This window comes from Cyclobacterium xiamenense (assembly GCF_042140265.1).
Lineage (GTDB): Bacteria > Bacteroidota > Bacteroidia > Cytophagales > Cyclobacteriaceae > Cyclobacterium > Cyclobacterium xiamenense_A.
In genome coordinates this window covers 1,820,587-1,875,000 of the sequence record NZ_CP159481.1, presented here as the reverse complement: position 1 = coordinate 1,875,000, position 54,414 = coordinate 1,820,587, and the positions used below count along the sequence as shown (strand labels likewise).

Annotated in this window: 43 protein-coding genes and 1 tRNA gene (2 of these 44 cut by a window edge); 12 read left to right on the top strand and 32 right to left on the bottom strand. The window is 46.4% G+C overall.

Annotated features, from left to right (window positions below; genetic code table 11):
* From ABWH99_RS07980 to ABWH99_RS07955, 6 genes are all read right to left on the bottom strand, one after another.
* On the bottom strand, nt 1-659 hold the 5' portion of the coding sequence (locus ABWH99_RS07980) for a type IX secretion system membrane protein PorP/SprF (protein ID WP_375585761.1). 370 nt of this gene lie to the left of the window's left edge; the window shows 659 of its 1,029 coding nt (coding positions 1-659); it begins with the start codon at nt 657-659; its stop codon lies off the left edge, out of view.
* The gene (locus ABWH99_RS07975; protein WP_375585760.1) at nt 656-2,983 is read right to left on the bottom strand and encodes a PKD domain-containing protein; all 2,328 of its coding nucleotides are present in this window, start codon (nt 2,981-2,983) and stop codon (nt 656-658) included. The genes ABWH99_RS07980 and ABWH99_RS07975 overlap by 4 nt, the downstream gene beginning before the upstream one ends.
* A 233-nt stretch (nt 2,984-3,216) precedes the next feature.
* Nucleotides 3,217-4,488, bottom strand: a complete 1,272-nt coding sequence (locus ABWH99_RS07970; protein ID WP_375585759.1) for an adenylosuccinate synthase — start codon at nt 4,486-4,488, stop codon at nt 3,217-3,219.
* Nucleotides 4,489-4,604: 116 nt separating this feature from the next.
* Nucleotides 4,605-4,949: an STAS domain-containing protein gene (locus ABWH99_RS07965; protein ID WP_375585758.1), complete on the bottom strand. Its 345-nt coding sequence runs from the start codon at nt 4,947-4,949 to the stop codon at nt 4,605-4,607.
* Between the two features lie 3 nt (nt 4,950-4,952).
* On the bottom strand, nt 4,953-5,447 hold the full coding sequence (locus ABWH99_RS07960; RefSeq protein ID WP_375585757.1) for a Fur family transcriptional regulator: 495 nt from the start codon (nt 5,445-5,447) through the stop codon (nt 4,953-4,955).
* A 58-nt stretch (nt 5,448-5,505) separates the two neighbouring features.
* A complete protein-coding gene (locus ABWH99_RS07955; RefSeq protein ID WP_375585756.1) occupies nt 5,506-7,725 on the bottom strand; it encodes a RelA/SpoT family protein in 2,220 nt (739 codons plus the stop codon).
* A gap of 226 nt (nt 7,726-7,951) precedes the next feature.
* On the opposite strand from ABWH99_RS07955, the gene ABWH99_RS07950 reads away from it, so the two are divergent.
* The 4 genes from ABWH99_RS07950 to clpX all read left to right on the top strand — a co-directional run bounded on the left by ABWH99_RS07950 (nt 7,952) and on the right by clpX (nt 11,443).
* A tRNA-Leu gene (locus ABWH99_RS07950) sits at nt 7,952-8,033 on the top strand.
* A 93-nt stretch (nt 8,034-8,126) separates the two neighbouring features.
* Nucleotides 8,127-9,455: a trigger factor gene (tig, locus tag ABWH99_RS07945; protein WP_375585755.1), complete on the top strand. Its 1,329-nt coding sequence runs from the start codon at nt 8,127-8,129 to the stop codon at nt 9,453-9,455.
* An 82-nt stretch (nt 9,456-9,537) separates the two neighbouring features.
* Nucleotides 9,538-10,212: a ClpP family protease gene (locus ABWH99_RS07940; protein ID WP_375585754.1), complete on the top strand. Its 675-nt coding sequence runs from the start codon at nt 9,538-9,540 to the stop codon at nt 10,210-10,212.
* Between the two features lie 4 nt (nt 10,213-10,216).
* Complete coding sequence (clpX, locus tag ABWH99_RS07935; RefSeq protein ID WP_375585753.1) at nt 10,217-11,443, top strand: ATP-dependent Clp protease ATP-binding subunit ClpX; 1,227 nt, start codon at nt 10,217-10,219, stop codon at nt 11,441-11,443.
* Between the two features lie 114 nt (nt 11,444-11,557).
* On the opposite strand, the gene lpxB is transcribed toward clpX, so the two are convergent.
* The 12 genes from lpxB to ABWH99_RS07875 form a co-directional block, all read right to left on the bottom strand.
* Nucleotides 11,558-12,685, bottom strand: coding sequence for a lipid-A-disaccharide synthase (gene lpxB / locus ABWH99_RS07930; RefSeq protein ID WP_375585752.1), 1,128 nt, complete (start codon nt 12,683-12,685; stop codon nt 11,558-11,560).
* Nucleotides 12,686-12,715: 30 nt separating this feature from the next.
* Nucleotides 12,716-13,135, bottom strand: coding sequence for a 6-pyruvoyl tetrahydropterin synthase family protein (locus ABWH99_RS07925; protein ID WP_375585751.1), 420 nt, complete (start codon nt 13,133-13,135; stop codon nt 12,716-12,718).
* Nucleotides 13,136-13,256: 121 nt separating this feature from the next.
* The gene (locus ABWH99_RS07920) at nt 13,257-16,736 is read right to left on the bottom strand and encodes a S8 family serine peptidase (RefSeq protein ID WP_375585750.1); all 3,480 of its coding nucleotides are present in this window, start codon (nt 16,734-16,736) and stop codon (nt 13,257-13,259) included.
* Between the two features lie 36 nt (nt 16,737-16,772).
* Nucleotides 16,773-17,591: a DUF4843 domain-containing protein gene (locus ABWH99_RS07915; protein ID WP_375585749.1), complete on the bottom strand. Its 819-nt coding sequence runs from the start codon at nt 17,589-17,591 to the stop codon at nt 16,773-16,775.
* Between the two features lie 3 nt (nt 17,592-17,594).
* Nucleotides 17,595-19,025, bottom strand: a complete 1,431-nt coding sequence (locus tag ABWH99_RS07910; protein WP_375585748.1) for a RagB/SusD family nutrient uptake outer membrane protein — start codon at nt 19,023-19,025, stop codon at nt 17,595-17,597.
* A gap of 17 nt (nt 19,026-19,042) precedes the next feature.
* On the bottom strand, nt 19,043-22,024 hold the full coding sequence (locus ABWH99_RS07905) for a SusC/RagA family TonB-linked outer membrane protein (protein WP_375585747.1): 2,982 nt from the start codon (nt 22,022-22,024) through the stop codon (nt 19,043-19,045).
* Nucleotides 22,025-22,178: 154 nt separating this feature from the next.
* On the bottom strand, nt 22,179-24,101 hold the full coding sequence (locus ABWH99_RS07900) for an OmpA family protein (protein WP_375585746.1): 1,923 nt from the start codon (nt 24,099-24,101) through the stop codon (nt 22,179-22,181).
* A 5-nt stretch (nt 24,102-24,106) separates the two neighbouring features.
* Entirely contained in the window at nt 24,107-24,739 is a 633-nt protein-coding gene (locus tag ABWH99_RS07895; protein ID WP_375585745.1) for a 7-carboxy-7-deazaguanine synthase QueE, read from the bottom strand.
* A 56-nt stretch (nt 24,740-24,795) separates the two neighbouring features.
* Nucleotides 24,796-25,695 (bottom strand): bifunctional 5,10-methylenetetrahydrofolate dehydrogenase/5,10-methenyltetrahydrofolate cyclohydrolase, encoded by a 900-nt coding sequence (locus tag ABWH99_RS07890; RefSeq protein WP_375585744.1) that lies wholly within the window; start codon nt 25,693-25,695, stop codon nt 24,796-24,798.
* A 106-nt stretch (nt 25,696-25,801) separates the two neighbouring features.
* Nucleotides 25,802-27,595 carry a translation elongation factor 4 gene (gene lepA, locus ABWH99_RS07885; protein ID WP_375585743.1) on the bottom strand — a complete coding sequence of 598 codons (1,794 nt, stop codon included), beginning with the start codon at nt 27,593-27,595 and terminating at the stop codon, nt 25,802-25,804.
* Between the two features lie 553 nt (nt 27,596-28,148).
* Nucleotides 28,149-29,219, bottom strand: a complete 1,071-nt coding sequence (locus ABWH99_RS07880; protein ID WP_375585742.1) for a BF3164 family lipoprotein — start codon at nt 29,217-29,219, stop codon at nt 28,149-28,151.
* A 707-nt stretch (nt 29,220-29,926) separates the two neighbouring features.
* A complete protein-coding gene (locus ABWH99_RS07875) occupies nt 29,927-30,754 on the bottom strand; it encodes a hypothetical protein (RefSeq protein ID WP_375585741.1) in 828 nt (275 codons plus the stop codon).
* A 20-nt stretch (nt 30,755-30,774) separates the two neighbouring features.
* Between ABWH99_RS07875 and ABWH99_RS07870 the strand changes: the two genes are divergently transcribed.
* Together ABWH99_RS07870 and ABWH99_RS07865 are read left to right on the top strand one after the other, a co-directional pair.
* Nucleotides 30,775-31,671, top strand: coding sequence for a lysylphosphatidylglycerol synthase transmembrane domain-containing protein (locus ABWH99_RS07870; RefSeq protein WP_375585740.1), 897 nt, complete (start codon nt 30,775-30,777; stop codon nt 31,669-31,671).
* Nucleotides 31,664-33,274 (top strand): hypothetical protein, encoded by a 1,611-nt coding sequence (locus ABWH99_RS07865; protein ID WP_375585739.1) that lies wholly within the window; start codon nt 31,664-31,666, stop codon nt 33,272-33,274. Before ABWH99_RS07870 ends, ABWH99_RS07865 begins: the two co-directional genes overlap by 8 nt.
* 28 nt (nt 33,275-33,302) lie before the next feature.
* On the opposite strand, the gene ABWH99_RS07860 is transcribed toward ABWH99_RS07865, so the two are convergent.
* The 9 genes from ABWH99_RS07860 to ABWH99_RS07820 all read right to left on the bottom strand — a co-directional run bounded on the left by ABWH99_RS07860 (nt 33,303) and on the right by ABWH99_RS07820 (nt 42,978).
* Nucleotides 33,303-33,962 carry a hypothetical protein gene (locus ABWH99_RS07860; RefSeq protein WP_375585738.1) on the bottom strand — a complete coding sequence of 220 codons (660 nt, stop codon included), beginning with the start codon at nt 33,960-33,962 and terminating at the stop codon, nt 33,303-33,305.
* Nucleotides 33,937-34,983, bottom strand: coding sequence for a BF3164 family lipoprotein (locus ABWH99_RS07855; RefSeq protein WP_375585737.1), 1,047 nt, complete (start codon nt 34,981-34,983; stop codon nt 33,937-33,939). The genes ABWH99_RS07860 and ABWH99_RS07855 overlap by 26 nt, the downstream gene beginning before the upstream one ends.
* Nucleotides 34,984-35,133: 150 nt before the next feature.
* Nucleotides 35,134-35,412, bottom strand: coding sequence for a hypothetical protein (locus ABWH99_RS07850; RefSeq protein WP_375585736.1), 279 nt, complete (start codon nt 35,410-35,412; stop codon nt 35,134-35,136).
* 278 nt (nt 35,413-35,690) lie between these two features.
* Nucleotides 35,691-36,872 carry an ATP-binding protein gene (locus ABWH99_RS07845; RefSeq protein WP_375585735.1) on the bottom strand — a complete coding sequence of 394 codons (1,182 nt, stop codon included), beginning with the start codon at nt 36,870-36,872 and terminating at the stop codon, nt 35,691-35,693.
* An 805-nt stretch (nt 36,873-37,677) separates the two neighbouring features.
* Nucleotides 37,678-38,283, bottom strand: a complete 606-nt coding sequence (locus ABWH99_RS07840) for a hypothetical protein (protein ID WP_375585734.1) — start codon at nt 38,281-38,283, stop codon at nt 37,678-37,680.
* Nucleotides 38,280-39,413, bottom strand: coding sequence for a 6-bladed beta-propeller (locus ABWH99_RS07835; protein WP_375585733.1), 1,134 nt, complete (start codon nt 39,411-39,413; stop codon nt 38,280-38,282). Before ABWH99_RS07835 ends, ABWH99_RS07840 begins: the two co-directional genes overlap by 4 nt.
* Nucleotides 39,414-40,853: 1,440 nt before the next feature.
* Entirely contained in the window at nt 40,854-41,912 is a 1,059-nt protein-coding gene (locus ABWH99_RS07830) for a BF3164 family lipoprotein (protein ID WP_375585732.1), read from the bottom strand.
* A complete protein-coding gene (locus tag ABWH99_RS07825; protein ID WP_375585731.1) occupies nt 41,909-42,457 on the bottom strand; it encodes a hypothetical protein in 549 nt (182 codons plus the stop codon). Before ABWH99_RS07825 ends, ABWH99_RS07830 begins: the two co-directional genes overlap by 4 nt.
* Nucleotides 42,458-42,684: 227 nt before the next feature.
* Nucleotides 42,685-42,978 carry a hypothetical protein gene (locus tag ABWH99_RS07820; protein ID WP_375585730.1) on the bottom strand — a complete coding sequence of 98 codons (294 nt, stop codon included), beginning with the start codon at nt 42,976-42,978 and terminating at the stop codon, nt 42,685-42,687.
* Between the two features lie 786 nt (nt 42,979-43,764).
* Here ABWH99_RS07820 and ABWH99_RS07815 point away from each other — a divergent pair.
* Together ABWH99_RS07815 and ABWH99_RS07810 are read left to right on the top strand one after the other, a co-directional pair.
* Complete coding sequence (locus ABWH99_RS07815) at nt 43,765-44,370, top strand: hypothetical protein (protein ID WP_375585729.1); 606 nt, start codon at nt 43,765-43,767, stop codon at nt 44,368-44,370.
* Between the two features lie 3 nt (nt 44,371-44,373).
* The gene (locus ABWH99_RS07810; RefSeq protein WP_375585728.1) at nt 44,374-44,904 is read left to right on the top strand and encodes a DUF4924 family protein; all 531 of its coding nucleotides are present in this window, start codon (nt 44,374-44,376) and stop codon (nt 44,902-44,904) included.
* 9 nt (nt 44,905-44,913) lie between these two features.
* Here the strand turns inward: ABWH99_RS07810 and ABWH99_RS07805 are convergent, their stop codons facing one another.
* The gene (locus ABWH99_RS07805; protein WP_375585727.1) at nt 44,914-46,848 is read right to left on the bottom strand and encodes an AAA domain-containing protein; all 1,935 of its coding nucleotides are present in this window, start codon (nt 46,846-46,848) and stop codon (nt 44,914-44,916) included.
* Nucleotides 46,849-46,925: 77 nt separating this feature from the next.
* Here ABWH99_RS07805 and ABWH99_RS07800 point away from each other — a divergent pair, with 77 nt between their 5' ends.
* Both ABWH99_RS07800 and ABWH99_RS07795 read left to right on the top strand, forming a co-directional pair.
* A complete protein-coding gene (locus ABWH99_RS07800; RefSeq protein WP_375585726.1) occupies nt 46,926-47,531 on the top strand; it encodes an ACP phosphodiesterase in 606 nt (201 codons plus the stop codon).
* On the top strand, nt 47,518-47,967 hold the full coding sequence (locus ABWH99_RS07795; RefSeq protein ID WP_375585725.1) for a hypothetical protein: 450 nt from the start codon (nt 47,518-47,520) through the stop codon (nt 47,965-47,967). Before ABWH99_RS07800 ends, ABWH99_RS07795 begins: the two co-directional genes overlap by 14 nt.
* A gap of 35 nt (nt 47,968-48,002) precedes the next feature.
* Here ABWH99_RS07795 and ABWH99_RS07790 read toward each other — a convergent pair whose 3' ends face one another.
* The 3 genes from ABWH99_RS07790 to murI form a co-directional block, all read right to left on the bottom strand.
* The gene (locus ABWH99_RS07790) at nt 48,003-49,052 is read right to left on the bottom strand and encodes a M42 family metallopeptidase (protein WP_375585724.1); all 1,050 of its coding nucleotides are present in this window, start codon (nt 49,050-49,052) and stop codon (nt 48,003-48,005) included.
* Nucleotides 49,053-49,069: 17 nt separating this feature from the next.
* Nucleotides 49,070-50,953 (bottom strand): amidophosphoribosyltransferase, encoded by a 1,884-nt coding sequence (locus ABWH99_RS07785; RefSeq protein WP_375585723.1) that lies wholly within the window; start codon nt 50,951-50,953, stop codon nt 49,070-49,072.
* Nucleotides 50,954-51,095: 142 nt separating this feature from the next.
* Entirely contained in the window at nt 51,096-51,911 is an 816-nt protein-coding gene (gene murI / locus ABWH99_RS07780; protein ID WP_375585722.1) for a glutamate racemase, read from the bottom strand.
* 381 nt (nt 51,912-52,292) lie between these two features.
* On the opposite strand from murI, the gene ABWH99_RS07775 reads away from it, so the two are divergent.
* A complete protein-coding gene (locus ABWH99_RS07775) occupies nt 52,293-52,643 on the top strand; it encodes a hypothetical protein (RefSeq protein ID WP_375585721.1) in 351 nt (116 codons plus the stop codon).
* A 97-nt stretch (nt 52,644-52,740) separates the two neighbouring features.
* Nucleotides 52,741-54,105, top strand: coding sequence for a sigma-54-dependent transcriptional regulator (locus ABWH99_RS07770; RefSeq protein WP_375585720.1), 1,365 nt, complete (start codon nt 52,741-52,743; stop codon nt 54,103-54,105).
* Here ABWH99_RS07770 and ABWH99_RS07765 read toward each other — a convergent pair.
* Nucleotides 54,102-54,414, bottom strand: partial view of an ATP-binding protein gene (locus ABWH99_RS07765; RefSeq protein WP_375585719.1) — the 3' portion only. The gene runs 2,267 nt beyond the window's last position; 313 of the gene's 2,580 nt are visible here — the last part of the coding sequence; the start codon falls outside the window, past its right edge; it ends in the stop codon at nt 54,102-54,104. The two genes, ABWH99_RS07770 and ABWH99_RS07765, sit on opposite strands and share 4 nt — an antisense overlap.

Here is a 54,414-nt window from a genome sequence, read left to right as displayed (position 1 = left end):
TTACTAAACACATCAAACGTCACACCGCCATGCACGGAATACCGGATGGGAAGCCTGTTTTCCTCCATTTGCAAAAACGATGTGTAAGGCCGTGTCAGATGGTGGGCCGCAACACCCAACCAAAACTTGTCGTCATAATAATAGAGGCCGGCATTGATATCCTCGTGACTACGCTGGCTGACCTCTGTCACCCAGTTTACCCCCTCACCTACCACTATCCCCCGGTCTATGTCCAACTGCGTCCCGAGCACGATACTCTCTACATTAACATTTCTATTCACAAAGCTCGCCTGAAAACCCGCGTGCAAAAACCGCTCCTCACCCAAACGAACCCGGTACGAATAGGTCAGGCCCAGGTCAATGTTTTGCAGCTGGGCAAAGGTATCCCGGGTGCCGTTCGCAATAACGCCAATCCCACTGTTCCGGTGATCAATAAAGTGGTCAAAGTATGCGGAAAACGTATTGAAACTGTGATCCAATCCAGGCCATTGGTTGCGGTAATTCATTCCCACCCGGGTCCATTCTGTGCTTCCGGTAAATGCAGGGTTCAGGTAAATGGGTGCAGCGTAAAACTGGGAAAATTGCATGTCCTGTGCGCACAATTGCCGAACACAAAGCATCAAAAACAAGATAATCGATCGTCTAAATACTGTCCTCATCTAATTAACAGGAATTTACCGGACCGGGACACTTTTTCCCCTCTGGTGGTTTCAAAATCTGCTCTGTAGGCATAGGTTCCGGGAGGCAAAGGGCTGCCGTTTACCGTTCCGTCCCACCCATCTCCGTTTACGTCCGTGGTTTGATACAAAAACTCTCCCCAACTACTAAATATCTTCAGGTCCATGGATGCGATACCTTTCATTTTAGGAACGAAAAATCGATCCTCCGAGCGTGTTGGCGTGAAGCCCGTGGGGAACATGACCCGATAAGTTCTTCGGATGGTTATCGGCATTTGAAAAGTACTCTCACAATCGGGACCGGTTCGAACCGTCAGGGTCACCAAAAACTCACCCTTCTCCCCGAATACATGGGAGGGGGAACGCTGGTTACTTACGGTGCCATCACCGAAATCCCACTCCCAACTTCTCGGAAGACCCTCCGATCGATCTAAAAACCGAATCCGGTCGTCTGCAAGAATCCCATCCGGTGCTTCTTCTTTGAGCCCTGTAGCATTTAGCACATAGTCGAAAATAGCCCGTAACGGCTCATCGGGCACCACGACCCTGAAAGTAACGGGGTCCGACCAACAATCGAGTCCTTTGGGTTTTACGCGCAGAAGAAAGACCCCTTCGGTAGCAATCGCTGTGATGGAATCGTTTTCAAAAATATCTCCCTGTTCGGATTCCATTTGGTAATCATAGGCGATCCCGTCATAGTCCGAAATGTATTGCCGCAGGTCTGGAAAAATGTCCGGGTCGCAGATAATCACCGTTGGTTCAATTTCCAGTTCCGGAAATTCCGGGAAAAGAATCTCCGTGGTATCCGTCAGCAATCGGCATCCCTGAAAGGAAGTCACCCTTCCGGAGTAGCGGCCCGGAGCCGAGACCATGAGTTCCGGATCGGTTTCTCCCGGAAGCGGGACTCCATCCAAAAACCACTCATAAGCAATCAATGGCTCTGCAGAATAAACGCTCAGGGTGATTTCTTCATCGGGGCAGCCGTCCAGCCGATCCAGGGGCAGGTCGTTTACCATCAGCGTGATGGGTTCTGGCGCCGTGTATACCTCCATCTTCAGTAAACTTCCCTCCGATGTTTTGCCGTAGTTGTCTGTAATCGTATAGTAGGCCTGAACCTCGCTACCTGTAAACCCCTGGCTGGGTGTAAACGAAAAGTTACCTCCCTGGCCGAGGTACCTGAACGTTCCCTCTTGCAGTGCAAGTACTCCACCCGTATCCCCACAGGATCCGGTCAGGCATGGATCAGAAACCTGGTTGGGAATATCCTCTTGCGATGCAAAAAAACGGACGCAGGCAATGCGCGAACCCTCGTTGGGTAGGCGAATCTTGTCTTCCGGTAATTCGAGGAAATTTTCCTGGCCAAGGCAAGCGGTTAAACCCTCCACTGGATCTGTGGTGGGAAAAGCGAGCTGATCTTCATCGGCCACTTCTACCAGCAAGTTTCTGATTTCGTGAATATTTGTCTGTCCTCCGGTAGAAGCGGCAAATCCTATTTTAAGCGTCTCGGGTGCAGGAAAGGCATACCGGACATTTTCCAGCAAACTGATTTGCCGGGGGTTTCCCTGGACCGTTGTAAAAATCATTTCCACGTCCAGCATGAATCCCATGCTCGATTCATCCGGCCTTAGTTTTACCAGTACCTTCCGGTATCCAGGAGCGTCCGGATCTGTAACGCGTCGGGTGCCAATACCACCCGAACTAATGGGGAAGCGCTGATCTGCAGGTAGCCCATTCTGCCCGCCCTCGTTGGTCTTCACGCCCGCAATAAACGCATAGCCATCCGCGCCCTGTCCCGGGCCACGGACCACAATGCTGTTGGGGTGTAGGAGGCTCTCCTGCCCGGGAAACCCGCCCGATTTTCCACTTGAGGTATTTCCAAAATTTCCAAAACTATCAAATCCAATTCCCATGTAGGCACGGGACAAACCGGTTGTCCCTTGTCTAGGAGCATAGCCCAGGGAACCTCCAAACCCCCCGGGAGAAAATGCCTCATTTGCCCCGTCGAATAGGAACACTGACAGACCATCGGCTCCGTCTCCACCATAACTAAAGTATTCGAACGACGCTTTGACGCCAAATCTGGATGAAAAGGGAACATCGATGTACACAAACCCATTTTGATCCAAAACCGCCTCCGTCAGCCGCAATACTCCGTCAAAAAGTTTTGCGCTACCTCCCAAGACTGTTTGTTGTCGCTCGATTTGTCCTTGAAAGGACTCGCAATAGGGAAAGCCTTGCTGTCCGAAAACGGGCAAGCATGGGAGTGATGCGCAAAGCAGAAGAACAAATGCATTTATTTTGGACATGCTGAAATCCAGAAATGAAAGAATCAAAGAAAGGATCTTCGGCCCTACACGCCTTCCTCCTTCTCTTTTGATAAGCTTTCCGGACGGCAAAAGGTTTTACTTTCTCTTCCGTTAGCAAATCCAAAACCAGGGTAAGTCAAGATCCGGTATTAAGATAGGCAAATAAAAAACAAATCAAAAAAGGCTTCTTTTATTCGGTGAAAAGAAGCCTTTTTTGATTGAATCCGGATGAATCATTTAAGAATCGTTTTTTTTCGATCTGGTCCCACTGAAACCATGGTGATGGGCACTCCCAATTCGTCTTCCAGATAGTCGACATAATTTTTTAGCGGTTCGGGAAAATCAGCATAGGTAGTCACGTCCTGTAAGGAACAATTCCACCCCTTCAATCGATGGTATACAGGTTTTGCCTCCTGGTCTGAACCTGTCAATACAAGTCGATCGGTAAATGTTCCGTCGGGAAGCTCGTATCCCGTGCAGACACTGATTTCCTCAAACCCGTTCAGCACATCCACTTTCATCATAAAAAGCTGGGTGACTCCATTGATCATGATGGAATACTTAAGTGCGGGCAGGTCGAGCCAGCCACAGCGTCGGGCTCTTCCGGTTGTGGAGCCGAATTCGTTTCCCTCCCTTCTCATTTTTTCGCCGGCTGCATCAAACAACTCCGTAGGAAAGGGCCCGCTTCCCACACGGGTACAATAGGCTTTAAAAATCCCAAACACCTCCCCTATAGAGGTAGGGGGAACACCCAGCCCCGTGCAAGCACCTGCGGTCATGGTACTACTGCTGGTGACGAAGGGATAACTACCAAAATCAATATCCAAAAGGGCTCCTTGTGCTCCCTCTGCCAGTACCCTTTTTCCTGACTTTAATGCGGCGTTCACCTCAAATTCGGTATCTACCAATTGCAATGACTTAATAAACTCGACAGCCTCAAAAAAATCGGCTTCGAGCGCGGGGAGATTTTTGAGACTGAATTGATAGTAATCCAGAATAGAGGTATGCCGGTGTACCAATTCGTTGTATTTTTCCCGAAAATCCGGACCGAGCATGTCACCAACCCGTAGCGCCATCCTACCAATTTTATCTTGGTAGGTGGGGCCAATTCCCTTGAGTGTGGACCCGATTTTCTTGTCTCCCTTGGACTTTTCGTACGCCGCGTCCAACAACTTATGAGTAGGTAAAATGATGGTCGCTTTCTTTGAAATGGCGAGGTTCTTCTTGAAGTCGATATTGAATTTTTTCAGGGCCTCGATTTCTTTTCTGAGGACCACCGGGTCCAATACCACACCGTTTCCGATAATATTATGAATGTTTTGCCTGAAAATCCCACTGGGTATTTGATGCAATACATGTTTGATCCCATCAAACTCTAACGTATGACCCGCATTGGGCCCTCCCTGAAACCGAGCCACAATTTCATAATCCGGCGCCAGGTAATCCACTACTTTTCCCTTGCCTTCGTCACCCCATTGGAGACCTAAAAGAACGTCCATTTTCATTATCGTTATAAAATATATACCTAAGTCTTGTATTAAAATTTGCCGTGAAGATTGCCAGTATTGTAAAATTTTACAACTTCCGGTTGCTTTTTATTCGGAATAAAAAAATCTCAGGACTAACTGGATTGATTCAATGCTTCTTCCAGGGAGTCGTAAACGGTAAAAATATTATTCAGTTTGGTGATGATCAGCAGCTTTTTAACATGTTCCGAGGGAGACGTAAGGAGCACCTCCCCGTCGGCATTTCTTACTTTTGTGAGGATGGTTATCAAAACACCAATTCCGCTGGAACTTATGTACCGTACCTGGCTGAGATCCACGATACAATTCCGGACCCCTTCCTCTAATCCATCCGAAACGATCCCGACCAAACGCGGGCCCGACTCGTCTCCAATCAAATCTCCCTTGATTTTTACTACCAATGTTTTCCCCTGCACCTGGGACTCAAATTCTGCTTTCATGGATTAGCGTTTAGTAGTGGTTTTTTCGGGTTGTGCGCCTTTTTTGAATTCGCAATTTTCATCCGTACAGTTTCCGTATAATAATAACGAGTGATGGATGATGTTAAAATGAAGAATTTCTCCTACCGTATTTTGAATGTTTTGAATTCGGGGATCGCAAAATTCCTTCACCTGGTGGCACTCCGTACAAATGAGGTGATCGTGTTGTTTGTACCCATAGGATTTTTCGTACTGTGCCAGATTTTTCCCAAATTGGTGTTTGGTGACCAGATCGCATTCCACCAAAAGATCCAGGGTGTTATAAACGGTGGCACGACTGACCCGGTAATTTTTATTTTTCATACTGATATACAAGCCCTCCACGTCAAAGTGGCCCCCGCGGCTATATATTTCCTCAAGAATGGCGTACCGTTCCGGTGTTTTTCTCAGTTTTTTGTTCTCCAGGTAGGCAGTAAAGATTTTCTTCACCTTTTCGTAAAGACTTTCGGTTGAAGCCATACATTGCTTTTTTTTACAAATATACAGTTCTTATTTGAAAAAGGCCGCTTTCCTCGCGCTAATCAAACCGGGAGACCTTGAGCACGCCAGGTACCCGGGATAGGTTGTCGATAAGTTTTTCCAAATGATTCGTGCTATGCACGTACAACTTGATGCTCCCTTCAAAAATTCCGCTGTCGGAATCTACGGTGATGGAGCGCATGTTTACCTTCAATTCGTTCGAAATAACTTTGGTAAGGTCGCTGATTAATCCAACGCGGTCGGTCCCAACAATCTTCAACCCCGCTAAAAACGCGATCTGGTGCTGACTCGTCCAACGCGCTTTAATGACGCGATTGCCGTGATTGGACAACAGTTCCAGGGCATTGGGACAGGCCGTTCGGTGTATTTTTATTCCTTCGTTTACTGTTACGAAGCCAAATACGTCGTCGCCCGGGATGGGATTGCAACATTTGGCCAGAATGTAGTCCACCACATCCATGTCCTCCCCGATCAATAACTGATCGTGGTCGGGACCTTTCAAATTTTTGATTTCCTTGGTAAAGGATTTTTCATCGGTCACATGAAGCAAGGGGCTCTTCCTGGATTTCTTTTTTTGCTTAAAATCACGGAAACTCTTAATGGCAGTGGGATCAATGATCCCCCTCCCCACTTTATAGTAAAACTCAGAAGTGGTTTTCGTCTCGAAAAAAGCTCTTAGTTGTTCGACGATCTCAGAAGAAAAGTCAATTTTCATCTGCTTGAGTTTTCGTTGAACGATCTCTTTTCCGTCCACCATGTAGCCTTTTTTCTCCTCTTTCAGGGCATCTTTAATTTTTGCCCGCGCCCGGGAGGTGACTACCGACTTCAGCCAATCTTCGGTGGGCTTTTGCTTGCCCGAAGTAAGAATCTCTACCTGGTCTCCATTCTTCAGTTTGTGCCCGATAGAGACCAGTTTTTGATTGACTTTGGCTCCAATACATTTGGCGCCAACTTCGGAATGGATTTCGAAGGCAAAGTCCAGCGCCGTCGCACCAAAGGGAAGTACTTTCAGGTCCCCTTTCGGTGTAAACACGAATACCTCGTCCTGAAATAAATTCCCCCGGAAATCATCCATAAATTCGATGGCAGAACCGTCATTGTTTTCCAGCAAGGTTCGAACCTGGGTGATCCATTCGTCAAGGCTGCCTGCGGCTTTTTCCGGAGCGTTCTCCTTTTCCTTGTATTTCCAATGTGCCGCATAGCCCCGTTCGGCGATATCATCCATCCTTTGGGTGCGTATTTGTACTTCCACCCACTGCCCGGTCTGACTCATCACCGTGGTGTGCAAGGACTCGTAGCCATTGGCTCTTGGCGTGCTGATCCAGTCCCTTAACCGGTCCGGATTGGGCCGGTAAAAATCTGTAACCGTGGAATAGACCTGCCAGCAATCTGCTTTTTCGTTTTCGTAAGGAGTATCGATGATGATCCGAATGGCAAATAAGTCGAACACCTCCTCAAAGGGAATGTTCTGAGACTTCATCTTATTGTAAATGGAATAAACCGACTTGGGCCGTCCCTTGATGACAAACGTGAAGCCCTGGTCCTGCAGCTCCTTCTCGATGGGTGCGATAAAGGTTTTGATAAATTTGTTTCGGGATAAGCGGGAATCCTTCACTTTCTTGATGATGAATTCGTAGGCCTCCTTGTCCATAAATTTCAGGTGCAAGTCCTCCAATTCGGACTTGATGGAGTACAAACCCAACCGGTGGGCCAGCGGGGCATACAAAAACTTCGTTTCAGAGGCGATCTTAAGCTGCTTGTGACGAGGCATTGATTCCAGTGTCCGCATGTTGTTTAGCCGATCGGCCAATTTTATCAAAATCACGCGAACATCGTCGGATAATGTGATCAGCATCTTTCGGAAATTCTCCGCCTGCTGAGAGGTACCGTAATCAAAAACCCCGGCGATCTTGGTCAGGCCATCAATGATTTGCGCCACTTTTACTCCAAATTCCCGCTCGATGTCTTCCAACTCGAGATCGGTATCCTCAACCACATCGTGAAGTAAGGCCGAAATAATACTCGTGGTTCCCAATCCGATCTCCTCTACACAAATCAAGGCCACCTCCAGTGGGTGGTATATGTAGGGTTCACCGGATTTTCTACGCATCTCCTTGTGCGCCTCATTGGCAACGTTAAATGCCTTTTTAATAAGTTTGGCATCACCGGACTTTAATAGCGGCTTCGCAACCTTCAATAACTTACGATACCGCTTTAAAATCTCTTTCCGTTCCTCTTCTACGTCAACTTTAATCATGTGATACAAGTTATAAAATTAATCCGGTCCAGGGAACCAAACCTTAAAGTAATATTTTAATTTTTTTAGATCAACTTATTGAAACTTTAAAATTGATGATTACCTTTGCATCCACATTTAAAACAGCGGATTTTCCGGTAACGGCAGTGAACCGAAACCGCCAGGGCGAAAACGCTTCGGTTTATTACATACGGTAGTAAACGTAAAAAGAAACTTCACTTCACATGCGGATGTGGCGAAATTGGTAGACGCACTAGACTTAGGATCTAGCGCCGCGAGGCATGGGGGTTCGAGTCCCTCCATCCGCACACCCTTGAAAATCCCTCGATCTTGATACGCTGCCTTATTGGTACATCAGGATGGAGGGTTTTTGTTATTGGTAAACATTAAACAAACATCCCTTGGAAATTACATTAGACAAACATGCAGCCAATGAAGCCTCTGTCAAAATAAAATTGGAAGAGGCCGATTATCAGCCAAAGGTTGATGCCAAGATAAAAGACTATGCGAAAAAGGCGACCATCAAAGGTTTCCGCCCAGGTAAAGCGCCCTTTGGCATGGTGAAAAATCTGTATGGCACCTCTGTTTTGGTGGAGGAGATCAATGCAATATTGTCCAAATCCCTGAACGATTACCTAAAAGCGCAGGAATTTGAAGTCCTGGGAGATCCTCTTCCCAAGGAAGAAGAGACCGATTCCATCGACTGGAAAAAGCAAAAAGAATTTGAATTTGCATACAAAATTGGGTTTTTAGAAAAAATCCCAGTAGACCTGGACCAAAAACTGGAAGTAAAAACCTATTCCATCACGCTTTCCGATAAGGAAGTTAACGAGGCCCTGGACAACATCAAAAAACAGTACGGGAAAATGACCAATCCCGAAGAAAGTGCAGCAAACGATTTTTTATACGGCGATCTGAAAGCCGAAGACGAAAGTTTTGAAGAAACACTTTCCCTTCCGTTAAAGGAAATGGACGGACGGTCTGTCAAGAAATTTCTTGGCGTGAAAAAAGGGGATACCATCAGCTTTGATCCATCCAAGGCCATCAAAGGTGACTTGGCGGACATCCTGAATATCGGAAAAGAGGAAGCCGAAAAGCTGACAGGAAATTTCACCTTCACCGTACAGAATATCAATCGTACCGAAGAGGCTACCCTTGATCAAGAACTCTTTGACAAGGTATTTGGACCCGGTCAGGTAGATTCGGAAGAAGCCTTTCTGGATAAAATCAAGACCATCCTCACGGAAAACTACCAAAAAGAAGCAAAAGTCTTTAACGAAGAGCAACTCAAAGAAAGCTTGATTAAGGCCCATCCCCTTGATCTTCCCGAGGCGTTTTTGAAGGAATGGTTGGTACGTGCCAATGAAGGAAAATTCAGCCCGGAAGAGGTAGAAAAAGAATTTCCCGCCTACGCCAAACAACTTACCTGGTCTCTGCTATCCAATCAGATCGCCAAGGAAAATGAAATTAAGGCAGAACACGAGGACGTGATCGAAAAAACAAAAGAAATGATCCGCGAGCAACTGGCTTCTTCCGGGATGGGTTCTCAACTAGAGGATAACATGGACATGTTTTTAGAAAACTACCTCCAGGGAAATGAAGGGAAAAATTACATGCAAATGCTCACCGCCGTCCAGAACGAAAAGGTGCTGAATTTTGTCCGGGAAAAGGCAAAAATAAAGGAGGAGAAAATTGGGGTAGAAAAGTTTAAGGAACTCCTCGAAAACTAATTGCTGAAATTATTTGTTCATAAAAAGTCCTTTTGTAAGGGCTTTTTTTATTTTTGTATCCGTCCAATAAATAAATCGTACGATGAATAAAGAAGAGTTTAGAAAATTCGCAGTCAAAGGACAAGGAATCAGTGGAAACACCTTTGACCAATATACCCATTCCGTAGAAAACATGACCCGGGCAGTAATCGAAGAACGCCCTACCAATTTTAGAGAAATAGACGTTTTTTCCCGGTTGATCATGGACAGGATCATTTTCCTCGGCACCGGTGTAGACGACCATATTGCCAATATCATCACGGCACAGCTATTGTTCCTGGAATCGGTCGATTCCAAGAAAGACATTTTGCTCTACATCAATAGTCCGGGAGGATCGGTCTACGCGGGCCTGGGAATCTACGATACCATGCAATACATCAACCCCGAAGTAGGTACCATTTGTACAGGATTGGCCGCCTCAATGGGTGCCGTTCTGCTGGCGGGAGGTGCTGCTGGTAAGCGGGCCGCATTGCCACATTCCAGGATCATGATCCACCAGCCATCGGGTGGTATGCAAGGACAGTCCAAGGACATGGAAATTACTGTCAAGCAAATTTTGGAACTGAGAACAGAGTTGTACGAAATCCTGGCAAATCACAGCGGTAAATCCATTGAAGAAATTGAGAAAGATTCAGACCGGGATTACTGGATGCGGGCTTCCGCTGCCAAAGAGTATGGCCTGATTGACGAAGTATTGACGCGAAAAGAAAAAGAATAACTGAATGGCTCAAGTAACGTGTTCCTTTTGTGGTAGAAATAAAAAAGACGTGGATCTTATGGTCTCCGGTATTTCTGCCCATATCTGTAATTATTGTATCGAACAAGCATTCCAGATTTTGGGAGAAGAGGACAAAACCAAAAAACAGTCCAAAAAACCCAAGTTCAATCTAAAAAAGCCGAAAGAACTGACCGCCTACCTGGACGAATACGTCATCGGTCAGCAAGAAGCGAAGAAAGTGCTGACCGTTGCCGTATACAACCATTACAAGCGATTGGGACAAAAAGAGGACAAAGAGGACGGGGTTAAAATCGAAAAATCCAATATAATCATGGTAGGCGATACCGGAACCGGAAAAACCTACCTGGCCAAAACGCTGGCCAAAACATTGGAAGTACCTTTCTGTATTGCCGATGCTACGGTACTGACTGAAGCAGGCTACGTAGGCGAGGATGTGGAGAGCATCCTCACCCGTTTGCTGCAGGCAGCCGATTACAATGTGGAAGCCGCCGAGCGAGGCATCGTCTATATCGACGAGCTTGATAAAATAGCCAGAAAATCGGACAATCCTTCCATCACCCGCGATGTCAGTGGAGAAGGGGTGCAGCAGGCCATGCTAAAATTACTGGAGGGCACCGTGGTAAACGTGCCGCCACAGGGAGGAAGAAAGCATCCGGACCAAAAAATGATTTCGGTCAATACGGAAAACATCCTGTTTATCTGCGGAGGCGCCTTCGATGGGATCGGAAGACATATTGCTGGCAGACTAAACACCCAACCACTGGGTTTTAATAAAAAATCGGGTGCAGAGGCAATTGATCGAAACAACCTGTTGCAGTACGTGACCGCGCAAGACCTCAAAGCCTTCGGACTCATACCGGAACTGATCGGCAGACTTCCTGTCATTACGCACCTGGACCCACTCGATAAAGCAACACTTAAGCGAATCTTAACGGAGCCAAAAAATGCATTGACGAAGCAATACATCAAGTTGCTTGCCATGGAGGACGTGACCCTTACCTTTGAGGAGTCGGGAATCGATTTTATCGTGGAAAAAGCTGTGGAATTCAATTTAGGTGCGCGGGGACTTCGGTCCATTTGCGAGGCGATCATTACGGATGCCATGTACGAATTGCCTTCCGAAGAAGGCGAACAAACCCTGGTGATCGACCTTGAATATGCCAGTTCCCAGTTCGAAAAATCTAAATTCAAAAAGCTTCAGGTTGCCTGACACACTGAAGTTTCATCCATTAATCAAGCCTCCCGAGCACTCGGGGGGCTTTTTTTTGTCGGAATATAAATCGACCAGAAAGTCTTTGGATAGTACAAGCAGCCGAGGCAACCATTAGGGGTTGCTTGCAACCGCCCGCCCAGACAGGGAGCCAAAAATCAATTCGGCCGTTTCCAGCGATGCTTGTTTGGTACCGATCTTTTCTATCAGGGCGCCATACCCTTCCAATAGGGCCTGCCGCCTGGGACCGTCGGGTAGCAAGGCCTGTAATTCCTTTTTCACCGAAGCGGCCGAGTAATCCGATTGGATCAACTCCTTGACCAACCCTGTTCCTGCGATCAGATTCACCAGGGAAATAAATGGCACCCGGATCAACCGTTTGGCAATGGCGTAGGAGATGCTGCTGGTCTTATATACCACCACTTGCGGGACCTGAAACAAAGCCGTTTCCAAAGTAGCGGTCCCAGAGGTCACCACCGCTGCCCGGGCCCGGTACAGGATATCGTAGGTCTGGTCAAAAATCACCTTTATTCCAGCGGCGATTGCTTCCTGGTACACCTCAGCAGGAAGGTTGCTAACCCCTGCCACTACCCAATCCACCTCTTTGAGTTCGGATTTCAACGCGATCATGGTTCGCAGCATCTGGCTGATTTCCTGCTTCCTGCTTCCCGGAAGCAAGGCCACCAACCTATCCGCCCGGATTCGATTCCTTTCCAAAAAATCCGGATCCGGCCGGAACTTCTTCGTTTCATCCAAAAGTGGATTTCCCACATAGGCAACCTGCCAATCGAATTTTTGGAAAAATTCGGGCTCAAAGGGCAAAATGCAATACAGCTGATCGACGTACTTTTTAAGGGTATAGGCCCGGTTTTGGTTCCAGGCCCATACTTTCGGAGCAATGTAATAGTGAACAGGTATTCCCTGCTTGCTGGCAAACGCTGCCATCTTCATATTAAACCCACCAAAATCAACCAATACCAGGGCATCCGGTCGGTGCTCCAGCAAATCGGCTTTGATCTTATTCAGGTACGTTAGTACCCGGCGAAAATGAAGCACTACTTCCACAAAGCCCATCAAGGCCATTTCCCGGTAATGAGCCACCAAAAAACAGTCGGCTGCCTCCATATAATCCCCGCCCATGCCCCGGAATTGGGCATGCGCGTCTACTTTTTTCAATCCCTGAATCAAGTTCGACGCATGCAGGTCTCCGGAACGTTCGCCGGCGATGATGTAATAGTTCAACGGACTGGGGTTTGTTGGTTCCAATAGGGGTTATTCCCCGTAGTATTCCACAAAATTCCGTGGTGTCTCATACAGGGTAAGCTTGTACAGGCCTCCTTCTTTTATCAGCTCATCCACCAATGGCTGGAGTATTTTCCAAAATTCCATGACCAGGTTTTCACAGCTGGCCATCTTGCCTGCCATAAACGGTACGTCCACGTTCAGGTTCTTATGGTCGACCTTGTCGATTACTTCCCGCCGTATCAGGGTGCTTAACTGCTTCAAGTCTACCACAAAGCCGGTATCCATATCGGGCTTACCCTTGATGGTGACAATCAGTTCAAAATTATGCCCGTGCCAGTTTTCATTGGCGCAGGGTCCGAAGACAGCCTTATTTTTCTCTTCGGACCATTTGGGATTCCATAATTTATGGGCTGCGTTAAAATGTTCCTTCCGACAAACGTGTACCATTGGTTTTATTCGATTCCGGCCACAAAGGTACATAAAAAAGGCACAAAAACATTCCAATAATCCTGGCAAAACCTGGCAGCTACAGCTGAGGTAAGTCCTGGGATACCGCTGCCAGTTGCTCCTACTCCTTCAACACTTTAAAGGTATGCACCTCCTTACCCGCCCGGACCTGTACCAGGTACAGACCCGCCGGATAGGCAAAATCCATCAGGTACTCCATTCCATGGGCCGTTTTGGCGAAGGAATCGCGAAACCGCTCCCTGCCGGTTGCATCAAAAAGTGACACCGCCACCTCTCCTCTAAAATCATTGTGCATGAACAGAGACAACCGCTCCCCTACCGGATTGGGGCCCAATGCATAGCCGGCCCTTCCGGAAAAGGTATCGTCCCCCGTACTGGAAACTACCACCAGATCCGAAATCCGGTTGCACTGATCGTCTATCACGGTCACCTGATAGGCCCCGCCATCCTCCACCAGTAGGGACCGCTCGATAGCACCTGGGATCTTGACGCCATTGTTGTACCATTGGTACGAAGCCGCAGGCACCCGTAAGGTAAGCTGCGCCCCATTGGCAACGATTTCCGGTTTACGCAGGGAATTGGGATTGATGGTAATGCTTCGTTCGAAGGTGGTCTCTCCACCCGGACCGGCAATTTCCAATCGCACCAAATAGGTTCTGGCGTTTGAAAAAATAAAGGTAGGCTGCGCCTCACTGGAGGTACCAAATCCGGCAAAGTTCCAGCGGTAGCGGTTGATACTACCTTCCGAGAGGTTGATAAATTCGGTCACCCCTCCGGCACAGTTAAACTCCACGTCAAAATTGGCAAAAAGCACGTTTTCGCAGCGAATATTGCTCCAGTTGGCCGCATTGATAACAGAGGACTGTGGATTCAGGTTGATTACAGCCTCGCCCTGCAGGTCCACGTTTTCTACACTTAGCCCGTCAAAGCAGTATTTTCTGTAGGGATTGTGAATCAAAGTCGCTTTGCCGGAGGAGCGAATCATGGATTGGGCATTTGGACCGCCCGAGTGACTGATCGTCTCCACGACCGTCAACGATTGCCCACTGGACAAAACCAACTGGGCACCGCTATTCAATGCCAGCACCTCTACCTGGATGTTGTCCTGTAATACACGGGTCTCCCCGTTCAATTCGAGGGTTTCTATCAATCCGGTGGCTTGTAGCTCCAGTACTCCCCCGCTATTTTTCAGGCGTGCCAAGCGGGTGGCGGCGAGGTCTTCAAACACGCCGTTTTCTCCGGTAAATACCAAATTCAACTCCGCTTCGATACTGGCGCCCGGGAGACTGCGGAAATCAACCTCAAATGCTAACGTCTCCAGATTGCCCCGAAGCGCTGCATTGGCTCCCAGGGCAAAGGAACGCACCGACAGGCTGTCCATTGCAAAATCGACGGTTGCCGCTTCTATATCCAAACGGGTTGGAGGGGGCATGGACAGAATGCGCCACTGCCCTTGCTCGAAGAACAAGTCGATATCGGTGAATGTCAACTGCCCAAAATCCAGGATATTCTCGTTTTGGTCCGCACCTTCAAACCGGATTTGCCCATTCTGCAACTCAGTCAGGTTATTACTCGAACGGAATCCGTTGCGTACACGTAGCTCATTTTGATCCAGGTCAAGCACCCAACCGTTATCTCCAAAAATATTCAAGCTGAAAACGTCTGTTTCGCGGCCCAGGGCAATTCGTTCACCTTCGATCGGGCGGTCGATGACCACCCGTGTCCCGGCATCGGGTACCCGGTTAGCAGCTACTCCATCGCTACTGAGGGACCAATTCCGGGGATTATCCCAATCACCATCGCTGCCTATCCAATACAGGGTACTGGACTGCCCTCCGGAAACCCCGGCAGAGAAAACCAAACTGAAGGGCTGTATTCCGTTGGTTAGGGTTCCTTTATGACTTACCCGAAGGGTGTAGCGCTGTGGTGCAGGGTTGGTAACCTCAATCTGCTCCACATTGTCTCGGAAGTTATCGGTATCATTGGAGGCGATGGCGCTGGACCCATCCCGGGGATCGAGCGTCCAGGGAAAATAGGTAGTCCCGTCTTCGCCAATAATTCGTAAATCCAGGTCATTGACCAACATCAAATTAGCTGGGTTTAGGCTGGGTGAGGGGGGCGACCCCGCAGGATCGGTCCAGGCAATGGTTGCTTTGATGGGTTCTATTCCATTGGAAATAAACTCAAATTCGTATACCTCGCCCTGCCGCAGGTCCCGCTCGCGGATAATGGTAGAACTACCGTCTTCATCGATTATCATTCGGGCTGCGGCTGCAGCATCGAGCAGTCCCCAGCCGAACATATAATCCGGACCGGGATTCATGCCGGCTTCTTTTGTGGTTTGTATCGCCAGCGCCTTCACCGTGGAAGAAAGCATGTACCTCCCCGCATTTCGGTCTCCGTAAAGCTCTTGCAACAAAAGCAAGGAACCCGAGACATTCGGCGTTGCCATGGAGGTGCCACTCAGACTGGCATAACTGTCCGCATTAGTGGATTCCAATATGGCCGAACTAAACACATTTACCCCCTTACCCACCAGATCCGGTTTGATTCGGCCGTCGTCCACGGGACCCCAACTCGAAAACGAACTCATGATTACATCTCTGGGATTGGTGTATTCGCCCAGTAAATTAACGGCACCGACAGTAAGGCTGTTTTTCGCGACTCCCTCGGGACCAATGGAATCGTCGGGACCGTCTGAATCCCTGGACCCGTCCCCTACATCCGATCGGTCGTTTCCTGCCGCCCAAACAATGGTGTAATAGGGCTTTGCAAAGGATAGCTCATCGATTTGTCTGGATTTGTTGGAATAAAAACCAAAGCGATAGTCCTCGTTTGGACTGACGCCCTCGTTACCTGACCAGGCCCAATTGCTATTACTATCCCGAAACCAGCCCGTCAGAAATCCATAGGAATGGTTGGACACCAGGTGCCCTTGCGGATTGAGTTGCGGGTCGTAGCTATTTTGGGTCATTTTAGAAATATCTGCATCCCAGTTAAAGGCCCATCCCGTGGCTTGATTGGCCATGCCTCGGGCATTTCGGTTATTGCCTGCAGCGAGGATGGTACCGGTAACGTGCGTGGCATGGTTACTGATCTCCTCGGTAGACCCGTCGATTTGGGTGACCCGATTGCCAAACTCATTATGGGAGGCCTTCGGACGGGTCTGATCGTAAATGCCAATCACCATGTCCGCTCCTGCAAGGCTTAGACCAAGACTTCCGCCCTCCTGCAAGGCATTGGTACCTGTCGCCTCAGCAGCCGCCAGATTGTGCGTGGTATAATAGACCGGATGATTGCTTTCGTCAAGGTATTGAAAAACCGCCAGCCGCCGGTCCGAAAGCTGTATGCGTACCGGAATACCCAACTCTTCGGCAAGGGCTATTTTTTCTGCAGGGCCCAAACTGTACTGCTTTACGTTTTGCTGCAACTTTTGAAAAACTTCGGTCCGGACTTTCTGCAATCCTCCTCGGGTATCCCCCGTATTCTGGGCGACAACCAACCCTCCCGCAAACAGGAAAGCGATCAAAATGAGCGTTTTTTTCATCTGATTTTTTACAAACGTTTCTGATGATTTCATCAGGCTACTGTTCTCTTCTTCATTACCAGTGACCGGCTATTCCACCACCCGGGTCAGGGTCGTGACACCGCTTTCCTCGGTTTCCTCCGTTCTCCAACTTATGCGAATGGTACCGTCGTCGTTTACCCTACCGGTCCCGTTGAAGGTGTCTCCTCCGAAAACCAAATCGGGCTGATCGGTGATGGTAATCTCTCCACATAGCTCGGTAAAGACGGCCGGATTGTCTTCCGCCCCGAAGGTTTGGGAATACACCCCACCGGTGATATCGGAAATCCGATAGGTAAATGGCTCCAACTCGGTAATGGTCACCTCGTAGTTGACCGTTCCTCCCGTCCCTACGGTAACGGTGCTGTACACCCCTGCCAAATCCGATGGGCAGGAAAGTCGGATCTCAATGGTCAATTGGTTGTAATTGGTGCTGATTTTCGTCGGCCCGGCATCCAAAATGCGCAGGACCAAATTGGGCGTTTCTTCATTCGCCAGATTTCCCGTCAATATCTCAAGCGGCACATCCACAAAGCTGCTATTCGCAGGTATGGTCACTTCCGGGTTGCTCAGACGGTAATGCACGCCCTCCACCGCCGTGGATGTGGGGTCAACGCCCAACAAAAGATTTACCGGTTGATCGACCTGTGCACCGACCAAATTCACCCGTACGACCTCCTGATCCACTTGGGTGTCGTTTCGTTTGGTCATGATTTTCCGGATGGTATTGTTGGGGCGGGAGGCATCTTCAAACTCCACTTCCATGCCCTCCCAGACAATCGTAAACCCGGATTCTTCCATGCAGGAAGAAACCCAGAACACCATTCCTACCAGTAAGACACATCCGACGATTCGTTGTAAGGTATCCATAACTTAATATCCCGGGTTTTGCTCAAGGTTTTCATTCAATTGAATCTGGGACAAAGGCAGGTTTGCCAGAATCCGGTAATCGGTGTAGGGGACTTCCAGAAAATCCGCATGTTTGCTAATGTCTCGGCCGTTTCTTTTCAAGTCGAAAAAACGATGCCCCTCCAGGGCAAATTCCAGCCTTCGCTCCAAGAGGATGCGGTTGAGCAGGGCTTCTCCCGAAAGCAGGTTGTCGATCGCGCCCAGTCCGCGCTTGGATCGGAGCGCATTGATATCTTCCCTGGCTCCCTGCGGGTTGTTTTGGTACCGGGCTTCTGCCCGAATTAGGTACAACTCAGGCGCACGAATGATCGGAAGGTTCTCTAAAAAATCTCCCTTGTAGCCGGTCCATTTTCTACTGGCGTATACCGGCCCCTCTATTCCTTCCCGGGTGGTTTCCCTCCAGCATTCACGGCGGACGTCTCCGGTTTCATAAGCGGCCATCAATTCATTCGACGCACCGATGATAAACTGTGCGGCTGGTTCGTTGTCGGAGACCAGGGAATTCAGGCTATTGTTTACCCCATCCACGCTGCTCCAATCCACCTGACGAAGCTCTAGTTCAAACAGGGATTCCGGATGGGGGGCCCGGGAAAAACCCTGCACGTACTGTCCCGCTTCCAGCAGTCCATCCCCGTTGGTGCGCAGTCCAAGGAGATTCATGGCCGAGGTTGCCGCTGCCTCCGCATCCTCCATGCGCCCCCAATATAGGTAGAGACGGGCGAGCAGGGTGAGGGCTGCGCCGGTATTGGCGTAGTAAACCCCCTCTGAACCAATCGGAACGGCTCCCACCAGAGGAATGGCAGCCAGCAGATCCCGCTCGATCTGCTCGTATACTTCTTCTACCGTGGACCGGGTCCGGAAATCGGCATCGGAAGCTACCAGGGTGGGTTGGAGTCTGAGGATCGGTCCCAGATTGAAGCCATTTACTTCCCTTCCCGGCTCGTAACCATAGACCCGGCACAAATCGAAATAGAACAAGGCCCGCATAAAATGGGCGTCACCCTTGATAAAAGATTTTTCTTGTTCTTCTCCGGACACCGTCTCGTCGTCGATGGTTTCGATGATTAGGTTGGCGTCGTTGATACCGCCGTACACCACCCCGTTCCAAATGGCAATGTGGTCCCGATCCCCGTTTGCTTCTTCACCCTGGTACCGGCCGGTATTGGCCACCAGTCGCAAGTTATCTGCTAAAATCTCCGGGGCGATCATCATGGTTTGGCCGTAGTAACTGAAGCTCGTAGCCCGGTTATACATGGAGTTGGCGACCGATTGGTAGCCGGACACGTCGTTGAAAGCGACCTCCGGCGTCAGGCTTTGCCTGGGGGTGGTATTCAAATCGGTGCACGCCATCAGGGGAAGTGCTACCAACCCCATCGAAACACATGTTTTTATCATCTTCTTTATCATTCCTGTCAAAAGGTAAGGTTGATTCCTGCGGTAATTTGCCGGGCTGTGGGGTAGGTTCCGTAGGTATCTCCGATGGAATTCACCTCCGGGTCCAGGCCGTTGTATTTGGTCAGGGTCCAAAGATTAAGCCCCTGGACAAATACGTTCATTTCGTCTATCCGGGCCTTCGAAAGCAGGTTTTTTGGGAGGTTGTAATTCAGGGTGACCTGCTTTAGCCGTATGTAACTACCGTCAGAAATCTGTTTGGTAGAAAACTGCTGGTAGCCCGAATGGCCTGGAACCCGCCCCCCTTCGTAGGGCTTCGGCACGTTGGTGATTTGCCCGGGCACGCGCCAGAAAAACGACTGGTCCACCGTTTGATTGTCCTGCCCGATGGATCCGGCCTGCGCCAGGTTATACAAATCCTGGTTGAATGCCAGGTTTCCGTATTGGTACTGAAAAAACACTTCCAGGCTTAGTGGACCATAGGCGAAGGTATTGGATAACCCACCGAAATTCCAGGGCAAGGCACTGCCAATGTATTTCAGGTCGTCGTCGGTGACCAAATAGGTGTATTCCCCGTTCTCATCAAAATACATGGGTGCTCCATTGGCGGGATTCACCCCCGCATACTCGTAAGCATAGTAAAAACTGATGGGCTTTCCGACGATCAAGTCATTCCCCAATCGGTCTAGCCCCTCGTATAATTCCAGTAGTTCGTTGGAAAAAATCGAGGTATTGAAAGCCGTGCTCCAGCGGAACTTCCCCCAGACCACGTTGGTCGTTTGCAAATCAAAGTCGATCCCCTGATTGCGTACTTTTCCTGTATTCCGCGTGATGGAGCCAAAGCCGGAATCGATGGGAAGCTGGGTCTCAAACAACAAACTTTGCGAATCTTTCCGCCACACGTCCACCGTTGCGATGATGCGTCCGTTAAACAAGGTGGCGTCTACCCCAATATTGGTAGACACCGATTCCTCCCAGGTCAGACGATCGTTTCCTAACTGCACAAAGCGCAAGGCTCCTCCCCCCAGGTACTGCCCGGCCGAACCCACCAACGTGCGGGATTCAAAATTGCCGATGTTGGAATTTCCTGTGATCCCGTAGGAGGCCCGGAGCCGAAGGTTATCCACCCAGCGGGCATTTTCCATAAACCGCTCTGAAGACAGGCGCCATCCGGCCGACACGGCACCAAAATTACCCCAACGGGTATTGGTTCCAAAGCGGGAAGATCCATCGCGGCGGACCGTCAGGTCAAAGGTGTATCGGTCGTCGTAGTCGTATTTGGCCTGTCCGAAGAATCCGGACCGTGCGTACTCAGTGTAAAAACCTCCCACCTGAAACGGCTGTGCCGCATTCTGCAGGTACCGCAACACGGGATTGGGAAAGCCCCGACCCGTTGCGGAGGTATTTTCCTGGGTTTCCATCTTGTATTCGTAGCCCAGTATGCCTGAAACGGTATGCAGATCGGAAAAGGTTTTGTTTACGTTGAAATTGGCATTGGCATTGGAATTGACGATCCGCCGGTCCACGAAGGTAGAAGATCCACCGTAACTGGCAAAAGCCGGAATGGTCGACGGACGGTTATTCTCGTCCCGGTTATCGGAAAAATCAAGGCCTCCGAAAGCAGTAAAGCCCAGCCAGGGAAGAATCTTGTACGTCATCTGCAGGTTGGATACCGACTGGTAGCTGGTTCCCGTCCGAAGCTCCTGACGGACACCCTGCACGATGTTGTACCCAAAAAGGTGTTCGGAAGGGTATTCTGCAAAGGTGCCATCTTCGTTGAAAATCGGCACATTGGGGCGGGAAACGTAGCCCGCCACAAAGGGACTGTTCACAAAGTTCCCCCGATCAATGGTTCCATTGGTAATTTGCCTGGAAAGGGAAAGATTGACATTGATGTTGAATTTTTCGTTTACATTATGGGACAGGTTCATCCGCCCGGTGGTTCGGGAATAATCGGACATGATGATTTGCCCCTCGTGGTAGGTATGGGATCCGGAAATAAAAAATTGCGTGCGGTCGTCTCCACCTGACAGGGACAGATCGTACACCCGCAGCCGGCCCTCCCGGAAAAGTGCGTTCACCCAATCGGTGTTCTGAATATCGGTGTCACTGGGACTTCCGAAAATCGATTCGGCGTCCCGGGGATTGAGACCGGCATTGATGTAAGCCTGCCGCTTGATAGAGGCCAGTTGGTTGGCATTCATTACATCGTAGAAACCAAGCGGCTGCACCAGGCCCTCCTGTGCGGAGACCCGCACTTTTGTTTTTCCCTGTTTTCCGCGTTTGGTAGTGATCAGTACCACGCCATTTGCAGCCTGTGCCCCATAAATGGAAGCGGCCGCCGCATCTTTGAACACTTCTATGGATTCAATATCGTTGGGGTTGATGGAGGCCAGGGCATTTTGTGGACCCTGACCGGAAAGACCTCCGGAAGCTACTTGTACCCCATCCACAATATAAAGCGGTTGTGTGCCGGCATTGATCGAGCCCACCCCGCGGATCTGCACGTTCAATGTACCACCCGGCTGTCCGGAACCTGCCGTAACCTGTACTCCGGCTACCCTTCCCTGCATGGCCCGGTCAAAGGACTGCATGGGAAGATCCTGAAAAATCTCTCCCTTGACCGAAGCAATGGCCCCGGTCACTTCCCGGCGTGTCTGGTCTCCATAGGCGGTCACCACTACTTCATCCAGGGAGGTCACATCGGGGCTTAACACCACATCGACCGTACTGCGGTTCCCGATCGTCACCGTCTGGGCTTGCAGCCCGATAAAGCGGAAAACCAGGGCATTATCTCCTTCGAACACGTCAATTTGATACTTTCCATCGATATCGGTGACCGTGCCCGTGTCGGTACCCCGCACCATTACGGTGACCCCGGGAATCGGCAAACCCGCTTCTGCGTCCGTCACGGTGCCGGTCACTGTTCGGCTGCTCTGTGCCTGAACCCGGAAAACTAGAGAAAGGAGGATTAGTACAAGTGGTAACGCTTTCTTCATCATACATATTGAGGTGAACAGTCAACCAATTTACTACAAATTCCATGGATATTCCAAAGCAAGCAGTAAAGATAAGCTACCGATCGGGCGGAATTACTGACTTATAAACGCGTAAAAAGGCAATCGGTTTGTGAAAACCCGTTATTTCTGGGCTCCCTTACCGAATGATCACCTCAATCCTCCGGTTAAATGCCCTGTTTTCTTCGGTCTCATTGGACACAAGAGGGTCCGAAGCACCCATCCCACGGGTGTCAATGCGGGATTCGGCAACACCGGATTCCACGAGAAACTCCTTCACCTCCAGTGCACGTTGGGTACTCAAGGTGAGATTGTATGCATCGCTGCCCACGTTGTCGGTATGACCCGCAATGGTGATGGAGATCGCAGGGTGCGTTTCCAAGAAAGCAACGAGACGCTTTAGAGAACTGATCGACGCCGATTTCAGCCGGGTATCGTCAAAATCAAAAAATACGTTTTCAAAAACAAATCGATTTCCGGAAGAAATGGGTTCCAGATATATTTCCAGGTTCTTTTGGTTTTTCAGGTTGTCCCGATCCGCATTGAAAATGCGGGGCATGTATCCTTGCTTTTCTACGTACAGACCGGAGAAAGACTTATCGGGATAAATCATCGTAAAGGTCCCGGCTTCGCCTTCGGAGCGAAACGTGTACAGTGTGCTGTCGTTTTCCAAATTGACCAGGGAGAGCACGGCTTCTACCGGTTCTCCGGTTTGCTCGTTGAGCACCCTTCCTTCGGTCACGACCAGGTTTTCCCCCAGATCGATTTCTTCAGGGAAGTCAAACCGGTACAAAAACGAACTGTCCGCCTTGCCCTGATGGTAGCTGTTTTCGGTATAGTAGGCATAATCCTTCTGCGCGGTGATGAACAGCGCCAACTGATCCTTTTGGTCGTTGATGGGATAACCCAGATTTTCCGGCGCACCAAAGCCCCTGCTGGTGTAGCGGCTGATAAACAAGTCCTTCTTTCCAAAACCGCTGTGCCCGTCCGAGGCAAAAAAAAGTACGGTGTTGTTAAAAAATACAAAGGGTGACACTTCGTCTCCCGACGTATTGACGGGCTGCCCGAGGTTTTCCGCAGGGGACCATTGCCCCGTTTCGTCCCTTTTCGAAAACCAAATGTCGTTGCCTCCCTTGCCCTCGGGTCTATTGGAAGAAAAAAACAGCATACGGCCATCGGCCGACAGGGAGGGCTGAGAGTCCCAAAAGCGCGAATTGACATTCCTCCCCATATTTCGCGGTTTTTGCCAGGAGCCATTGACCCGCTCGGTGAGGTACAGGTCGCAACTTCCAAACGAATCCGGTGTGTCACAAGAAGTGAAAATCAGCAACCGGCCATCGGCAGAAATGGTACAGGTGCCCTCGTTGTACCGGGTATTGATGGACAGAGATATGGGTTCCGGCACCGTCCAATCCCCCTCATCCCGGTTGGAGAAAAAAATATCCTCGTGGTCCCGGGCAGACATCCCATCCCGCTTGGTGAAGAAAATCCGTTTACCATCCGCCGTCAAAACCGGAAAATACTGCAATTGAAACCGATTAAGCGGGGCGGGTAATTTTTCCTTGTTCAGGGACAACGGATTCCGGATTCCTTCCTCAATCATGCGAAACTGTTGCATGTTTTCCCGGTAGGAATCCGAAGCAGTAAATTCTTCGGTAAGATACGGCGTGCTCTGCTCCACCGCTTCCAGGGCTTCTTCAAAATGCCCCATTTCCACCAATACCTGGCCCTTCAGCCAGGCCAGTCTCCCTCGGAAAAGGTCGCTATCCTTGATCGCCAGTCGGTTTTCGGCCAGACGCACCACTTCCAGCGCCTCCTCCGACCTGCCGGTAGTCAACAGGGTCTGGGCGTGCCGGATGTAGGCCTCGTAAAAATCCTTACTTCGCTGGTACGCATCCCGGAATTTATCCGCGGCCTCGCCAAATTGCTTTCTGCTCAGAAAAGATTCCCCCTCTTCGTAATACCCGATGGCCCGTTTGTCAATGATGGAATAGGCCTGCCCCTGAACCTGCAGGCAGGCGACAAAAGTAAGCAGGAAAACAAGCAGGACCTGGCGCATCATCAAATCTAAGGAATTTCCATGTATTTATGGGTTTGAAGGGAAATGTGCCAGCGGGGATTTTCTTTAACAAAATCCACGATCCGGGGCATCAGTTGTCCGGCTTTCGACCACTCCGGCTGTAGCAGCAATCTACACGAAGGGTTCACCTTTCGGGCCTCGCTTCGTGCAAATTCAAAATCGCTCTTGTGGTAGACAATCACTTTCAGTTCGTTTGCGATGGCGTAGATTTCGGGAACCGGACCTTTAAATTTCTTAGGGGAAAGGCAAATCCAGTCGAGCTCACCGGAATGCGAATGGGCTCCCGAAGTTTCGAGGTTAATGGTAAAGCCTTTTTCCTTCAAACCCCGTGTCAGGGGGCCCAGGTCGTACATCAATGGTTCTCCCCCGGTAATCACCGCCAACCTCGCCGGATGGGCATCGGCCTGCGCGACGATTTGATCGATTTCCACCAGGGGCCATTTTCCGGCTTCCCAGGAATCCTTCACGTCGCACCATACACAGCCCACGTCACAACCGCCGAGCCGTATAAAATACGCCGGCTGACCGGAATAGGTCCCCTCTCCCTGTATGGTATAAAAGGCCTCCATCAATGGCAATGCCTGTCCTTCCCGGACCCTACTAGCTGCTTCTACGTTCATAATTTTTGATTAAGCGGGTAATTGAACCGCTGATTGAACAAAAGAGAAAATCCCCGTTACCCGTACACCTTGCCCTGCGCGGCAAGGAGGGTATTGGACAACAAGGAAGCAATGGTCATGGGGCCCACCCCACCAGGAACTGGCGTGATGGCGGAGGCCTTGGGCGCCACCTCTTCGAAATTCACGTCCCCTACCAAACGAAACCCGCTCTTTCTGGAGGCATCCGGAATCCGGTGAATCCCTACATCGATTACCACAGCACCTTCCTTTACCATGTCCCCGGTCACAAAACCCGCTTTTCCGATGGCTACGATCAAAATGTCTGCCGACTGCGCGATCGCGCGTAGGTTTTGGGTCCGGCTGTGCGTCAGGGTAACGGTACAATTGCCCGGATAGCCATTCCTGCCCATCAGTATGCTCATGGGAGAGCCGACAATATGACTTCTACCGATCACCACGCAATGCTTGCCGGAGGTTTCGATCTCGTACCGCTTGATCAGCTCCACGATCCCATTGGGAGTGGCCGAAATATACGCCGGCCAGCCCAGGGTCATTCTGCCCACATTGGCTGGAGTGAAGCCGTCTACGTCTTTTTCCGGACGGATTTTGGCCGTCACCTTTTCAACGGAAATGTGCTTTGGCAAGGGCAACTGCACGATGAGTCCATCGATATCCGGATCTTGGTTGATCTTTTCTACCGCTGCCAGCAGCGCTTCTTCCGATACGCTTTCCTCCATGCGCACCAAGGTCGATTCAAAACCCACCTGCTCGCAGGCCTTTACCTTCGCTCCCACGTAGGTCTGACTGGCCCCATCATTGCCTACCAAAATGGCGGCCAGGTGCGGGGGCCGCATCCCCTTTTTTTTCATTTCCCCTACCTCAACGGATAGTTCGTCTTTTATTGTGGCGGAAACTGCTTTTCCGTCGATTTTTAGAAATCCTTCTCTATTATCCATTTGTGCTCATTTTGTGCAACCGCTTCCGGGTAGTTCAACGCTTCTCGCCGGGCAACCGTCACAAGATTTGCCTTTATCCCCCGGCAACCCGAAGCCGATCTTCGATCTAATCCAGTTTGAGTACCGCCATAAAGGCTTCCTGTGGCACTTCCACATTGCCAACCTGCCGCATCCGCTTCTTCCCTTTTTTCTGCTTTTCCAACAATTTTCGTTTTCGCGATATATCGCCTCCGTAACACTTGGCCAATACATTTTTCCGCAGCGCCTTTACCGTTTCCCGGGCAATCACCTTGCTACCAATAGCTGCCTGAATGGCGATTTCAAACATCTGCCGCGGCACCAACTCTTTCAACTTTTCGCAAAGCCGTTTCCCCCATTCGTAGGCCTTGTCCCGGTGAACAATGGCAGACAGGGCATCGACCGGCTCTCCGTTCAGCATCACATCCAGGCGGACCATGTGCGACTGCCGAAAGCCGATCAGTTCGTAGTCAAGAGAAGCATAGCCCCTGGAAATGGTTTTCAGTTTGTCAAAAAAATCGAAGACAATTTCCACCAGGGGCATATCAAAGGACAACTCTACCCGGTCGGAAGTCAGGTAAACCTGGTTTTTGATCTGCCCGCGCTTGTCCATGCATAGCTGTATGACCGGCCCTACGTAATCGGCAGCGGTAATGATGGCTACCTTTACATACGGTTCCTCGATGTGCTTGAACAAATTGGGCTCGGGCATATCGGAGGGGGCATTCACCGTACGGTATTCGTTATTGTTCATCAGGGCCCGGAACTGCACCGAAGGCACCGTGGTGATGACCGTCATGTCAAATTCACGCTCCAGGCGCTCCTGGATGATTTCCATGTGCAGCATTCCCAGAAAGCCGCACCGGAAGCCAAACCCCAGGGCTGCCGACGTTTCCGGCTCCCAGACCAGCGAGGCGTCGTTTAGCTGCAGTTTCTCCATGGAGGCCCGCAGCTCTTCAAAGTCGGTGGTGTCTACCGGATAAATCCCGGCAAAGACCATGGGCTTCACGTTTTCGAAACCCTGTACGGTGGTACTGCAGGGCCGCTTCACGTGGGTAATGGTATCCCCTACCTTGACCTCTTTCGCTACTTTGATGCCCGATACCAGGTAGCCCACATTACCTGCCTTTAGCTGTGGCTGTGGTTTTTGCTGGATGCCCAGAATGCCAATTTCATCTGCTTCGTATTCTTTGCCGGTGTTGACGAATTTGATCCGGTCGCCCTTGTTGATGGTGCCGTTAAAAATACGAAAAAGTACCTCCACACCGCGAAACGGGTTGTACACCGAATCGAAAATCATCGCCTGCAGCGGGCCTTCTTCGTCTCCGGTTGGCGCCGGTATTTTTTCTACCACGGCATTCAGGATAGCTTCGATACCGATCCCTTCCTTGCCTGAGGCCAGGATGATGTCTTCCCGCTTGCAGCCGATGAGTTCCATCACTTCATCGGCCACCACCTCCGGTTCCGCACCGGGCAGGTCGATTTTATTGAGCACGGGGATGATCTCCAGGTCGTGGCCGATAGCCAGGTAGAGGTTGGAAATGGTCTGGGCTTCAATGCCCTGCGAGGCATCGACGATCAGCAATGCCCCCTCGCAAGCGGCAATGGAGCGGGATACCTCGTAGGAGAAATCCACGTGTCCTGGGGTATCAATCAGGTTCAGGGTATATTCCTCTCCCTGATAGGGATATTTCATCTGGATGGCATGGGACTTGATGGTAATGCCCCGCTCCCGTTCCAGGTCCATACTGTCCAGCAGCTGGTCTTGCATCTCCCGCTCCGTTACCGTATTGGTGAATTGCAGGAGCCTGTCGGCAAGGGTACTTTTGCCATGGTCGATATGGGCAATGATACAGAAATTTCTTATTTTTTGCATGTTCATACTGGGTGCAAAAATAGTAAATCCCCGGCGTTTTTATAGATTTTGCAGATTTTAATTAGGTCTAGGCCTTTCTACGGGTTTACCGCAGGTTTACGCTGATTTTCACCGATTTTTCAGGTGACAGGATTGACCCATTTTTTCTTTTAATCATCTGTGCGAATCGGCGTAATCTGTGGTGCATCTTTTTTTTAACCACGGATGCGCACAGATTTTCACGGATTTTTTAGGTGTTTCTTAGCTCTCGAGCTGGGTGTAGATTGCATCTACATCCCTTTTATCCTTTTATTTACGCCAGCGAGGCATTTGTAATGCCGGGTCCCATGGACAGACGGGTTAAAAAATCATTTCTGTAAAGGTATACGTTTAGCCATTTTAAATGGCTATTTATCAGTTCTTAATGTTTACATTACGTACTTACTCAACTTCTTCCCGGTATTTTGTTTTTGGGTTACTGTTCCATAGGATGAGGCTGTTGTCAGATAGTAGATAAATTATCGGAAGAGGCTTTCTTCTTACAGTTCTGGCATGACATCTAAAATTTAATCTTTGATAGTTAAGGAAATGAATACATAACCAGATTATTTTCGTTCTCATTTGGACAATAAGCATAAATACGCTTATTTTTTTCATCTACGGCAATCGAAAATACATAACGGCCATCTCCAAGTACATATTCCTTTACAGGGTTTCCCTCCCAGTCGAAAACCAGTATTTTATGGGGAGATTGCAACTGGGAGTCTCCAATGTGTTTGCCTAAATTGTTCATTGAAAGTCCATATATTAACCTTTCGCTCGCATCTATATCCGATATATAAACTTTTGGTTCAAATAAATTTGGTTCAACTTTCATCCTATCCAAATTTTCTTTTAGCTGGTCAGGTTTCTCAAATTGAGTGGTTCTGAGGTAATTACCCTCCATGTCGAAAAAATCAATCTGTCCCAAAAGTAAAGGTGCCGCAGCGACTAAACCTTCCTGTTTATTTACCATAACAGCAGACCTGTAAACCCAGTACAAATCATCTTCGTCTTCTATTGAAAATTCTGTTTTAGGGATGTACGGAATTACCTTGCTCTTACCGGTTTTATAGTTATGATGTAGAAAACGTCCTTTTTGATTTTGAGTGGTGCACAATAAGTAATTTTCGGTTTTAAAATAAAAATTGAGAATTTGACTGTTAGTTTCACGTACTGGTTTTCCTTCATAATCACCTTCAATTAAAGCTTGCATTAGAGGTACGGAGTAATGCCTATTTAGCCGCATATCATAAACCTGATTCAGACGAGGGGGGCCTCCGGAACACCAAATCTCTTTGGATAAGTAGGGTAGATTAAATTCAGAAGGCCCATCCCCCCGATCACCAAATTCGCCTAGTAATTGGTAAGATTGCGTACTATAGACCTTAAAAAACTTTTCTTCATGCGTTAGTATTATTAAAAAAGTATCCATAACCATCAAATAAACATTTCCAGAAGCATATATGGGAATTTCCTCTACTGGTTCTCCTTTCATGTTAACTGAAATGTCGAAATTGACCAACTCGTGTGTATCTTCCTTAACATGGCACCCATAAAACAAAGAAAAAATTCCTAACAGGATTAAAGTTATTGCAGTATTCTTTTCCATGAAAATTTTATTATAAAAATTCAAAATCAAAAAACATTATACGTTTTTTGATTTTGAATTCACTAGATTGAAGTTAATAAAACGCTTTTCTACTAAAAATAACAGGTCCCAGTTCCAGAGGGACCAAATTTATTGTAAAAATCCCATTCGCAGTAAGTCTCACCCTGCTTGACACATATCCTGGCATATCCAAGGCCGCCGAATGACGAGTCTGGGATGTCCACGCAACTCGTTTCAGATCCGCTCCAGCTTCCTTCCTTGGCATTTTCCAATGCCACTTCCGTCTCCGAAAACACCGCCTGCGAACTACCGAAACCAAACTGTCAGCCGGCTACCATCACAAAAGCCACCGCTCCCAGTGATGCCATTAATTTTCTGGAATTTTTAAATAATCTTTCCATAATTTTTTAGGTTTAATTTAACTAACTGTTTTACAGAAGACAAGATGCAAAAAAAAACTATTCGTTGCAACTATTTTTTTAAAAAAATATAAAAAAAATAAAAACCAATCTTTTTTTAAGCATGTATTGTATTTTTAGGGGGTAGTGCGGATTATGCTAAATCTGTAGGTTTTTTTCACCACAGATTCGCACAGATTTTCACAGATTTTCACAGATTTTTTAGGTGTCAGGATTGACCCATTTTTATGTCTTTTTTATCTGTGTTAATCTGCGTAATCTGTGGTGCATCTTTTTTCTTAAGGACAGTTACTCGTCCGCTTCGTACCCGCGATTTAGAAACCGCCACCAGGATGCCTCATCCCTCATAGGATGGGGATTTCCTTCCTGTAGGGTTTCCTGTATCAGATCTTCCCTCCTGAGAAAGGCCTCCTCCCATAGCGAAGACCAGAAAAGTGGTCCATGCGGAAAATGCCGCTGCACAGCCTCTTGCATTTGCTCCCAATCCTGCTTAACAGCCCCGGCCCGGAAAGCTTGCCATTTTTCGTGTTTCTTGCGCATATAGGCTGCGTAAGGATTCCCATTTATCGGTGCGGTCTCTATCTCCAGCTCACGAAGCAGCAGGTCCCTGAAAAATACGGCAAAGCCCGTACGAATATCCGACAGACCCGGATTTTCGGATGGTGAATCAAAAAACCAAAAATTCCTCCCCAGTTCGTAGAAAAAAAGGTGGTCATGCCGGCCGCTGCTTACAAACTCCCTGTAAATCCCCTCAAATTTTTCTTCGGTGATCTCCATGCCTTTCTGACCGATCCTGCCACAGCCCGGGCCACAGGTCAGTGGAACTATGGCCAGCGGCAATTTCTCTGTAGTAAAGGCAGCGGGTGCCGGTTCCCTGCCCATGTGCGCAGCCGCCAGTGCAAAGGCCCTGTCATAGGTCTCTAACATCGAGGCCAACGTATCCTTACCATAATCTCCTTTGGTATAAAGTAAAACGATATGCCGGCTCTCCAGAGGGGTCAATTCGGAAAATCCGCCGGTAAAATGGGCATAGGACAGGCGGCTATCCCCACAGCCTGTGCAACATAGGATCAGAAAACAAACAACTAATACAGCCAGGCTATTGGATTTTATCATATTTATTGTTTAGTTAGTGCATGAATAAACTCAAAAAGAAGGATATTGCCAAGTGGCTGCTGAAATTTGTTCTTTCGGCCACGGCACTTTTTTTTGTTTTCCGTATCGTAGATCCGGATGCGATTTTTGATGCCATTTTTTCGGCCGATCCGTTTTATCTGCTTCTGGCTTTTCTGGCCTTTAATCTTTCCAAAGTTTTGTCCGCCTTTCGGTTAAACCATTACTACTCGGCCATTGGCGTGAAGATTTCCAAAAAATACAACCTGCTGCTCTATTACATAGGGATGTTTTACAACCTCTTTCTGCCCGGTAGTGTGGGTGGAGACGCTTACAAAGTTTACCTGCTACGTCAACAGGGCCTGGGAGGCACTAAAAAACTCCTGATGGCCACTTTGATGGACAGGCTCAGCGGCCTGGCCTTATTGGTACTGCTTACCTTTGGTCTGGTTTTGTTCAGCAGCCGACTGCTTGAAATGCCCTATATCGGACCGCTCAGCCTCTCCGGCCTGTTTTTCATCCTGCCCCTGTTCTGGATTGTCAACCGCCGGTTTTTTCCGGAGCTGTTTACCGTGATATTGCCTACGCTTCACCTTTCCTTTTGGGTGCAGTTGGGTCAGTTGCTATGTGCTTTCTTTATTCTGGCGGCGATTGGTGTTGAGGGAGGGTATCTGGACTACCTGATTTTGTTTATGGTATCCTCAGTGGTAGCCGTACTGCCTTTTACCCTGGGTGGTGTGGGTGCCAGGGAACTCGTTTTCCTTTATGGCTATCAGTACCTGCTCATAGAGGAGCGGCTTGCCATTGCCTTTACCTTTTTGTTTTTCAGCACCCTGGCAGTTTCTTCCCTGGCCGGCCTGGCACTCTCACTGCTGCCTCTGCCGGAGAGCGGACCTTCTCCCGTAATTGCCGATGAATGATTGGCTGAGGTTGGTTTTTATTGCTTATCTGCTGCTGGGCAGCTGGCTGATTGCCGACTACGGCATCAGCATGGACGAACCCATACAGCGCAAGCATGGCATGGTGGCATTTGAATACATCAGGGACCTCTCAGGCTTGTTTCCGGATGTGCCCAAACAGACCGGAGCGCACCTGCCTACGTATGACCACCGGGATTACGGGATGCTATTTCAGACACTGGCTTATGGTCTGGAACTTGCCCTGGGTATAGACAATAGCCGGGACGTATTCCGGCTCCGCCACCTGATGGTGTTTGTGTTGTTCTGGGCAGCCTGTATGGTTTTTTACCGGATCCTGTACCGCAGGTTTGGATCCGTCGCCCTTGCAATGGCGGGGGTTTTGATGCTTATACTCAGCCCCCGCATTTTCGGGGACAGCATGTACAATCCCAAGGACATCCCCCTGCTCTGCTGGTTTGTGTTTGCCTTTTACACGCATATCCGCTTTGCAGACCGGCGGGACCGGTACGGTCCTGTGCTCCACGGACTGGCCTGCGCGCTGGCCATCGGCAGCCGGGTAGTAGGCGTAGTATGGCCCCTGATTAGCCTGGGCTACCTGAGCTTGCAGGTATTGGTCCGTAGGGATGAAAAAGAATACCTGTTCGCTTTTCTAAAACGCACGGCAAGCTACCTGATCTTTCTGCTGCTGTTCACATTCCTGCTATGGCCTGTATTGTGGGAGGATCCGGTAGGAAGCTTTCTGCACTCCTTCAATAGCATGAAACGCTTCCGCTGGTATGGGGAGATGCTCTATATGGGGGAGATGGTGCGATCTACTGACCTGCCCTGGCATTACATTCCAGTATGGATAGCCGTTACCACGCCTCTTTCCTTTTTGGTGTTGATGGCATTGGGTATAATTGGGATGGTACACCGGAACCTGAAGGGGAAATGGCAATGGCTAAAAAACCGGACTGCGGGAATTGACCTGGTCGCAATGGGCGCACTGGCGATCCCATTGGGGGCGGTGATCGTTTTGGGCTCTGTGCTTTATAATGGCTGGAGGCACCTGTATTTTGTGTACCCTTTTCTGGTCTACGCCGGTGTATGGGGGATGCATCTATTTTGGGTTTGGTACCGGAAAAAAAAGCAGTTGCGCTCCGTCCGTTTGCTGCTAGCCGGATTACTCCTGCTCCTGGCAGTAGACCTGGTACATATCCTCTACATAATGGTCCGCTACCATCCCCATCAGAGCGTCTACTTCAACGCTTTGGCAGGCGATGTGGAACGCAACTTTGAGCGGGATTACTACGGGGTATCTTACCGGCAGGGGCTGATGCGGCTTTTGGAAAACTATCCGGAGCGGGAATTACGCATCTACAGTCGGGATTTTATCGGAAAGATCAATACGATGAACTTTCCCAAAATAGAAGCCCAAAGGCTGGTGTTTGTAGACCGCATCGAGGAGGCGGAATTTTTCGTGACCTTGTTTAATTTCCGGTCCGGGCAGGAATACCGGGAATTTATCCGGGGGGAGTTTCCATTTGATCAGCCGGTAGAGTTTTCAATTCGAGTGAAGGGATACCGGGTATTTACTGTTCAACGGATAGAGGCTGGCAAATAAGCACCGAAATTTCTTTAAAGAACATTCGTTAGTTCAATTCCCTACCGAAAAATGCATTCATTCCAAATTGAAAGCGTTTTAACAATAGATGGGCAAGCCATGGGTTTGGATCATATTCATTGATAAATTTTGGGCTTAGAATCGATTCTCCCTGAGCAAGAATTAAACCACTTTGATCCAAAAATAATAGGTTAACAGGTTCCTGAAAGTCAATTGCCGGGTTTAAAGCTTCCATTTCATTATGAAAATCAAAGAAAAACCTGGCTGTAGGTAAAGGATTGTTTTCAACTCCAAAAAGAAATGTAAAAAGATTAAAGTCATCATTAGAACGAAGTATAAAATACACTGGAACATTTTGAGAATGAAACCGTTCTGCTTTTTCTTGCCAGGAATCAAGTTCTCCCAAACAGGTCACACAGGAGACACTCATTTGGACCAAGACAAAATGGCTTTTCTCAGAAAACAGATCACTGGAGTTTACAGTACATGTTCCAGAGCCCGGCAAATACTCGTGCAAAATTTCCGGCAACCTAATGATTTCATGATCGTTAACCCAATCTTCCGCAACGTTTTTAGAGGTTTTTTCAACATCGCAAGCGGAAAATAAAAGCATCTTAGCGATTAAGAGGAATCCAATTATTTTGACCAAGCCTTGCATCAACTTATTCTGGTAAATCCAAAGCAGCATATATAATCTCGCCGGTATTAACGTCGAACGAATAGATCTTACTATTATCGGGGGAAACAGAGAAACTTTGAATTTTTCTATCTACTTTAATAGTGGTAACTGGATTTCCATCCCATGTGTATACATAAAATGTGTCAGAATATTGGGAATCCATAACGTTGTCATGGTTACCCGAAAAAAGCGTATAAATGTAACTATCTGTTGCGAATACATCAATATGGCATTTTTGAATATTTCCGCCCCTTTCGAAAACCATCATCCCGAATTCATCTTTTTTCAAAGCGAATTCGTTGTTGATATTCCCCGGCCCACGAATCAACAGGCTTTCGGAAGCCTCCAAATCGAAAATTTCAATTGCCTCATTCCACCTGTAGACTGACACTAATTGACTGCCGTCGGGCTTCAAAGCGAAATTAGCTTGAAAGAAATCATCCATTACCTCATCCGTAAAACTCTCAGGGACCCTTTCAAAATCCCCAAACTCACTTACTATTTCGCCAGTATGACGGTTCAATTTCTGGAATTTCCTATGGGAACCCAATAATCCGTTAGCGATAATTTCATTTTCATTAAATATTTCAATCCTATTAAAGTAGTCGACCAGTTTGGTTTCTTTTTGCGATTCTTTTGCATCTAAATTTGTCAAGTCATTTTCTATTACCTTATGCATGGTAAAATCCTGGACCCATAAGGTCTTATCTACAATTCCGGACGATTTTGGAGAAAATGTTTCATAAGGGCCACTGCCCTTTCCAATGTAACTGGCTGTAAAGCTATCTAAAGGAAACGAATAGAAGTGAAATACCCTATCATCCCTTGCGTCAATATCAAAAATATATAATCCTGAATCCACTTCATATAATTTATAGGGCATTCCCACATTATAATCAATTAGTTTTGTGAACTTCAATTCACTATTTTCAGGAAAGGATTCGATCTCATGAAAATTCTTGTTTATAATGATCTCCATGTCCTCTTTAGCACTGCATCCAATCAAAATAAATAGTATCGCACTTTTCAAACACAGAATTTTCATTTTTACAAAAGGAATAGATTATTAAAATTTAATTTTTTTGGATAGTATAAAAGTCCGGATTTTTCTAGGTATTTCAGAGGAAAAGCCAAGAGGTAAAGAGCATTTGATGAATTAGTTGCTCTTCACCGAGGTACACTAGGACAAAAATTCACAAGTAGATGGCAACATTATCGTTTGCGCAGTACATTTGTAAATCAGATAAGACCCGTATTTACATTCATCTGCAAAACTTCCGGTGTATTTACAACCATAGGCTACTAAACTCCCTGCAACAGCATTTTCCAAGGCCTTCTCCGTTTCCGAAAACACCGCCTTAGAACCACCGAGCCCAAACTGCCAGCCGGCTACCATCAAAAAAGCCACCACTCCAAGAGAAGCCAATAATTTTCTGGAATTTTTTAATAATCTCCCCATAATTTCTTAGGTCTAATTTAACTAACTGTTTTACAGAAGACAAGATGCAAAACAAACTATTCTTTGCGACTATTTTTTTAAAAAAATGTAAAAAAATTTAAAAACAATCTGTTTTTAAGCATGTATTGTATTTTTAGGGGGTAGTGCGGATTATGCTAAATCTGTAGGTTTTTTTCACCACGGATTCGCACAGATTTTCACAGATTTTTTAGCTCCCAAGATTGACCTTTCCTCTATGCGAATTTGTGCTGCCATCCTATTTGCAGGCGGGGATCCTCCTAATACAACATACCAAATAACCAAAGGGGGATTCTCCGATTACTCCCCCCGGCTATGTCTAGTGCCAGGTAAGACTGGGGGACTCCCTGAAGCTGCTCGCTGGTTTTGGAGGCTCCGCCCACCTCAAATACATAGGTGTCATCGACCATAAAGTCGCCATACCTGGGAGCCGTCACCGAATGAACTGCCGTAAGTTGATTGAGGAAAAACGTTTCACGTACATTGCCTATATTGGCCATCGTCGGAGAAAAGAGGTAAATAAAGTTGGGGTTTTGCAAATAGATCTTTTCCGGCTTCTGAAGGTAACTTACCCCTTTGGTAAAAGATCGCAATAGGAGCAGTATCTGAGCCTGGTTCAATATATCCAGAAGTCTTAAGACGGTATTCCGCGGGGTCTCCAGTTTTTGGGACAATTTCTGGATGTTGGGAGTGAAAGGGACGCTTTCGCTCAAGACGAAAAGCAGCTTTTTCAATAGTCGTGTCGTAGCATGCTGCAGTTCCTCAAAAGGTGCGATATCTGTATCAATGACCAATTGGATGGTTTGCTGCAATTTTTGGTGGTAGGCCTTTTTGGATTCTAAAAAATAAGGGAAATAGCCGAAACTAAGGTAATCCCGGAAATCTGAATGGAAATCAAAGCTGCCCAGAAGTTCAGGCGCCAACACATGGTGCTGGTTTATAATCTCTTCCAGACCTAGTATTGGCAAATTCGTGTTTTTCTCAAAATGAAGGAATTCCCTGAAGGACAATCCATGTAGTTGATAGACCGATGCTCTTCTGGAAAGATCCGCATTTCCCCTGGAAATATCAAGAATGGAAGAACCTGTAGCAACTACCTGAATGTCCTCATAGTCGTCATAAAGCTGCTTGAGATCTTTTGACCACCAACGGTACCGGTGAACTTCATCCAGTAGGAAAATGCGGTACCCTCTATCATAAAGGGATACTACCGCTTCTATTAATCGGTGGGTTTCGAAATAAAAATCATCAAGACTTAAATATATACCTTTCCCTTGGATGGCAGAGAGGTACTGCAAAAGAAGGGTTGTTTTGCCAGAACCCCTGTACCCAAGAACAATGATCAGTTTCTGCTCCCAATCAATTTGTCCATAGAGGTATCTTCTTTTTTTTCCTTTGACGAAACTGGCTTTACGCTCAGATTTTCGAATCAGATTTTCCATAGATTGATTGTTACAAAAAGTAAAATTACAAAATAGTTTTTAAAAAAAGCACTATTAACCAATACTTCCTAAAAAAAGTATTTTTCGAAGTAGGTGGATACGCTCTTGAACGTTCCTACGCTTTCCTATCCAGATCGTGAAAAGCTTCCTCGGGCGGGTTTTTTCTCACCGAACAGTCTGTGCTTTCTATGGCGAAAGCTTTTTTCAACACACCAATATTCATGGATTTAAGTGCCAAGATTGACCTCACTTAGTAGCATTCTCTACTCATTCTTTAATCTGTGTTAATCTGCGTAATCTGTGGTGCAACCCTTTTTTTTTACCACGGATTCGCACTGATTTTCACGGATTTTTTTAGGCTCCAATATCGACCCATTTTTCTATTATTTATCTGTGTTAATCTGAGTAATCTGTGCTGTATCCTTTTTTTTTAACCACAATTTCACACAGATTTTCGCGGATTTTTTTAATTCTTCGCCATTTTAAGGCCGGGCGGGAAAGGGTATAGTTTGTAACCACATTTCTAATATACCTTAGCATATGCAGCGTTAGACATTTGTAATGCCGGAATCTTTTCGGAAAGCTATAATAATTTTTGTTTTACAAAACGGTCAGTTTTAGCCACGCAAATGGCATTTTGGCAGCTCAAATTTATTTAATAAAACGAAGGAAATTGGAAAATCTAACCTAGCTGATTTACTAATGTAATAAACAAAGAAAATATCAGCAATGGAAGTGTTTATATTATTGCCCGTTACTTCAATATAGGACCATTGACAGTGCTACTGATTTTTTACTTTCCTAACTACTGCCCGTAAAATGATTCAACTTTGGAGAAATAATCATCAGTTAAATCAGGAAATATAAAACTAGGAGCATAAAAACAACAAACTTTTAAATTATCTGAAACTACAAAATATGCCACGGGACTATATTGGAACCCTTCAAAATATTTTTCTGGTAAAACAAAAGAATATTCTTCAATGTTGTATGTTTTAACAAAGGACTTAAACGCTCTGAAATCTAAACCATCAACACCAATTAAAATATCTAAATTACTTTTGTTTTTAAATTCTAATATTTTCTTAATATTGCTAGAATTACATTTCATACATGCACTAGCATAAATAAATAAAACTACTGTTTTTTCATTTAAAAGTTCATCATACAAATTAATTTTTGAATTATTAAAATTTAAGACGTCAATGTTAAAATCTAAGGATAATTTAGAAAAATCAATAAATTGGAAAAAACCCTCTCTTAGAAGAACATTTTTAACTCTTAAATTTTGAACCAATCCCGAATTAGAATTATTATCTTTAATTGGTCTATAAGAAATAAAAACTAATACTATTATAATTGTAAATAAAATTATGTAAACAATTAAATTAATTATATAATATTTTTTCATAATAATTTAAAAATTAAAATTGCAGGATTATCGTTTTTTTCCAATCCCCATTGATTAAGAACTTGTTCATCAAAACTATCATTTTCAGGATCAATAATAGAAATGATATTTCCGTTATAGGTTTTAAATATTTTTAATTCTTCATATAATGAAGAATTATAATCATTGACCAAATTATTTGTGTAAATATTTCTATTTTTTCGATTTAAGAAAAAATTATAGCAAACTTTCGGAGGATATCCTAAGCCATATCCTAATAAATAATTATCAGATTCCATCATTAATATTTTAAAGAAATGGAGTTTATCATCCATTAAATCTGAATTCAAATAATCCATTTTATCTTGGTAAGGTTCTGTTCTAATTTTGGTTGGAATACCTTTATCACCAGGATCAACAGAGAAAATGGGAACAATTTCTCTATTAATAATTTTATAAAGTTGATTATGCCAAGCTAAGGAGATAAAAATTTCATCTTCAGAGTTAACAGTAAAGATATCATAAAATTCCCAAAACTGATTTTCTTCTGGTGGCAAATTTGAAGTTAATAATGGGTCAATTTTTTTCGAATTTAGATTATATCTTATTACCGGGCTATTTGTAGATATCCCATTTATGTCATTTAAAGAATTGTTTGTCTGAAAATAATAGTCATCCTTATATTTTACAAATTTAAAAATAAAAGTTAACGGTATTGGGATTTCTTTGACAAAAGATAAATCTTTCAAATCATAAATAAATATTTTTCTACTATCCTTATCTAATATCTCTAAATTTTCATTATACTTATCTATGAAAAAATCGCTTACAACTAAATACTCGCCTGGACCACCTCCCTCTTTACTAAATTTAGAAACTAAATTTCCTAATTTATCAAAAATGTATACCCCATTAAAAATTATATCTGTTATATAAATATTCTGATTATAAAATTCTATTTTTTTTAATCCGGATAAAATACAGTTTTCATTGCTTTCTAATTTAATTATTTCTAAATCTTGAGTTATATCTGAGATATTAATCAATTTTTCTTGCTCAAATTTAATCACAGATACTAAATTATTTTCAAAATTATCTTCCTTTTTACAGGAAAATAATACGATAAATGCTAGAATGTATATATATTTCATTTTGATTTTATATAATTTTATTTTAGTAATTAAAGTTTAATTCAATAATACTTATTAAATGCTTATATAAAATATTTATATTTTTCAAATTAGAATTCTATTCATGCTCTATTTTGTTTTCATTTTAGAATTGTAAAACTGAAACAGGTCTCATTAAATATTTTATAAATTTCCCCATTACCAGCAACCAAAAAATATTTTAATATGCCAATGCTTTTACAATAAATCATTAAAAAAAATATAATATCATAAGATTTAATTTAATAATAAGATATTAATAAAAAGAGCATGATATAATATCAATTACATCATGCCCCATATATTTATCCCGCAAAACATTGACATTTGTTAAGCCATGCATTGCAACATGAATAGTAACCGGCATTACAGGTAACACTACAACCCGATCCTCCCCCAACTCCTCCTCCTTCTCCATCTACAGAGGTAGAACAGCTAGACGACCCCGGCCCACCAGATGAACAAGTGTAGGAACCACTACCTGCAAATGCATAGTCAAGAGCAATGTTTAATTCGGTAAAAACAGACTCTGATTGAGCATACGCGGATTCACCAAACTGCCAACCGGCTACCATCAAAAAAGCCACTACTCCGAGTGAGGCCATTAATCTTTTAAAATTTTTAAATAATCTTTCCATAATTTCTTAGGTCTAATTTAACTAACTGTTTTACAGAGGACAAGATGCAAAAAAAAATATTCGTTGCAACTATTTTTTTAAAAAAATGTAAAAAAATTTAAAAACAATCTTTTTTTAAGCATGTATTGTATTTTTAGGGGGCAGTGCGGATTATGCTAAATCTGTAGGTTTTTTTCACCACGGATTCGCACCGGTTTTCACAGATTTTTTAGGTGACAGGATTAATCCCTCGAGTGGGTGTAGATTGTATCTATATCACTCTTATAGTATTTAATTTATGTAAGCGAGGCATTTGCAATGTTGGGTCCCTTGCACAGACCGCCTATAAAATCATTTTCTGGAAACGTACACGTTCAGCCATTTCAAATGGATTTTGGGCGGTTCCTATCTGTTTATGACTTCATAGATAGTAGCGTGAAGTGGCCTACTTCACCCAGCACTGGTAAAGGAAGCTATACCCCCGGATTTTTGCCGGAAGCGGCTGTCGCTTTTCCTTGTTTCGCCTACCGGAATGCCGGTTGGCTTTGCTTATTCTTTCTTTAGGATGCCCTCGATTTCCTTCAGAAAATACTCAGCCATCCCAATCTGCGCTCGTTTGACGGGGAAGCCATCTTTAAGGTGAAAGGAGTGCAGTACATTATAGGTCGATTGAAATGAATCCAATCGGTTTAGCCCGTAAAAAAGAAATTGTCGGTCATGGTATACAGGAAAGGGAGTCTTCAATTAGGATGCAGGGGTGCCTTATTTTTCAGACACACCACCTAAAGGAAGAATTTAGAAAACTTCACTGAAATTTATAGGAGTAAATGTTCGCCCCATCTATTTCCGGATTGTAATACAGTCCATAAAAAAGGCCATTTTTTTCATCCACAGCAAATTTAGAAATTTCCTTATCAGTCTGAAAACCCTTTATAAAATTCCCTTCATAATCGAACACTATAACGTTGGTTGTATCTTCACTAGTATGGAGGTCAACCAATCCGTAAATATAATTAGTTCCACAAATGATGCCTTTATAAAAAAAATTAACATTTCTAGGAATAAGGTACCTGGTTTTTTGTGAAAAGTCTGGCTCAACAGGGTTTCCCAACGTTATAGATTTTTCCAACTGGCCGTCACTTGTATAAAAATTAAGTCTATTAAAAAACCGCATCGCTTGAATGATCATTTTATGTTTTTCGGAAATATCGATAAACGATTCATACGCCAATGCTTTTTTGTCTGGTAGCGGTTCCTTTTCAACGCTAGGGTAAAAATCTACCCATTTCAATTCCCTAATTTCCGGATCAAATAAAAATAAATTCCCTTTCCCTTCCATATGATTCTTCCCAACCAACGTGCCGTCCTTAAAAAAATTGAGCTCAAAACCTCCAACAAAAAGTGGATCCATTCGCTCGTTTATTAAAACTTCGGCTTTAGGATTTATTGAATTTAAAAATCTAACTTCAGATATCTTTTTTTGATTAACATCAAATAATTTAAAAACAAAACCGTCTTCGTTATTGATTTTTCTCATACTTGCGTTAATCGGAAAAGGCATTCCAAATTCATCGGGGCCCTCTCCTCTTTTTCCAAATCTTAACACTTCGATACAGGAATTTGATACATCAAAAACAACAAAATGATTTTCTCTATTTCTTTCGGTCACCAATATATATTTATCAAAAAATCGAATATCAACATAAGAATTTAGTGTGTCCACACAGTGCAACTCCTGACCTTTGAGCAATTCAAAATTGGCATCATCCAATACGACAATCTCTTCTTGCTGACCGATTTTTGACTGACAAGCTATCGTCACGATAGTCAATAAAATTAGATATATTTTTCTGTGAACTCTCATAACTTCTCAAGTAGAATTTTATAAACCTCGTATACTCCCTTGTTGTTTAACGGAGAACCTTTCATAGTGATAGTATTATTCTCATCTAATAAAAAGGTTTCCAGCGTATTCTCAATAAACTTATTGCACTCCAAAAAATTACCTTCTTCATCAAATAAAATAGTAAAAGGGTAATCAAAATTACTTACGACATATTCAAAATAATTATTCATGGGCCCCAAGACTATAAAAAAGAGACCTAATTCATGATCAAAAAAATCTTTATCGCTTTCAATAAACAGTTTCCACTCTTCCAGCGAGGTATAGCATTTTCCACATTCCGTATTTATCAATTTGATAATTTTTTTTTGGTTTCCTTTGTAGGAAGCCCACTCTTTACCATTCTTGACTTGAAGATTTTCAATACATAAAATTTTCCTTCCTTTCACATCCACTATCAAATTTTCAGCATATTCCAGAATAAGCTCTCGTTCTTTAACCTGATTTTTTCTTCCACAACTACCTGAGGAAATAATAATAATAAAATAAACAAGCCACTTAATCATACTATCAAAAATAATAAAATGACACTCATTAGAACACAAATAATATTCATTCTTAAGTCAATAAATCTGTTTCGAATTCTATAAAACGACAAAATATGCACCGATTTAAAACTACAATTAATCCTTACAGTATTTCTTTATAAAACTTTCAAAGATTTATGCAAATTAACCAAGATACTTAAATAGAATACCCGGCGCTGAGCCAGGTATTCTATACATTTCTAAGCTTAATTGGAACAAGTCCCAATTTCGAAGGCATCACTATACCACTCGTAGGGGCAACCCGCATTACACTTGGGGACGTGAACTACGTGCCCGCCACCAAAGCCAGCAAAACAAGACGCAGAATTTGATCCAGCGAATGCCAATTCAAGTGCCTCGATCTTTTTATTAAAATCTACCTGGGCTTCAGAATGACTAGTTCCCCACCCTACTTGAACCTGCCAACCGGCTACCATCAAAAAAGCCACTACTCCGAGTGAGGCCATTAATCTTTTAAAATTTTTAAATAATCTTTCCATAATTTTTTAGGTTTAATTTAACTAACTGTTTTACAGAGGACAAGATGCAAAAAAAAAAACTATTCGTTGCAACTATTTTTTTAAAAAAATGTAAAAAAATTTAAAAATAATCTTTTTTTAAGCATGTATTGTATTTTTAGGGGGTAGTGCGGATTATGCTAAATCTGTAGGTTTTTTTCACCACTATTCGCACAGATTTTCACAGATTTTTTAGGTGTCAGGATTGATTTCTCGAATTGGGTTTAGATTGTATCTACATCCCTTTTATTATTTAATTTACACCAGCGAGGTATTTGCAATGCCGGGTCCCTTGCACAGACCGCCTATAAAATCATTTTCTGGAAACGTACACGTTTAGCCATTGCAAATGGCTTTTGGGCGGTTCCTAATTGTTTACGGCTCCGAAGATAGTACCGTCCCCCCTTCTTTAGTCTGTGTGAATCTGTGTTAGCTGCGGTGCATCTTTTTTTCACCACAGATTCGCACAGATTTTCACAGATAATTTTAAACTCCAAAATTGACCCGTTTTTCTTACTTTTTATCCGAGTTAATTAGGTGTATGCTGTGGTGAATCTTTTTCGCTCGTACCGGATTATTCCCGATTAGCTGCCTGATGGGTGGTGCCAGCCGCTCGCAGGTTGGATTTGTTTTCAGAATCGCAGATATTTGAAAGCCAGTGGAACGCTGCTCGGTGGAAAGACCAGTATCCAGTCGGACATCTGGTCCCCAATCCATTGAAAACAGGACCGAGAAATAACAAACGATGAGAGGAAATACCGGGATTTAATGAATAGAAATGCTTTTCTGTGTGTGACAGCTGCACTATTCTTTTGTGGCAGCCTGTTTTCAGGGTTGATTTCCAAAGACCCACCCAAACGGGGAAAGGTGACGGTGTCTCCCAACCGAACCCTTACCTGGGAGGATTTTAAACAGGTGGAGGTCATCCGGGACAAAAGCAGTATCAATGCCATTTGCCTCAGCACCTGCGATGTGGAGATCCTGAAGGTACATACCTACCCCGACCACATACAGCTGGAAATCAATGCCAAAATCCAGCTACAAAAGGACCTGTCGCAGGTTAGCCGGGATTTTCTGAGCCGCTCGGATGAGGCCACCAAAAACCAGGTATTGCACCACGAAAACGGTCATTTTGCCATCGCCCAGATCATCGGGTACCGCATTGTCCGGGATGTAAACGGCCGGGCATTTGATCCCGACCAATACAAAGCACAGCTGAACGGCATCATCCGGGAAAACTTCAAAGACTGGAAAAGGCTGGACTCTCAATACGATGCCCAAACCACCAAACCCCGAAATGCCGAGGCGCAGAAGCGTTGGGATGCATTTTTTACCTCAGAACTGCTGGACCTACGGCAGACGATCTACCCCTAAGCCATGAAATCCATTGCTGAAAAAAAGAAAAACGAGCACCTGATCGAATACATCCTGTACCTGTACCGCATGGAAGACCTTATCCGTGCCTACGGATTCAAGAGGGAAGATCTGGAGCAGTATGTATTGACCCACAAGAACGTAAGCCCGCAAGACCGCACCGAAAGCAAAGCCTGGCTGGCCGAACTGGCCGATGGGATGAAACGGGCCGGAATTGAAGAAAAAGGCCACCTACCGGAAGTGCAGGCCCTGGTGGATCGGCTGGCAAACTTTCACTGGCAATTGCTCAAACGGGACCCGGACTACCTGGCCTGCTACCGTAGGGCTCAGCCTCACCTACTCTCCCTGCTTGCGGACCTTACCGAAGAAAATCCCGGTCACGAAATTCAGATTTTTATCCATACGCTCTACGGATTGTTGCTGAGCAAATTAACCGGTAAAAAAGTCCCGGAATCCATTCTCGACGCGGCCGCCCGATTTGGCGAAGTACTTTCCTACCTGGAAGCGCGATTTCGGGCTTCCGAACAGGCCTGATACCGGGACTCACTGCCCCCCATCCCAATACTCGTACACACTGTGGTAGCAGTCGTTTGCCTGCACGTAATCCAGGAAGGCCTGGTAAAAGGGATGGGTACCGATGGTGGCGCTATCCCCTAACACAATGAGTTTCCGCTTTGCCCGGGTGAGTGCCACGTTCATCCTTCGGGTGTCTTTCAAGAAGCCAATCTCTCCCTGGGGATTGGAGCGGGTAAGGCTGATCAGCATGATGTCCTTTTCCTGGCCCTGAAAGCCGTCTACGGTCTGAATGGAAATGGTGTCTCGCTTTTGTTTCAAAAACAACCATTCGGGATTTTCGTCCAAATACTGGCGAAGCAAGCGCACCTGTGCGCTGTAGGGGGCAATCAGCCCGATTTCCCAATCCCGCTCACGATTGGCCTTCCAGCCGATTTTTCGCATCAGGTTGGTCAATAAGGTCAGCAGCATCCGCGCCTCTTCCTTGTTGCCCGTGCTGAGGGTTTCCCGATCCTGAAATTCTGTAAAGCCACTGCCCGCCGTATCGATAAATTCCATCACCGGTTCCTCGGGACGCAGGTAATGCGAAAGCGTGTTGGGAGCTGCTTGCAGGGCCTGTCCATAGAACATGGAATTTGGAAAAGCCATGATGCCTGCTGGCATCCGGTATTGAATGGTAAGCATGTGTGAGGCCTGGGGGTGCCTGGCAATGGCCTTCTCGAAAAGGGTATGCCGCAGACCTTCGGCCGCTTTTCGGGATTTGATGGTCGGAGGAAGCTGGCAATGATCGCCGGCCATCACCAGTTTATCGGCGATTACTAGTGGAATCCAGGCGGCCGGTTCCAGCGCTTGTGCAGCCTCATCCATAAACACAATCGGAAAGGTTTTCCCTTTGAGCAGGGATGACGCAGCCCCCACCAGGGTACAGGCGATTACCTGACTGGAGGCCAGGAGGTCCTGCTGCATGTAGTCGTGCAGCTGCCGGGCCTCTCCAAAACACCTCCGGGCCTCTTCCATTTGTCGGCTTCGCTGCTCCCGTTCGGCGGCACCAAAATTCCGCTTGAATTTTTGTGCCGATCGCTTCAAGGCCTCTCCGGATTTTTTGAGGTTTTTATAGATTTTGTAGGAAGGATGGCTAAGAATTTTCGCATCCAGCGTTTGCAGGATCAGGTTTTCGTCGACCCGGGAAGGGTGCCCCAGGCGAAGCACTTGCAGGTCCTCGGCCACGAGTTTCTCCACCAGCACGTCCACTGCCGCATTGCTGGGTGCACAGACCATTACCTGCGCATGCCTGAGGGACGCCTCTAAGACGGCCCGTACCAGGGTGGTAGTCTTGCCCGTTCCGGGAGGCCCGTGTACCACGGCCAGGTCCCGGGCCCGCTGAATGAGCGCCAATGCCCTGTTTTGGCTTTCGTTGAGACCGGGATCTTCCGGAGCCAAACCCTCGGAAAAAACCGGTATTTCCTGACCGAGCAACACCTCCCGGAGAAGGGCAAGACGATCGTCGGCTGCGCGAATCACCTGCTCCATGGCCTGTTCCATGGCTTTGTAGGAAGATTCGTCAAAAAGGAGTTCCACCCCGAGTTTTCCCTCGTGGATCCAATCCGGCAACTGTTCGGTGTGAAGGCTCAGGGTCATCTTGTTTCGCTTTACGCCGTTGACCACACCGTTCACAAATTTCTTCCGACTGTCGTTTTCTCCGGCATTGGAAAAAAAACTGATGGATTTGCCGGACTGAAAGGCATGAGAGGGGGAAATTTCCGCGGTGCTTATCTCCACGATGAGTTGATCCGAAAAAGCCCACCTGACCTTGAGCAAATCCACTGGATACCAACACATTCCGGAAGCAACCTTTTCTTTGAGCGACTTTCGGTAGGTAAGGTTCCGGAATTGATCCCGGTCTTCCTGTCGCTCCAGCTGCAAAAGTTTAGTAGTATATGCTAATTCTTCCCTTATATTTGCCATTTCAAGTTTTCCTTTTTTGACAGGCAAAGATTAAGAAAATCATTCTATTAACCAGTAAAAAAATAGTTGAAGATCCGGTGAATTTTCTTGCGCATGCATATTTATCCTTCAATGACCCCAAAGTGTTGGTGGGAAATTTTATCGGAGACTTTGTCAGGGGAAAACTGGAGGAGCAGTTTGAAACAGCAATCGTGAGAGGGATTTTACTTCATCGGGAGATTGACGCATTTACAGACAGCCACCCGCTGGTAAAAAAAACACAGGAGCGGCTCAAACCCAATTTCGGCCGGTATTCACTGGTCATCACCGACATGTTTTTTGATCATTTCTTGTCGCGAAACTGGAACGACTACGACGAACGGAGCATTCTCGAATTTACCGGCTGGGTATACGAGGTAATCGAAGCGCACGAAGCGATCCTGCCCAAGAAATTTCTGGCACCGTTTACCTACATGAAACGGGAAAACTGGCTGGCGGCCTACGGCACCATGGAAGGGCTCCAACGCTCGTTCACAGGACTTTCGTACCGCACCACTTTTCATTCCAACATGGAACGTGCCCCGGCATATCTGCAGGCGGACTATGCCTTTTATGACGAAAGTTTCAAACAATTTTTTGAGGAATTAATTGTTTTTTCAAAGGAAAAACTGGCCAAACTGCAGCAGGAATATGATTCACTGTAAACCCAAAAAAAGTACCTACCTGATCCTCAGCCTGATTGTTCTGGCTTTAGCGTCGGGGCTGGTCTTCTTGCTAAACGATTTTTACCGAAGTCGGGAATTTCCCTTGCTCTTTTACCTGATCGGAAGCAGCTTACTGACCGTGGTGCTGTTATTGATCTTGGTGAAAATGATGGCAGGATACAAGTTTTTGGCCGCCGGAAAGGAGCAAATTGTCCTTTGGATGCCGCTCAAAGGGCAACGAAAAACGTATCCCATTCAAGAGCTGCTAGCCTGGCAGGAAGAAGAAGTAACCGCCAATCAGCGCACCTTCAGGCAGCTAATCCTGGTTTTTTCCGACAAATACTCCTTTTCCCTAAGCAATCAGGAACACCTGGGCTACGACGAACTAAAAAAGTACTTGTACCGAAAAGCTGCCAAAAAGCGGGTAAAAAACTGATCGGTTCCGGTGCCGATTACCTGAAGGCGGCGCCCTTAAGGTTGCCAATCAAAGGCATCCATTTCTTCCAGGCAGGCGCGAAGCAGGCGAATGCTCCCCGCTACATCGGCTTTATTGGCCATCTCGATCACTTGATGCAGGTGTCGGGTCGGGATAGAAATCGCTCCCGCAATGGCTCCCTGCTTTCCCATTCGCTGCACACCGGCCGTATCGGTACCTCCGGCCGTTAGTATTTCGGTTTGAAAAGGGATACCGTTCTTGCTGGCCGTTTCTTTCATAAACTGTACCATCCGGTAGTCACAGATGGCAGAAGCATCCATGATTTTGATGGCGGTGCCCTTACCTAGTTCGGTGATTTTCTCGTGGGCCGCGGCTCCGGGCAGATCAAAGGCAATGGTGGTGTCCAAGGCAATTCCAAAATCCGGATTGATGTGGTGAGCGGATACCTGTGCTCCCCGAAGCCCCACCTCTTCCTGCACGGTAAAGGTCGCGTACACGTCATAGGCGGGAGATTCCAATTCCCGCAGGGTCTCCAGCAGGATAAAAACCGCGATTCGGTTATCAATGGATTTGCAATTCACGCAATTGCCCATTTCCACCAGTTCCCGTTCCCGGGTAATGGGATCGCCTACCTGTACCCATTTTTCCACCTCGGCCTTGTCCATTCCCAGGTCGATGAAATAGTCGGTAAGCTTGGGCAGTTTGGTTTTTTCCTCCGCGGTCATCACGTGAATGGGCTTGCTCCCCATTACGCCGATCAGGTCCTTTTTGCCGTGGACAAGTACCCGCTGTGCGGTCAATGTTTTGGGATCAAAGCCCCCCAGGGGATGAAAGCGCAAAAACCCATTTTCGTCGATATGGGTGACGATAAAACCGATCTCGTCCATATGAGCAGCCACCATCACCCGCTTGTTTTCGGGGTTTCGCTTACCTTTCCTGACCGCGATCACGTTACCCAGATTATCGACCTTCAGTTCGTCCACCAGGTCTTTTACTTCAGATAGAATGAAATCACGGATTTTCTTCTCAAAACCGGGTGCCCCCGGCAATTCACAGATTTGCTTTAGTAACGCTACGTTTATCATTCGCTGCTATTTTTAGATCAATAGGCCCGGATCACTTTGCCTTCCATGTAGTTGACAAAGGCCTTGTTTACCACACGCATACCGCCCTCGGTGGGAAAATCCCCGGTGAAGTACCAATCGCCCCGGTGACCAGGACAGGAGAGGTGCAGGTTATGCACGGTTTGGTAAATCACATGTACATCCGCGTCGATGCTCTCCGAGGTAATGATTTCAGCAATTTTATCGGAAATCTCCTGGTCGGAAAAAGGTTCGTAGATGGCTTTGACAAAATTCTCCTCGGCATCCGGATTGGCGAGGCATTGGTCGTACACCTGGTCCAGGACGTGCTCCATGTCCCGTTCCCGAAGTAGTTCCACTACTGCCCGGAAAGCCACAAAATCCCGCATGCGGGACATATCGATCCCGTAACAGTCCGGAAACCGGATTTGTGGAGCGGAAGAAACGATAATGATTCGCTTGGGTTTGAGTTTGTCCAGGGTGGTGAGAATGCTTTTTTCCAGCGTGGTACCCCGGACAATGCTGTCATCAATCACCACAATGGTATCCACCCCGGAGCGAATCACCTCGTAGGTCGTATCGTACACGTTGGACACCATCACGTCCCGGTCCGAATCGTTGGTAATAAAGGTTCTCAACTTCACGTCCTTACTGACCAATTTCTCCACCCGAGGCCGGAAATTCAGCAAGTCCTCCAGGTCTTCCAGATGGGGTTTTCCTTCTATTAGAATTTCCCTCCGTTTGGCACTCAGGTAGTCTTCCAAGCCTTCGATCATCCCGTAATAGGCCGTTTCCGCCGTATTGGGTATGTAAGAGAAAACCGTATTTTTCAAATCAAAATCGATGGCTTTGAGTATTTGGGGGACAAGTGCCCGGCCCAGGTTTTTACGCTCCCGATAGATATCGGGGTCGGTCCCCCTGGAAAAATAGATTCGCTCAAAGCTACAGCTCTTTTTCTCGCGGGGCGGGATAATTTCGTGTTCCGCGTAGGAGCCGTCCTTGGCAAAAATCAGGGCGTTTCCTGGCTGAATCTCCTTGATTTGTTGATAATCGATATTAAAGGCCGTTTTTATGGGGGGTTTCTCGGAAGCCACGACGATGATTTCTTCATCAGCATAGTAGTAGGCAGGGCGAATGCCACTCGGGTCGCGGACGACAAATCCCGCCCCGTTTCCGACCAAACCGGCCATGGCATAGCCTCCATCAAAATCCCGGCAGCTTCTGCGAAGGATCCGGGCCACATCCAATTCCTGTTCGATGACCTCGGTAATCTCCCGGTTGGTAAACTGCCCTTTGTATTTGTCAAAAATGCGCTGATTTTCCTCGTCCAAAAAATGGCCGATTTTTTCCATCACCGTGACTGTGTCCGTCTTTTCTTTGGGGTGCTGCCCGAGCTTGACCAGATTATCAAAGAGTTCCTCCACGTTGGTCATGTTGAAATTTCCCGCCATCACCAGGTTTCGGCTGCGCCAGTTGTTTTGTTTTAAAAACGGGTGACAGGTTTCGATGCTGTTTTGGCCGTGGGTACCGTACCGAAGGTGGCCCAGCCAGACTTCTCCCGAAAATGCGGTGTGTTCCTTGATCCACGAGGCATCGATCAGGTCCTCCTCGCTTCCCGCTTTTTTCGACTTTTTGTATTTTTTGTTTATTTTTTGAAAAATTTTGGTGACCGCTTCCGATTCTACCGAACGGTACCTGCTGATGTACCGGGTACCCGGGGGGGTATTGATTTTTATATTGGCGATACCGGCACCATCCTGCCCCCTGTTGATCTGCTTTTGCATCAGCACGTACAGCCGATTTGCCGCATAAAAGGGCGTTTTGTATTTGTCAATGTAATATTGTAACGGTTTCCTTAGCCGGATCAGGGCAATCCCACATTCGTGTTTGATCTGGTCACTCATAGTCTACTGGCGGCGTGAATGAAAGAACAAAGTTAATCCTTTTTTTAGGAATAAAATTCCGAATGCTAGCAAACTTAATTAAAAAAATAGAAAACCACCGAGCGTTTCGCTCAATTAAAAAACGCTACCTATTGGGGAAATTCTACTCCCAAAGGGGATATTTTTGCAATCGGATTTGCTTACCAAAGAATCGTTTGGTAGTCTCTTCAAAGGACACCGTGTAATCGGATACCAAAAACCGATCCTCAACGCCGGATTGGGATTTTGCCAGGAGCTGATGGTACCCCAAAAAAGCGGCCACCGACTTTGCAACCGTTTCCGATGCGTCGATCAGGTCCACCTTTCCCCCATAATATTCCCGAATTTGCTGCTTGATCAAGGGGTAATGGGTGCAGCCCAAAACCAGCGCCTCTATATCCGCCAACACCTCCTGAGAAAGGTAGGAAGCAACAATTTCTTTGCTGATATTTTCCAGGTGAAAGCCCTCCTCGATCATGGGTGCCAGCAAGGGGGTTGCCAGGGATTTGAGTTGGATACCTGCGTTCAGCGCGTTGATTTTTTGCAGATACACCCCCGACCCAACGGTTTGTTTGGTGCCGATTAGCCCTACTTTTTGCCCCGCATGGTTTTCCCGGAGGTAGTCCACCACCGGGTCGATTACATTTACGACCTGTGCCTTGGAGGCCACATAGGCTTTAACTAGCTCATAGGCCGCTGCGGAGGCCGAATTGCAGGCAATTAGGATCAACTTGCAGTTTTGCTGCAACAGTACATCCGCTATTTTTATAGAGTAGGCCTGAATGGCGGCCGTGCTTTTATCACCATAGGGCAAATGGGCAGTGTCACCGAAGTAAATGAGTTGTTCGTTGGGGAGAATTTTTTTTACTTCCCGGGCCACGGTCAATCCCCCGATGCCACTGTCAAAAATCCCTATCGGTGCCTGTGCTTTCGTGCCCATTGCGTGCATGCAAATTTTTTAACGCTATACTATTCAGGAATAGGTATTCTGAAACAAAATGTCGGGATTCTCTCCCCTCGCCGAAAAATACCCCAACTGCCGGTTGCCTTTTCGTTAGCGGATCCAGATTCAATTTCGTTTTAAAAATTTCCCCGTTTAAATAAAACCCCCGGATTCACGCATCCGGGGATCTGCAAGCGAAGAGTTACTCGTTAAATTAAACTGCAACAAAGATATAAAAATATTTCAGTAGCCACAACGGGTACGCGGCTGCATCAACATGGGTAGTTTTTACACAGACAAGCCCCCTAATTACTTCGGAGGGGCCAACATAGGAAGTGGCACAATTCCTGCTAATACTGTTGAAAGAACAAAGAACGCATGAAGCTGCAATTGATTTTTCAAAAAGGTGCCCTGTTGGCAATGGTGTTGGTTATCCTTGCCTTACTCAGTGGTTTGCTTAAAAGGAGTACATCGGTACACAACCAAAAGGCCCTGGCAAACGTATACCTTAGCAACAAAGCAGATACGCTGACCATCGCTGCAGACGAATTGCCTGTATCCGTGAAAAACGTGATTAAAACCGACAGCCTTATCAATGATCTCAAGATCACGGCTGTTCGCAAAATATCCCGGAAGAACGACAATTATTACGATGTCTGGTTTCTGGACAGCGATAATTTCAACATCATGGTATTGTACAACAAGGATGGGGTAATTATCAATCAGTGAATGACACGAAACACAGCTAAACCAACGATTACCAGAAAGCACTGATTGCGAAATCGGTGCTTTTGTTTTATATTGATCATCCTTTGGTTGACTCCCCATGGCAAAAATCCTTTTGATCGAAGACGACCTGACGTATTCAAAAATTATCAAAAATTTTTTGGAAAAAAACGGGTATGAACTCAGCTGCAGTACGAAAGTAGCAGAGGGTTTACAGGCATTCGAAAAAAACAAAGCGGACCTGATCATCACCGATTACCGGCTTCCCGATGGCACCGGGATGGAAGTGCTGGATCAGGTCATGCGTCTCTATCCAAAAACCCCGGTCATTCTGATCACCAATTATTCAGACATTCGCACCGCCGTAAAATCGATGAAGATGGGTGCATTTGAATACATTACCAAACCCATTAATCCTGATGAGCTGTTACTTACCGTGGCTCAGGCATTGAAAAAAGAGCCTAAAAAACCTACCCCCGATGTACTACCCAAACCGGACATCCATCGAGCCGACTCCCTGGACCTGAGCTATCAGATAGGGAGCAGTAGCGGTGCCTTGCAAATCGAAAAACACATCGAATTGGTCGCTCCTACGGATCTGAGCATCATCGTGTTGGGTGAAAGTGGCACCGGTAAAGAATACATCTCCAAACGAATCCATCAGAAATCAAAACGAGCAAGTGGACCCTTCGTCGCGGTGGACTGCGGTGCCCTTTCCCGGGAGCTTGCCGGAAGTGAGCTATTCGGTCATGTAAAAGGTGCCTTTACCGGGGCCGTTGACCACAAGACAGGGCATTTTGAGAATGCAAACGGAGGAACGATCTTCCTGGACGAAATCGGAAACCTAAGTTACGAAATTCAAATCAAACTCCTTCGCGCGATACAGGAGCGACAAATTCGTAAAATTGGAGACAACAAAGATATCACCGTGGATGTGCGCATCATCGTGGCGACCAACGAAGACCTGCAAGACCTGGTCAAAGCGGGCCAATTTCGGGAGGACCTCTTTCACCGACTCAATGAATTCAGCATTACCGCACAACCTCTTCGGGAAAGAAAAGAAGACCTGCCGTTTTTTGCAGGGCTTTTTCTGGAAAAAAGCAACGAAAGTCTGGAGCGAAACGTGAGCGGATTCAGTCCCGAGGTGGAAGAAATATTTCGGGAATACCACTGGCCGGGCAATCTCCGGGAACTCAAAAATATTGTCCGCAGGGCGGTGTTGCTTACCGGCGAAGGGCTGGTACAAAAAGAGGCCATTCCCTCCGAATTACTTGAAAACGAGGGCTACGTCAGAAAGGATATTTACTCGGCAACCGACCTGAAGTCTTCTTTTGAAGAACAGGAAAAATCCCTGATCCTCAAAACCCTGGAAGAAATGAAGTTCAATAAATCAAAGACAGCCAAAATGCTCCATATGGACCGGAAAACCTTGTACAACAAACTGGAAAAATACGGGCTGGACTAATCCGCAACTGCGTAGCCAAACCGCTCCGCCAGGTCTTCCAACAAGTCGTTTATTTTTTCCGTTAACTCCCATACCAATTCCTGAATTGCTTCCGTTTTTCCCATTTTGAGTTGCGATTCGATGGCTTTTGCGATGTTTCGTTCCTTGATCTTGAGTTGCCCCAGCCTACTGGAAAGCTGGTGGGCGATGGCCTGAATCTTTTGGTAATCGCCCTCGTCTGCTGCTTTGTTAATTCGAATCAAATCCAACCCGGTCTGGGTATAAAATCCCTCCAGGATATCCTTAAAAAGGGTCTCGTCCCCCATGCAG

Excerpts from the sequence above, each read along its gene's own strand:
- ABWH99_RS07820 (WP_375585730.1), bottom strand. The coding sequence starts at position 42,978 with ATGGAAAGATTATTTAAAAATTTTAAAAGATTAATGGCCTCACTCGGA.
- ABWH99_RS07880 (WP_375585742.1), bottom strand. The coding sequence starts at position 29,219 with ATGGAAAAGAATACTGCAATAACTTTAATCCTGTTAGGAATTTTTTCT.
- ABWH99_RS07835 (WP_375585733.1), bottom strand. The coding sequence starts at position 39,413 with ATGAAATATATATACATTCTAGCATTTATCGTATTATTTTCCTGTAAA.
- ABWH99_RS07925 (WP_375585751.1), bottom strand. The coding sequence starts at position 13,135 with ATGGTACACGTTTGTCGGAAGGAACATTTTAACGCAGCCCATAAATTA.
- ABWH99_RS07830 (WP_375585732.1), bottom strand. The coding sequence starts at position 41,912 with ATGAGAGTTCACAGAAAAATATATCTAATTTTATTGACTATCGTGACG.
- ABWH99_RS07940 (WP_375585754.1), top strand. The coding sequence starts at position 9,538 with ATGAATAAAGAAGAGTTTAGAAAATTCGCAGTCAAAGGACAAGGAATC.
- ABWH99_RS07870 (WP_375585740.1), top strand. The coding sequence starts at position 30,775 with ATGAATAAACTCAAAAAGAAGGATATTGCCAAGTGGCTGCTGAAATTT.
- ABWH99_RS07890 (WP_375585744.1), bottom strand. The coding sequence starts at position 25,695 with ATGGATAATAGAGAAGGATTTCTAAAAATCGACGGAAAAGCAGTTTCC.
- ABWH99_RS07895 (WP_375585745.1), bottom strand. The coding sequence starts at position 24,739 with ATGAACGTAGAAGCAGCTAGTAGGGTCCGGGAAGGACAGGCATTGCCA.
- ABWH99_RS07910 (WP_375585748.1), bottom strand. The coding sequence starts at position 19,025 with ATGATAAAAACATGTGTTTCGATGGGGTTGGTAGCACTTCCCCTGATG.
- ABWH99_RS07795 (WP_375585725.1), top strand. The coding sequence starts at position 47,518 with ATGATTCACTGTAAACCCAAAAAAAGTACCTACCTGATCCTCAGCCTG.
- ABWH99_RS07805 (WP_375585727.1), bottom strand. The coding sequence starts at position 46,848 with ATGGCAAATATAAGGGAAGAATTAGCATATACTACTAAACTTTTGCAG.
- clpX (WP_375585753.1), top strand. The coding sequence starts at position 10,217 with ATGGCTCAAGTAACGTGTTCCTTTTGTGGTAGAAATAAAAAAGACGTG.
- ABWH99_RS07965 (WP_375585758.1), bottom strand. The coding sequence starts at position 4,949 with ATGAAAGCAGAATTTGAGTCCCAGGTGCAGGGGAAAACATTGGTAGTA.
- ABWH99_RS07920 (WP_375585750.1), bottom strand. The coding sequence starts at position 16,736 with ATGAAATCATCAGAAACGTTTGTAAAAAATCAGATGAAAAAAACGCTC.
- ABWH99_RS07815 (WP_375585729.1), top strand. The coding sequence starts at position 43,765 with ATGAATAGAAATGCTTTTCTGTGTGTGACAGCTGCACTATTCTTTTGT.
- lepA (WP_375585743.1), bottom strand. The coding sequence starts at position 27,595 with ATGAACATGCAAAAAATAAGAAATTTCTGTATCATTGCCCATATCGAC.
- ABWH99_RS07970 (WP_375585759.1), bottom strand. The coding sequence starts at position 4,488 with ATGAAAATGGACGTTCTTTTAGGTCTCCAATGGGGTGACGAAGGCAAG.
- ABWH99_RS07845 (WP_375585735.1), bottom strand. The coding sequence starts at position 36,872 with ATGGAAAATCTGATTCGAAAATCTGAGCGTAAAGCCAGTTTCGTCAAA.
- ABWH99_RS07875 (WP_375585741.1), bottom strand. The coding sequence starts at position 30,754 with ATGATAAAATCCAATAGCCTGGCTGTATTAGTTGTTTGTTTTCTGATC.
- ABWH99_RS07955 (WP_375585756.1), bottom strand. The coding sequence starts at position 7,725 with ATGATTAAAGTTGACGTAGAAGAGGAACGGAAAGAGATTTTAAAGCGG.
- ABWH99_RS07790 (WP_375585724.1), bottom strand. The coding sequence starts at position 49,052 with ATGATAAACGTAGCGTTACTAAAGCAAATCTGTGAATTGCCGGGGGCA.
- ABWH99_RS07860 (WP_375585738.1), bottom strand. The coding sequence starts at position 33,962 with ATGCTGCTTTGGATTTACCAGAATAAGTTGATGCAAGGCTTGGTCAAA.
- ABWH99_RS07915 (WP_375585749.1), bottom strand. The coding sequence starts at position 17,591 with ATGGATACCTTACAACGAATCGTCGGATGTGTCTTACTGGTAGGAATG.
- ABWH99_RS07960 (WP_375585757.1), bottom strand. The coding sequence starts at position 5,447 with ATGGCTTCAACCGAAAGTCTTTACGAAAAGGTGAAGAAAATCTTTACT.
- ABWH99_RS07825 (WP_375585731.1), bottom strand. The coding sequence starts at position 42,457 with ATGATTAAGTGGCTTGTTTATTTTATTATTATTATTTCCTCAGGTAGT.
- murI (WP_375585722.1), bottom strand. The coding sequence starts at position 51,911 with ATGGGCACGAAAGCACAGGCACCGATAGGGATTTTTGACAGTGGCATC.
- ABWH99_RS07850 (WP_375585736.1), bottom strand. The coding sequence starts at position 35,412 with ATGGGGAGATTATTAAAAAATTCCAGAAAATTATTGGCTTCTCTTGGA.
- ABWH99_RS07840 (WP_375585734.1), bottom strand. The coding sequence starts at position 38,283 with ATGAAAAAATATTATATAATTAATTTAATTGTTTACATAATTTTATTT.
- ABWH99_RS07775 (WP_375585721.1), top strand. The coding sequence starts at position 52,293 with ATGAAGCTGCAATTGATTTTTCAAAAAGGTGCCCTGTTGGCAATGGTG.
- ABWH99_RS07865 (WP_375585739.1), top strand. The coding sequence starts at position 31,664 with ATGAATGATTGGCTGAGGTTGGTTTTTATTGCTTATCTGCTGCTGGGC.
- ABWH99_RS07900 (WP_375585746.1), bottom strand. The coding sequence starts at position 24,101 with ATGATGCGCCAGGTCCTGCTTGTTTTCCTGCTTACTTTTGTCGCCTGC.
- ABWH99_RS07905 (WP_375585747.1), bottom strand. The coding sequence starts at position 22,024 with ATGATGAAGAAAGCGTTACCACTTGTACTAATCCTCCTTTCTCTAGTT.
- ABWH99_RS07975 (WP_375585760.1), bottom strand. The coding sequence starts at position 2,983 with ATGTCCAAAATAAATGCATTTGTTCTTCTGCTTTGCGCATCACTCCCA.
- ABWH99_RS07770 (WP_375585720.1), top strand. The coding sequence starts at position 52,741 with ATGGCAAAAATCCTTTTGATCGAAGACGACCTGACGTATTCAAAAATT.
- ABWH99_RS07810 (WP_375585728.1), top strand. The coding sequence starts at position 44,374 with ATGAAATCCATTGCTGAAAAAAAGAAAAACGAGCACCTGATCGAATAC.
- ABWH99_RS07785 (WP_375585723.1), bottom strand. The coding sequence starts at position 50,953 with ATGAGTGACCAGATCAAACACGAATGTGGGATTGCCCTGATCCGGCTA.